Annotated in this window: 53 protein-coding genes and 1 tRNA gene (2 of these 54 only partly in view); 31 read left to right on the forward strand and 23 right to left on the reverse strand. The window is 63.8% G+C overall.

What is annotated here, in order from left to right; translation table 11 throughout:
• From ilvD to ACFDR6_RS11430, 6 genes are all read left to right on the forward strand, one after another.
• Positions 1-148: the final stretch of a dihydroxy-acid dehydratase gene (gene ilvD, locus ACFDR6_RS11405; RefSeq protein WP_375858300.1), read on the forward strand. It extends 1703 nt beyond the left edge of the window; the window shows 148 of its 1851 coding nt (coding positions 1704-1851); its start codon lies beyond the left edge, outside the window; its stop codon occupies positions 146-148.
• A gap of 218 nt (positions 149-366) precedes the next feature.
• Positions 367-690 carry a hypothetical protein gene (locus ACFDR6_RS11410; protein ID WP_375858564.1) on the forward strand — a complete coding sequence of 108 codons (324 nt, stop codon included), beginning with the start codon at positions 367-369 and terminating at the stop codon, positions 688-690.
• 111 nt (positions 691-801) lie between these two features.
• A complete protein-coding gene (locus ACFDR6_RS11415; protein ID WP_375858301.1) occupies positions 802-1146 on the forward strand; it encodes a hypothetical protein in 345 nt (114 codons plus the stop codon).
• Between the two features lie 137 nt (positions 1147-1283).
• Positions 1284-1373 (forward strand) — tRNA-Ser (locus ACFDR6_RS11420).
• Positions 1374-1611: 238 nt separating this feature from the next.
• Entirely contained in the window at positions 1612-2121 is a 510-nt protein-coding gene (locus ACFDR6_RS11425) for a hypothetical protein (RefSeq protein WP_375858302.1), read from the forward strand.
• Positions 2122-3174: 1053 nt separating this feature from the next.
• The gene (locus ACFDR6_RS11430; RefSeq protein ID WP_375858303.1) at positions 3175-3447 is read left to right on the forward strand and encodes a hypothetical protein; all 273 of its coding nucleotides are present in this window, start codon (positions 3175-3177) and stop codon (positions 3445-3447) included.
• Positions 3448-3734: 287 nt separating this feature from the next.
• On the opposite strand, the gene ACFDR6_RS11435 is transcribed toward ACFDR6_RS11430, so the two are convergent.
• The gene (locus tag ACFDR6_RS11435) at positions 3735-3923 is read right to left on the reverse strand and encodes a hypothetical protein (RefSeq protein WP_375858304.1); all 189 of its coding nucleotides are present in this window, start codon (positions 3921-3923) and stop codon (positions 3735-3737) included.
• 727 nt (positions 3924-4650) lie between these two features.
• Between ACFDR6_RS11435 and ACFDR6_RS11440 the strand changes: the two genes are divergently transcribed.
• Positions 4651-5388 (forward strand): DUF7168 domain-containing protein, encoded by a 738-nt coding sequence (locus tag ACFDR6_RS11440; RefSeq protein ID WP_212085408.1) that lies wholly within the window; start codon positions 4651-4653, stop codon positions 5386-5388.
• Positions 5389-5487: 99 nt separating this feature from the next.
• Here ACFDR6_RS11440 and ACFDR6_RS11445 read toward each other — a convergent pair whose 3' ends face one another.
• On the reverse strand, positions 5488-6696 hold the full coding sequence (locus ACFDR6_RS11445; RefSeq protein ID WP_375858306.1) for a sll1863 family stress response protein: 1209 nt from the start codon (positions 6694-6696) through the stop codon (positions 5488-5490).
• Positions 6697-6731: 35 nt separating this feature from the next.
• Here ACFDR6_RS11445 and ACFDR6_RS11450 point away from each other — a divergent pair, with 35 nt between their 5' ends.
• Together ACFDR6_RS11450 and ACFDR6_RS11455 are read left to right on the forward strand one after the other, a co-directional pair.
• Positions 6732-8891, forward strand: a complete 2160-nt coding sequence (locus ACFDR6_RS11450; RefSeq protein WP_375858307.1) for a VTT domain-containing protein — start codon at positions 6732-6734, stop codon at positions 8889-8891.
• On the forward strand, positions 8891-9565 hold the full coding sequence (locus ACFDR6_RS11455) for an endonuclease/exonuclease/phosphatase family protein (RefSeq protein WP_375858308.1): 675 nt from the start codon (positions 8891-8893) through the stop codon (positions 9563-9565). The genes ACFDR6_RS11450 and ACFDR6_RS11455 overlap by 1 nt, the downstream gene beginning before the upstream one ends.
• 279 nt (positions 9566-9844) lie before the next feature.
• Here ACFDR6_RS11455 and ACFDR6_RS11460 read toward each other — a convergent pair whose 3' ends face one another.
• Positions 9845-11008, reverse strand: a complete 1164-nt coding sequence (locus ACFDR6_RS11460; protein ID WP_317239559.1) for an ATP-binding protein — start codon at positions 11006-11008, stop codon at positions 9845-9847.
• A gap of 592 nt (positions 11009-11600) precedes the next feature.
• Between ACFDR6_RS11460 and ACFDR6_RS11465 the strand changes: the two genes are divergently transcribed.
• Positions 11601-11792, forward strand: a complete 192-nt coding sequence (locus tag ACFDR6_RS11465; RefSeq protein ID WP_375858309.1) for a hypothetical protein — start codon at positions 11601-11603, stop codon at positions 11790-11792.
• Positions 11793-11838: 46 nt separating this feature from the next.
• Here ACFDR6_RS11465 and ACFDR6_RS11470 read toward each other — a convergent pair whose 3' ends face one another.
• Entirely contained in the window at positions 11839-12063 is a 225-nt protein-coding gene (locus ACFDR6_RS11470) for a hypothetical protein (RefSeq protein ID WP_212085393.1), read from the reverse strand.
• A 194-nt stretch (positions 12064-12257) separates the two neighbouring features.
• Here ACFDR6_RS11470 and ACFDR6_RS11475 point away from each other — a divergent pair, with 194 nt between their 5' ends.
• A complete protein-coding gene (locus ACFDR6_RS11475; RefSeq protein ID WP_212085385.1) occupies positions 12258-12548 on the forward strand; it encodes a hypothetical protein in 291 nt (96 codons plus the stop codon).
• Positions 12549-12573: 25 nt separating this feature from the next.
• Here ACFDR6_RS11475 and ACFDR6_RS11480 read toward each other — a convergent pair whose 3' ends face one another.
• A complete protein-coding gene (locus tag ACFDR6_RS11480; RefSeq protein ID WP_375858311.1) occupies positions 12574-12702 on the reverse strand; it encodes a hypothetical protein in 129 nt (42 codons plus the stop codon).
• An 804-nt stretch (positions 12703-13506) separates the two neighbouring features.
• Between ACFDR6_RS11480 and ACFDR6_RS11485 the strand changes: the two genes are divergently transcribed.
• Complete coding sequence (locus tag ACFDR6_RS11485; protein ID WP_317239556.1) at positions 13507-14433, forward strand: septal ring lytic transglycosylase RlpA family protein; 927 nt, start codon at positions 13507-13509, stop codon at positions 14431-14433.
• Here the strand turns inward: ACFDR6_RS11485 and ACFDR6_RS11490 are convergent.
• Positions 14430-15383, reverse strand: coding sequence for an alpha/beta fold hydrolase (locus ACFDR6_RS11490; protein ID WP_375858312.1), 954 nt, complete (start codon positions 15381-15383; stop codon positions 14430-14432). The two genes, ACFDR6_RS11485 and ACFDR6_RS11490, sit on opposite strands and share 4 nt — an antisense overlap.
• A 152-nt stretch (positions 15384-15535) precedes the next feature.
• On the opposite strand from ACFDR6_RS11490, the gene ACFDR6_RS11495 reads away from it, so the two are divergent.
• The 9 genes from ACFDR6_RS11495 (at position 15536) to ACFDR6_RS11535 (ending at position 25241) form a co-directional block, all read left to right on the forward strand.
• Positions 15536-16798, forward strand: a complete 1263-nt coding sequence (locus tag ACFDR6_RS11495; protein ID WP_375858313.1) for a D-alanyl-D-alanine carboxypeptidase family protein — start codon at positions 15536-15538, stop codon at positions 16796-16798.
• A 2-nt stretch (positions 16799-16800) separates the two neighbouring features.
• The gene (gene tmk, locus ACFDR6_RS11500) at positions 16801-17487 is read left to right on the forward strand and encodes a dTMP kinase (protein WP_375858314.1); all 687 of its coding nucleotides are present in this window, start codon (positions 16801-16803) and stop codon (positions 17485-17487) included.
• Entirely contained in the window at positions 17484-18530 is a 1047-nt protein-coding gene (locus tag ACFDR6_RS11505) for a DNA polymerase III subunit delta' (protein ID WP_375858315.1), read from the forward strand. The genes tmk and ACFDR6_RS11505 overlap by 4 nt, the downstream gene beginning before the upstream one ends.
• A 47-nt stretch (positions 18531-18577) precedes the next feature.
• Complete coding sequence (gene metG / locus ACFDR6_RS11510) at positions 18578-20551, forward strand: methionine--tRNA ligase (protein WP_375858316.1); 1974 nt, start codon at positions 18578-18580, stop codon at positions 20549-20551.
• A 13-nt stretch (positions 20552-20564) separates the two neighbouring features.
• Complete coding sequence (locus tag ACFDR6_RS11515) at positions 20565-21341, forward strand: TatD family hydrolase (protein WP_375858317.1); 777 nt, start codon at positions 20565-20567, stop codon at positions 21339-21341.
• Positions 21342-21354: 13 nt separating this feature from the next.
• Positions 21355-22152: an MBL fold metallo-hydrolase gene (locus ACFDR6_RS11520; protein ID WP_375858318.1), complete on the forward strand. Its 798-nt coding sequence runs from the start codon at positions 21355-21357 to the stop codon at positions 22150-22152.
• A gap of 208 nt (positions 22153-22360) precedes the next feature.
• Positions 22361-22909 (forward strand): TRAP transporter small permease, encoded by a 549-nt coding sequence (locus ACFDR6_RS11525; protein ID WP_212085360.1) that lies wholly within the window; start codon positions 22361-22363, stop codon positions 22907-22909.
• Positions 22910-22911: 2 nt separating this feature from the next.
• A complete protein-coding gene (locus tag ACFDR6_RS11530; RefSeq protein WP_375858319.1) occupies positions 22912-24225 on the forward strand; it encodes a TRAP transporter large permease in 1314 nt (437 codons plus the stop codon).
• Positions 24226-24263: 38 nt separating this feature from the next.
• Entirely contained in the window at positions 24264-25241 is a 978-nt protein-coding gene (locus tag ACFDR6_RS11535) for a TRAP transporter substrate-binding protein (protein ID WP_212085355.1), read from the forward strand.
• A gap of 60 nt (positions 25242-25301) precedes the next feature.
• Here ACFDR6_RS11535 and ACFDR6_RS11540 read toward each other — a convergent pair whose 3' ends face one another.
• The 4 genes from ACFDR6_RS11540 to ACFDR6_RS11555 all read right to left on the reverse strand — a co-directional run bounded on the left by ACFDR6_RS11540 (position 25302) and on the right by ACFDR6_RS11555 (position 31526).
• Entirely contained in the window at positions 25302-26951 is a 1650-nt protein-coding gene (locus tag ACFDR6_RS11540) for an acyl-CoA synthetase (RefSeq protein ID WP_375858320.1), read from the reverse strand.
• Positions 26952-26974: 23 nt separating this feature from the next.
• On the reverse strand, positions 26975-28864 hold the full coding sequence (locus tag ACFDR6_RS11545; RefSeq protein ID WP_317239546.1) for a TRAP transporter large permease: 1890 nt from the start codon (positions 28862-28864) through the stop codon (positions 26975-26977).
• A gap of 15 nt (positions 28865-28879) precedes the next feature.
• Positions 28880-29911, reverse strand: a complete 1032-nt coding sequence (locus ACFDR6_RS11550; RefSeq protein ID WP_375858321.1) for a TRAP transporter substrate-binding protein — start codon at positions 29909-29911, stop codon at positions 28880-28882.
• A 493-nt stretch (positions 29912-30404) separates the two neighbouring features.
• Positions 30405-31526: a helix-turn-helix domain-containing protein gene (locus ACFDR6_RS11555; RefSeq protein ID WP_375858323.1), complete on the reverse strand. Its 1122-nt coding sequence runs from the start codon at positions 31524-31526 to the stop codon at positions 30405-30407.
• Between ACFDR6_RS11555 and ACFDR6_RS11560 the strand changes: the two genes are divergently transcribed.
• The 5 genes from ACFDR6_RS11560 to ACFDR6_RS11580 all read left to right on the forward strand — a co-directional run bounded on the left by ACFDR6_RS11560 (position 31525) and on the right by ACFDR6_RS11580 (position 37549).
• Positions 31525-32739 (forward strand): amino acid ABC transporter substrate-binding protein, encoded by a 1215-nt coding sequence (locus tag ACFDR6_RS11560; protein WP_375858324.1) that lies wholly within the window; start codon positions 31525-31527, stop codon positions 32737-32739. The genes ACFDR6_RS11555 and ACFDR6_RS11560 overlap by 2 nt on opposite strands.
• 64 nt (positions 32740-32803) lie before the next feature.
• Positions 32804-33679 (forward strand): branched-chain amino acid ABC transporter permease, encoded by an 876-nt coding sequence (locus ACFDR6_RS11565; RefSeq protein WP_375858325.1) that lies wholly within the window; start codon positions 32804-32806, stop codon positions 33677-33679.
• Positions 33676-35346: a branched-chain amino acid ABC transporter ATP-binding protein/permease gene (locus ACFDR6_RS11570; RefSeq protein WP_375858326.1), complete on the forward strand. Its 1671-nt coding sequence runs from the start codon at positions 33676-33678 to the stop codon at positions 35344-35346. Before ACFDR6_RS11565 ends, ACFDR6_RS11570 begins: the two co-directional genes overlap by 4 nt.
• Complete coding sequence (locus tag ACFDR6_RS11575) at positions 35339-36070, forward strand: ABC transporter ATP-binding protein (RefSeq protein WP_317239541.1); 732 nt, start codon at positions 35339-35341, stop codon at positions 36068-36070. The genes ACFDR6_RS11570 and ACFDR6_RS11575 overlap by 8 nt, the downstream gene beginning before the upstream one ends.
• Before the next feature lie 27 nt (positions 36071-36097).
• Positions 36098-37549: an aldehyde dehydrogenase gene (locus ACFDR6_RS11580; protein ID WP_375858327.1), complete on the forward strand. Its 1452-nt coding sequence runs from the start codon at positions 36098-36100 to the stop codon at positions 37547-37549.
• Positions 37550-37561: 12 nt separating this feature from the next.
• On the opposite strand, the gene ACFDR6_RS11585 is transcribed toward ACFDR6_RS11580, so the two are convergent.
• The 6 genes from ACFDR6_RS11585 to ACFDR6_RS11610 all read right to left on the reverse strand — a co-directional run bounded on the left by ACFDR6_RS11585 (position 37562) and on the right by ACFDR6_RS11610 (position 42710).
• Entirely contained in the window at positions 37562-38377 is an 816-nt protein-coding gene (locus tag ACFDR6_RS11585) for a hypothetical protein (RefSeq protein ID WP_375858328.1), read from the reverse strand.
• 99 nt (positions 38378-38476) lie between these two features.
• Complete coding sequence (locus tag ACFDR6_RS11590) at positions 38477-39136, reverse strand: hypothetical protein (protein ID WP_375858329.1); 660 nt, start codon at positions 39134-39136, stop codon at positions 38477-38479.
• Between the two features lie 13 nt (positions 39137-39149).
• Positions 39150-39644 carry a type II 3-dehydroquinate dehydratase gene (aroQ, locus tag ACFDR6_RS11595; protein ID WP_212085335.1) on the reverse strand — a complete coding sequence of 165 codons (495 nt, stop codon included), beginning with the start codon at positions 39642-39644 and terminating at the stop codon, positions 39150-39152.
• A 119-nt stretch (positions 39645-39763) separates the two neighbouring features.
• The gene (locus tag ACFDR6_RS11600) at positions 39764-41044 is read right to left on the reverse strand and encodes a TRAP transporter large permease (RefSeq protein ID WP_375858330.1); all 1281 of its coding nucleotides are present in this window, start codon (positions 41042-41044) and stop codon (positions 39764-39766) included.
• 61 nt (positions 41045-41105) lie between these two features.
• Complete coding sequence (locus ACFDR6_RS11605) at positions 41106-41615, reverse strand: TRAP transporter small permease (RefSeq protein WP_212085331.1); 510 nt, start codon at positions 41613-41615, stop codon at positions 41106-41108.
• Positions 41616-41690: 75 nt separating this feature from the next.
• Positions 41691-42710 carry a TRAP transporter substrate-binding protein gene (locus tag ACFDR6_RS11610; RefSeq protein WP_212085328.1) on the reverse strand — a complete coding sequence of 340 codons (1020 nt, stop codon included), beginning with the start codon at positions 42708-42710 and terminating at the stop codon, positions 41691-41693.
• 230 nt (positions 42711-42940) lie between these two features.
• On the opposite strand from ACFDR6_RS11610, the gene ACFDR6_RS11615 reads away from it, so the two are divergent.
• Both ACFDR6_RS11615 and ACFDR6_RS11620 read left to right on the forward strand, forming a co-directional pair.
• On the forward strand, positions 42941-43600 hold the full coding sequence (locus ACFDR6_RS11615; protein WP_375858331.1) for a GntR family transcriptional regulator: 660 nt from the start codon (positions 42941-42943) through the stop codon (positions 43598-43600).
• A gap of 55 nt (positions 43601-43655) precedes the next feature.
• The gene (locus ACFDR6_RS11620; RefSeq protein ID WP_375858332.1) at positions 43656-44546 is read left to right on the forward strand and encodes an SMP-30/gluconolactonase/LRE family protein; all 891 of its coding nucleotides are present in this window, start codon (positions 43656-43658) and stop codon (positions 44544-44546) included.
• A 2-nt stretch (positions 44547-44548) separates the two neighbouring features.
• On the opposite strand, the gene fsrB is transcribed toward ACFDR6_RS11620, so the two are convergent.
• The 4 genes from fsrB to ACFDR6_RS11640 form a co-directional block, all read right to left on the reverse strand.
• Positions 44549-45841, reverse strand: a complete 1293-nt coding sequence (gene fsrB, locus ACFDR6_RS11625; RefSeq protein ID WP_375858333.1) for a siderophore utilization protein FsrB — start codon at positions 45839-45841, stop codon at positions 44549-44551.
• Positions 45842-45899: 58 nt separating this feature from the next.
• Positions 45900-48197 carry a TonB-dependent siderophore receptor gene (locus ACFDR6_RS11630; RefSeq protein WP_375858334.1) on the reverse strand — a complete coding sequence of 766 codons (2298 nt, stop codon included), beginning with the start codon at positions 48195-48197 and terminating at the stop codon, positions 45900-45902.
• A 196-nt stretch (positions 48198-48393) separates the two neighbouring features.
• Positions 48394-50394 (reverse strand): primary-amine oxidase, encoded by a 2001-nt coding sequence (locus tag ACFDR6_RS11635; protein ID WP_375858335.1) that lies wholly within the window; start codon positions 50392-50394, stop codon positions 48394-48396.
• Positions 50395-50409: 15 nt separating this feature from the next.
• Positions 50410-51606 (reverse strand): serine hydrolase domain-containing protein, encoded by a 1197-nt coding sequence (locus tag ACFDR6_RS11640; RefSeq protein WP_375858336.1) that lies wholly within the window; start codon positions 51604-51606, stop codon positions 50410-50412.
• Between the two features lie 180 nt (positions 51607-51786).
• Between ACFDR6_RS11640 and ACFDR6_RS11645 the strand changes: the two genes are divergently transcribed.
• Positions 51787-52776, forward strand: a complete 990-nt coding sequence (locus tag ACFDR6_RS11645) for a helix-turn-helix domain-containing protein (protein ID WP_375858337.1) — start codon at positions 51787-51789, stop codon at positions 52774-52776.
• 6 nt (positions 52777-52782) lie between these two features.
• On the opposite strand, the gene ACFDR6_RS11650 is transcribed toward ACFDR6_RS11645, so the two are convergent.
• The 3 genes from ACFDR6_RS11650 to ACFDR6_RS11660 form a co-directional block, all read right to left on the reverse strand.
• Entirely contained in the window at positions 52783-53448 is a 666-nt protein-coding gene (locus ACFDR6_RS11650; RefSeq protein WP_317239529.1) for a methionine ABC transporter permease, read from the reverse strand.
• Positions 53438-54589: a methionine ABC transporter ATP-binding protein gene (locus tag ACFDR6_RS11655; RefSeq protein WP_212085309.1), complete on the reverse strand. Its 1152-nt coding sequence runs from the start codon at positions 54587-54589 to the stop codon at positions 53438-53440. The genes ACFDR6_RS11650 and ACFDR6_RS11655 overlap by 11 nt, the downstream gene beginning before the upstream one ends.
• A 212-nt stretch (positions 54590-54801) precedes the next feature.
• Positions 54802-55608, reverse strand: coding sequence for an enoyl-CoA hydratase/isomerase family protein (locus ACFDR6_RS11660; RefSeq protein WP_375858339.1), 807 nt, complete (start codon positions 55606-55608; stop codon positions 54802-54804).
• A gap of 124 nt (positions 55609-55732) precedes the next feature.
• Here ACFDR6_RS11660 and nthA point away from each other — a divergent pair, with 124 nt between their 5' ends.
• Positions 55733-56356, forward strand: coding sequence for a nitrile hydratase subunit alpha (gene nthA / locus ACFDR6_RS11665; protein ID WP_212085305.1), 624 nt, complete (start codon positions 55733-55735; stop codon positions 56354-56356).
• Positions 56353-56628, forward strand: partial view of a nitrile hydratase subunit beta gene (gene nthB / locus ACFDR6_RS11670; protein ID WP_375858340.1) — the 5' end (the start) only. It continues 384 nt past the right edge of the window; the window shows 276 of its 660 coding nt (coding positions 1-276); it begins with the start codon at positions 56353-56355; the stop codon falls past the right edge of the window. Before nthA ends, nthB begins: the two co-directional genes overlap by 4 nt.

Raw genomic sequence — 56628 nt, forward strand, 5'->3', positions numbered from 1 at the left:
CCGCGCGGCCGAAGAGGCCAAGGGCGATGCCGCCTGGCAGGCGCAAGGCCGCAAGCGCAACGTCTCGACCGCGCTGCAGGCTTACGCTGCGCTCACCACCAGCGCCGCGCGCGGCGCGGTGCGTGAGGTGAAGCGGCGTTCGAACTGAGTACGCGCCGTTCGCCTCGCGCGCATGGTCAACAAGATCTGAACGGCCGGCGAAAGCCGGCCGTTCGCATTAAGGATGCCTCCACGAACTTCGGCAAAGCGGCGTTTTGCGGCGTATACTGCGGCGACCTTCGCAAATCCATTTCGGGCAACTGGGGCACCACCACAATGTCTCGCACTCTCGCCGTTGTTTTCTCGACCGCCGTCGCCGCGATTTCCATGACGGGCGCAGCCTCCGCCGGCTGCTACAACTGCTACACGCCGCCGCCGTGCACGACCTGCTATCAGCAGCAATACGTGCAGCCGCAATACCGCACCGTCGACGAGACCGTGATGGTCTCGCCGGGCTCCGTCGTCGCGCATCGCACGCCGGCGCAGTACCGCACCGTGATGGTGCCACAGACCGTGATGGTCGCACCGGCCAGCGTGCAGTACCAGCAGATCCCGCCGCAATACGCCACGCGCCAGCGCGTCGAGATGGTCTCGCCGGGTTATTCCTATTACGCCCCGGTGCAGATGAACTGCGCGTCCTGCGGTTACTGAGTCCGACGCACTTCGAAGACCATTCACGCGGCGCTCCCTTGCGGGGCGCCGTTTTCTCTTGCGCGATGAGGAGGTGTTTGAACCGGTAAGCGTGGATCGACACAAAACGAAATGAGTTTGCCTTCGGAAGCCATTCCGCAACCGCAACTCGGTCTGGTCGCCGGTCTCGTTGCCTCGATCGCCTGCGTGTTTGCAATTGCCTGGTCGGTCGGTTCGACCGACCGCGTCACCTATCTCGGCCCGGACCACGGCCAGGAACAGACGATCGCGCAGGTTCGCCTCAAGACGCTCCCGGAAGGAAGCTATGTGATCGAGCGGGGCGCGATCTACCAGGCCATGCGGGCAGGGTGCCGCTATGACCTCAATTTCAGCCCTCAATTCGGCCGCCATGTCAGCGACCGCCAGAGAACCAAATACATCCGAAGCGCCGTGCTGGTTGATTGCCCGACTGGCTAGGGCAGGCTGAAATGCGAGTTGGACGCACCTCGTCAGCTGCCGTTGCTGCGCCCCCGCCCGCACAGGTTTGGACCCGAGGCGAACTTGGCGTTGCCTTGCGCGGTCGACTGCGTTAAGCGACAGCCATTACGGGTTTTGGAAGGGTGGCCGAGTGGTTTAAGGCACCGGTCTTGAAAACCGGCGTGCCCGCAAGGGTACCGTGGGTTCGAATCCCACCCCTTCCGCCAAAAATCCCTCCGAGATCATCGATAAAACCCGGAAATACCCTTTCAAAATAGGTGTTTCCTGCGGTCAATCAATCCTTGCCAATCCGGAATAGTCCGATATGCCGGGAGAGCGGCGGCTATACAAGACCCGAAAGGGGAAGGCCGTCGCGCATGGTCTCTGGCCATGTTCTCAGACTCCCGGCGCCAGTGCTGTCCACTGGCAACCGGCCCTGAGAAGCCGTCAATCCAGAGAACCACCATGACCATCGTCATACGACACCCAAACGCCATAGCCGAGCTGTGGCCGTCCACCGGAGAGCTTTGCAAGCGCCTGGCTGCACAAGAGCGGGCGAGAGAAAAGGCCCTCAGGCGGCTTGCCAGACTCAGGAGGAGGGCGGCCGCGGAGATCGATCGGCTGATAGCCGTCCTCGACGCATCAGATCCCTTCGTCATGAACGAGCTCGAGGAGGAGTGCGATGACGAAGGCGCCCAATGCGAGGGCGGGGGCGGCGAGGAGGGCTGCGAGGACGAGGGGGCGGATCGAAGCGACTACGAGCCCTCCCTCGGCAGCCTGGAGCGGCATCCCAGCCTCTACGGGCCTGATGGACGCAACTGGACCGGCGATCAGACCGCGTGGGACGCCAGCGGGACGAAGGATCTGGAGGACGAGCACGACGGCGCCGAACCGGACGAGAGCGGCATAGGCGACATGGAAGGCCTGCTTGAGCAGGTGGGCTCGCAAAGCTGGCAACTGGATGGGTATGTCTGATGCGAGTACTGACAGCGTTCGGAAGCGAACAGAACGGCGCTTCAAGCTGTGAGTAAGCTCGTAGTCGCTTGAACTTCCCCAGGTCCAAGCATCCCAACGGCCCCGGCCGCCCACCCCTAGAAGCCCATGGCCGGGGCCGTCCATTATCTACACTGCGCTGCTCAAGAATTCGCCTTGCAACTGAGCCCGTGTACTGTCGTAATGCTGAGATTGTAGAGATTTTTTTCAGTCCTATTGTATTGAGGTCGTGATGAGTATTTACGATCGAACCTTGGAAATCGCTGTTGCTCTGCACCAACGTACAGTATTTCTCGAATCTCAAATTGCTGAATTGAGCGTCTTGCGAAGCCGATTAGCGCAAGCTCAGTTGCGCCGCTCGCGGCCAAGGTCGCGGCGTTCAGCCTCCAACAAACTAGGTCGGCGCCGTAGGTAGTAACTTTCCGCGCAACCAATCCCGATGTTGCCATCTGCCCCTCGTGACCTCAAGCTATGGGCAATTCGTGAGTCGGGGGGATCCATGGTATGGAAGCCGTTTGAGAGCATGTCTCTCGAAGAGCTTTGGCAGCTCCACGCCGTCGTCAATGACATTCTCGCCGAGAGGCTCCTGGCAAAGAAAGAAGAGCTAGAAAGGCGACTGGAGCTGCTCAACCGAGAAGACAAGGCTCGCCATTAAGCCGCATCAATGGTCCGCCGGTTCGCGCTGGCGGGCCTTTTGTCGGGCAAGAGGAAGCCCGTAGTTCTCCGACCCAGAACAGATTTTGAAATAGCGCACCCGCTTTGTTCTTTCTGTGTGTATTTATACGGGGAACACATGAGCTAAGGCCGCCTCGTGGCGACAGGAACGACTCTCCAGCCGAGAGAATTGAGATTTCGGTCTGTGGCGCGACACTCCAGGTGTTGCGACATCCACCCGGGACGGCCCATCGTCCGAACGCGCGTTTGGCGGTGGGTCGGTTCTCGTGTCCGTTAGTTTCTCCGAGACGTGGTCTGTATTGATCAGGACGTTACGGTAGGGCGTGGAACACTGTTCCCCCATCAACAGGGGAAAGTCTCATGACCAACCTGCAAGAGCAAATTGAGCTGCTGGAACAGCAAGGCAATGACGCAGAACTGCTGCTCGCGTCAGATCCAGACACGCGAGCGCGCAACCGACTAGTTGCTGACAAGTTTCGCTCGCTTGCAGTCAAGCTGCGGCGCAGGGTGATAGCCGTCGCGGACTTGAGACAGGTTCAGTTGCCGTCCTCTTTCACACCTATGATCGCAAGTCGCGGATTGCCGCGCTCGAAATCGGGTCGCACGTCTGCGCCGCGGCTACTGCATCCCTGACAGACAAACTTTGGCTCGACATCTGATAGCCGCACCTCATCTGGCCAGCGATCGGCATCTAGAGCGATGTGGTGACCACAATGGCAATAAACCAGCACACCGCGCACGCCCATCCCGCGCATCGTGCCGAAGGTGATCTTGAGCGGACGGCCATCAGGGTGCGTAGGCGTGTGGCGTTTTCGGCGAGGCATAGCGCCATCGAAACGCGCCGCTCGCGAGAGTCAAATTATCGATTCCTAGCGGTCCGGGACGAGTGCGAGCTACTGCGGGTCGTGGATGTGGAAGACTCAGCTTCGCGAGCTCTGCCCGTAGTTCTCCGCCAGCTCGAGCAGCGCGGCGCGCTCGACGGGATCGGTTGTCGCAGCAGCCAAATCCCGGCAAATTTTCTCCATCTGCTCTTCCTGAAAGATTCCGCGCGTCCAGGGGCTCTTGAGGGCCGGGGCGATCTGCGCGACAAAGCGCACAAGCTTTTTCACTCATGGTCTCGCTCCGGATTCATGTTGTGGTCAGGATTGTAGGTAGGAAGACCTCAGATCTAAAAACTTAGATAATTCAAGTAATTAGATTTGATGCGCGAGGACACCCCTTCCGCCAGCACTATAGCCGCCTCCACTCTGTGAGCCTTAGAGGAAGAACCTGACCGTCCATGGCTCCAGTCGACCTTCAAGGACTGGCGCATCGAGCAGATCAGTTACCCGAACGAGATGTCGGAGATGGCGCCGGCGCATACCGGGTCCGACAAGGTCGAGGCGGCCCACTACCGGCGCGCCGGTGGGGCAGGGCGGCAACGTGGTGCCGATAAGAGCCTAGTTTGTCAGTGGTGTTCCAAGGTTTGAATATAAAGTGCGCTGGGCATGGCAACATTCGCAACGTCTGAGACGCCAAGCATCCAAAATATCTATTGTGGCTCGGCGGGCTTATCGCGCTCATGGCTTTCGGCTTCCGCGGCTGCGCACGCGTCCATGCCGTGGCACTTGCTTAGATAGTACCGAGCGCCCGCCACGATCGCGCAAACAGCGAGCACGGTAACCAGCACGATGATCATCCACCGCCTATTCGACATTCCATGACCTTCTGTGATGACAGCCTTCTACCAACCGCTGTCCGATATCCCGATCGTGAAGGCAAGAAGAAGATGTGGTGCCCTTCCGCCACTCAATCCAACCGAGATCCGTCGGCCAGGCTTTCCCAGACAGGTGACCAGTGAATCAGACGTCCACTCCGGCCGCGCTCGACAAGCTCAAGCTTCGCATCCAGGCGTTGCGCGCCAAGACGATCGCCAATGGCTGCACCGAGGACGAGGCGCTGTCGGCCGCCGCCAAGGTCGCCGAGCTGCTGGATCGGCACGATCTGTCGCTCTCCGACGTCGAGCTGCGCGCCTCGCCGTGCGAACGGAGGGTCTTCGAGACCCGCCGCAAGAAGCGAATTCCCCTGGACGACTGCATCGGCGCGATCGCTCATTTCTGCGATTGCCGGGTCTGGCGCGAGAAGAATGTGGCCGGCGAGAACAGCTATGTGTTCTTTGGTCTCGGCGCGGATGTCGAGGTCGCGCATTATCTGGCCGAATTGATCGACGGCGCCGTGCGCGCCGAACTTGGGCGCTTCAAGACCTCGGTCGATTACAGCAGGTTCCGGCACCAGGAGCGGCATCTGGCCAATGCCTCCTTCACGCTCGGGATGGTGGCGTCCATCGCGGACAGGCTAGTGGCGATCAAGGCCGGTCGCGATCAGGTCAACGAAAGCACTGGCCGCGGGCTGGTCGTCCTCAAGACCTCGGTGGTCGACACAGAATTCGACAAGCTCGACCTCAAGCTCCGGAGCCAGCGCAGCACGGGCCGGATGGTGTCGATGACGGCCTATGAAGCCGGCGGCGCTGCTGGAGCGTCGCTGGCCATCAATCCCGGGGTTGGCGGGACGGGGTCAGGTTGGCGTCAGCCCTGATCGTGCCGCCGCCCGCGTGTGACGGCAGGAAAGGGCGTATGAGCCACAGCCGCGCCAAGCGCACTCCTGCATCCATCCGGGCAGGCTCACCACACAACCTCAACTCTTCACATTCCCGCCTTTCAATGCGTCCCACGCGGCCTGGTTCGCTTGGTCGAACGCCCTGCGGGATTCGGCGAGCGCGGCGCTCAGGACCGACCAGGATTCGCTGCCGGCCTGCTTCAGCTTCTGCAGACGCGCTTCTGCTTCTGACGCATCGGATTTCATCTGCTTGAGCGCCGCGTCGACATCGACGGTGCGGGCTGCGGCGACTTTGCCTGCGGCCTCGCGGAATTTGTCCGCGGCTTCGCGCCAGGCCTTGGCTTGTGCGGCGGCAACGTCCTTGAACGTGGCCTGCTGCTGCTCGAGCTGCTTGCCTGCGCCCTCGAAGTAGGTCTTCACCTGGGCTTCAAATCCAGCCCATTGCTTTTCCAGATCGGCCTTGGCGTCCGTCCAGGCGGCTTCGCCTGCTGCCGCCTGGGTCTTGAGCGCCGCCTGAAACTCGTCGCGGCGCTTCGTCAGATCGGACAGGAGCTGATCGGTCTTGACCTTGGATTCGGCTTTGGCCTGACCGGCCTTGACCTCGAACGAAGCCAAGGCTGCATCCATTTCGTCGATCCGCTCCTTGGCCCAATTGAGGTAGAAATGCATGCTGCTCTGCTGTGACATGGCCGTCTCCATCTGCTGCCGGCGCAAGGTTCCCAGAGCTTCGGCCGGCTCGTATTGACCTGTCTCAATGATGTTGGTGGTCTCACGAAATTGCGATTGCCGCCGCACGGCGCGTTCGGAACTGACAACGGGCTGAGCTTCCGTTCTGACTTCCAGCGCCGAGGACGGTTCGAGCCTATGCACCCGCGGGCTGGAGGTCGCCAGGCCTATAGGAACCTGGCCCTTGGTTGGCCCGTTGTTCGCAATCTCGTCCACCCACGGAGCGCGCCCTTGGAAAGCACGATCATCGGAGAATTCGACACGCGCCGCGTCGCCGAGCTTGCGGTTGAGCATGTTGTGCAGGAATGCGGCGTGCCGCGGAGCGATGTCTTCGTTCAGCCCGCCGGCGGCGCCAACACGGCGGGGACGCGTCCGGCAGGTAGCGACGCCAAATCCGCGCCGGCGCCAGAGGGCCGGCAGAAGCTGGAGGGTCTGATCGAGGTCTCCGTGGACTTTCACGGCGATGCCCCTGAGAAGATCGCGGACGTCCTGAGGGACGCCGGTGCACAGAATATCCGAACAAAATAGCGGCACTCGGCGACTGCGCCGAGCGAGCGCCATGCGTCCGCCGAACAGCCGCCTCCGTTCCTGAAGCCGTGGAACCCCTTGAGCATCCACCGCGTTTAGACGCGAATGCAAATTGCGAGGTCCATCTGCTTCAGAGTTCATCGACCCTGATCCCCGGCGACACCGTCTGGCGGCGGTGCAAGGCGCAGCGTGTCGCGGTTCTGAACGATGCCGCCGCTTATTTCGGGGCCCTCCGGGAGGCGCTGCTGGAGGCGCAGGATCTCGTCTACATCATCGGATGGGATATCCATAGCGAGACCAGGCTGGTCGGAGCTGCCGGACATGCGGACGACGGCTTGCCGGAACAGCTTGGCCCGTTCCTGCGCGCGCTGGTTCAAAGGCATCCCGCCTTGCAGATCAACATCCTCGCCTGGGACTTCGTCTCGTTTTATGCCTCCGAAAGGGAATGGAATTCCGCGGCAAAATTCACGGCCGACACGGATGGCCGCGTCCGTTTTCATCTGGATTCCACACTTCCGTTTGGCTCCGCCCAACACCAGAAGATCGTCTGTGTCGACGGTTCACTGGCGTTCGTCGGCGGGCTTGATCTGACCATCAGGCGCTGGGACACGAGTGACCATCGCGCAGATCACGCATTGCGCTGCGACCCACAGGGCAAGCCGTACCCGCCGTTTCATGATGTTCAATGCATGGTCGACGGGGACGCCGCAGAGCAGCTGTTCGAGCTCGCGGAGCAACGCTGGCGTGCGGCCGGCCAACAGGTCGATGATCGGCGCGCGCTGAAGAGCAGTCGCTGGCCGGCGAATGTGCCGGTCGAGGCCGAGCACATGCCGGTGGGGATCGCCAGAACCGAGGTGGTCTGTCCCGCCGGCTCGACCATCAGGGAGGTCGAACGCTCGTTCATCGCAGCGATCCGGTCGGCGACGAGCTTCGTCTACGTCGAAAATCAGTTCACCAGCGCCACTACGATGGCGCGCGTATTGGCGGAGCAGATGCGTCGCGTGCCGTCGCTTCGGGTCCTGATCGTCGCGCCGAAACTGCATTCCTCGTGGCTGGAATCCCAAGCCATGCAAAACGGCCGGGGCGCCTTCATCGACTGCTTCAGCGATGTCGGCGTGGCCGATCGCATCCGCTTTGTCTACCCGGTCTCGCGCAGTGGCAACAAGGAAGCCGCCGTGATGGTGCACAGCAAGCTTCTGGTCGTCGACGACCGGATATTGAGGATCGGTTCGGCCAATCTGAACAATCGGTCGATGGGAGCCGACAGCGAATGCGATCTCATCTTTGAAGCCGCCACCGATGAGCATCGGGATTTCATCATTTCGGTGCGACGTCGCCTGATCGCCCACTTCTGCGGCCTCGACGAGGAGACCATCGCGCATAACGAGCCGCGGCTGTTCGCTCTGCTCGACGACGTATCCAAGGCCGATGGGGCAGCAAAGACGTTGCGGAAAGTAGAGTCTTCCGTCCTGACCAGCACACTGGCCAACATGGTTCAGCCGGTGGCGGACCCCGAACTGCCGCTTCATCTGGAACGCGCTGCGTCGCGCATGTGGACTACGAAGACGATCATCGGGATCGTCGCGATCGCCGTGGGTCTTTTGGGATTGGGGATGGCCTGGTCCTACACGTCCTTGAGCAACTACGCCGACACGGGCCATGTTTCGGCGCTCCTGTCTGCCTATTCGCAGTCCGTCTGGGGGCCGCCGCTCGCGATCGCCGCCTTTGTTCTCGGAGGGCTGGTCATCTTTCCGGTTCTCGTCCTCATTGCGGCAACGGCTGCCGCACTCGGGCCATGGCTGGGCTTCGTCAGCGCCATGGTGGGCGTATTCCTCAGCGCTCTCGTCCTTTTTGCGATCGGACGGGTGCTCGGCCGAGAGCGCCTTCAGCGCTTGCTGGGGCGACGTGCCGCGCGCATCCAGGAACGTGTGGTCGGCAAGGGTATTCTGGCCGTCGTCGTCATCCGGATGATTCCGATAGCGCCGTTCTCGGTGGTGAACGTCGTGGCCGGCGCGAGCACGCTGCCCCTGCGTGACTTCATGGTTGGCACGTTGCTGGGCATGACGCCCGGGATCCTCGCCATGGCCGTTCTGGGCGCCCAGATCGCGGATCTCGCCAGGAACGCGTCCTGGACCAACATGTTGCTGCTCGTCTTGGCGTTCCTGGGCTGGCTCGGGATCTGCGCGGGCGCACAGTTCGTCGCGACCTGGCTTGCCGGGAGACGCTGATGGCGTCGGTGCGCTTCATGACGTGGAACGTGCATGGCACGTTCAATCTCAATCCGAAGTTCGATCTGGAAGGTGTCTGCTCCATCCTGCGCAAATGGACCCCCGATGTCGTCGCGCTCCAGGAGGTGGATTCGCGATCGCGGACAGACGATCCGTTCGCGAAGTTGGCGAGCGTCGTCGGCGATCACCGGGTGCATGCCAAGTCGATCGTCACCGAGGACGGCGATTACGGTCAGATGCTGCTGAGCCGCTTTCCATTCTCCGGCGTGCCCGAGATCGTCGACGTGTCGTATCGCGAGCGGGAGCCGCGCAGAGCGATTGCCACGGATTTGCTGACGCCTGCCGGCGACGTGCGCGTGGTGGCCACGCATCTCGGCCTGAGCATCCACGAACGCTATGCGCAAGCCCGGGCTCTGGTGAGCCTGGTGAGGCCGGCAAGGACCGTCGTCCTCGGCGACTTCAACGACTGGTTCTGGGTCAGATCGGTGCGGCGGGTCCTGGCGCAGGTCTGTCCAAACCGTACGCGGCTTCGAACTTTCCCGTCGCGCTTGCCCCTGATGCGGCTCGACCGCATCTACGCAACGTCCGACAGCCGGATCGGGAAAGTCTGGACCGACGCAGAGGCGAGGGCCTATTCAGACCATCTGCCTGTCATTGCAGACATCGAGATCTAGGTTGCGTACATCATCCATGTCGACCGCCGAGAGTAAGCGCAGCTCTGCGGCCCTTTTGAACTATCACCGGGTCGTCATCCGTGGGGTCTACTTGGACGCCGATGGAGGGCAGAGTTCGGCTCTTGTTTACAGGCCACTCGGGTGCATCTCGCGCCGGCGCCTTCAAGACATTGGAATAGAGTTCGTCCCGATCGTCTCTCTCGGAGAGATCACGATGGGAGAATGCGACATGAATTAACCAGGCAGCGATCTGCGCAGCGTAATTTCGCTGGCTCAAAGCTACGCGCGCGGCAGCTGAACAGTGAAGGTTGTGCCCTTCTTCTCATCCGAGGTGACAGAGATCTTGCCACCATGAGCTTCGATAATCAGCCTCGCGATATAAAGGCCCAGCCCGAGATGGGTATGCCCGCCGGGGTCATTGACCTGCCCACGTACCCCCGACTCGAAAATAGCCCTCTGGTTTTCAACAGGAATGGTCGGGCCAAAATTGTGAACATTCAAGGTGACCGCGTCGGGATCGTTGCCCGCGATCGCCACTGTGACAGGACTGCATGAATCGCTGTACTGGATCGCGTTGCCCATCAGGTTGGATAGCACCTGTCCCATCCGAGCCGCGTCCCAAAAACCAACTGGATCGCCTTCGAGTTCGACCTTTACGACCTGGGCTTCATTGATGCTCCGCAGCTCATCTGCAATCGTCTGGCAGAGCTTCGCGATATCGCTCTTTGCTTTCGTAATCGGGATATCAGTTCCGAAAGACGATCGGGTGAGATCAAGCAGATCATTCAGAATGCGCGTCGCACGCTCGGTGGTCCGGACCAGCTCAGACACCACTTTCGCCTGCTTGGGATCGCTCGTTCCCCATCGTTCCATCCGTTGAGCGGCCATGGAAGCAGCCCCTATCGGATTGCGCAAATCGTGACCTAAGATGCCTAGGAACAGGTTTCGCGAATTATCGATCGTTTTCGTATAGTGAGCGACCGATTCCGTTACCGCCTGATCTATAGACTCGTTGAAGCGGGTGAGATCATCGATATCGGTGGTGGCAAGAGTTTTGTGGCCAGCCACCCATTGCTTGACGACACTTGCTCGTAATGCTCGGTATTCCGAAACCATTTGATCGATGTCAAAGCCGTCCGCGAGACGCAGAGCGGCGTGCACCTCCGCTGCGGTATGACGAAAAGGCCCGGCACCGTCGCTCAGGCCGTGAGATTTATCGACCTGTTCGTGTGGCGTTTGCGCGGACGCCAAGTCCGCAGCGACGAAGTTGAGAATATCAACAATGTGGTCTTTCAAAGCGAGCTTCGACATGCCGTCGCTGGCAGGCGAGCGCGTACCCGCAAACTGGATCCACTCGTCGATGATCGCGGCCTGGTTCTGCCGAATGAAATCTGCCAGACGGGCGTGATCGCGCTCTTTGGCGATGTCGTTGGGTTTACTCAAGCCGGCCCTCTGACTTCATTGCGCTCTTCTGTGCTACGCCAACGTTCGGAGCATCCTTTATCGCGCTAAGCCTTTGCCAGCTTAGTGAGCGCATGAAGCCGTGTACAGCTGAAGCTTCAGTTTCTGCTTAAGCAACGGCAGAGCGCCTGCGATGACTTTGTTGCTATGCTGACCGTTGGCTGGAACTCCGAGTTTGGTCTTGGAGATCCGACGACCGTCAGGTCGTCTCAGGGCGGGAAGGAAGGCGCCGATGCGAACTCGGGTATTCACTTGCTGGCTCTGGTTCACCGCAGACGAGCTCGAGCGCCGGTCCGCGGGATCAACGGCTCCTCGATGAAGACCTTTCCTGCTGTTCGCTTCTGCGACTGACCAGCAACGTCGCGCGCTGACGACGCCGACCGAATGTCCGAATTGAGTGGAACGCCGCCGCTTTGCCCTGACGGGCCAGCGAGCGCGGAGGCGATGGAAAAACCCTTGTTGCAGAAGGGCTTGGCTACTGTGCATGGGGTTGTTTTGGCAAAATTTGAGGGCGGGGCGCCATGCCGCTTAGCGGGCACGCGGAACTTTTTCCTCGCCACCGCGTTCTCCTGGCATGACTGAAGACCTTTCCTTCCGACGCAAACCGTTGACCCCCGAGCAGCGCCAGGCGCGCGATGCCGCACGCCGGATCGAGGCCGAAAAGGCCATGCGCGACCATGAAGTTGCGCAGAAGGCGTTTTACGACAACAAAGAGCGGCTGCGAGCCGAGCGCCTCGCACGCGAAGCCGCGGCGGCAAAAGGGTGACTTCCCAGGCCTTGCGCCAGCCAGTCTCCTGAGGCGATCTGACCGGCTAGTGCCGGTTCGACATCCGCGTTGCGCTCAGGGCCAGGACGAGCGCCTGGACCGCCCCCACGAAGGGTCCGCGGGGCGATCGCGCCTCGATCGCTTCGGCTGCGATGCGGCAGTCCTCGGCGACCTTGAGCAGCCCGCTTCGGGTCAGGTCCATGGTGGAGAGGGCGGCCTGCTCCAGGCAGACCCGTTCAAGCCGTCGAAACTCCCGCAGCTCTTTGTTCATGCGTCAGCTCTCGGTGTGTCCGCAGTCATGCGGCGCTGAGTCTGCTTAACGAGTGGTTAACGGTCTCCACCTAGCCGGCTTGGCTGGCGCCGAGCTTGTGCGGCTGCACGCGCGCGGGCCTTCGGCAGCTCGCGGCCTTTCGTGCTAGCGTGCTTCGCGGCCATCATGCGACGGCCGGGAACGGGAGGCGGGGAGTGAGCAGGGGCGGCTTCGGTCGATGGGCCAGAGGGATCGCGCTCGGCGGCGCCATCATGGTTGGCTCCGGCACCGTCGAGGCTTCGGCGACACCGCTGACGCCGTTCCGTTACGAGGAGCAGGCGCAGCGTCATTGTCCGCACGACAAGGTGGTCTGGCTCGATTTCAGGAAAGCGCTTTACTACCGCAAGGGTCAGAAGCGGTACGGCCAGGGGTTCGACGGCAGCTTCGTCTGCCAGAACGAGGCCCGCGACAACTTCTATCGCCGCTCCCTGCTGGGCGTGCGCTGAGCGGCACGTGCGCCCGGCGGTGCGGCTATTTCTGACCGGCCAGCTTCGCCGGTATGTGCGGCGAAGTGCTGATGACCCGGGGACTTCCGTCGGGGTAGGTGCGGTCGCCGCGGATCAGGGATTCCAGAACCAGGAAAAATTTCTCAGCAAGCATTTGCTTCACCTTCGGTGGTGATGGCCTCTTGAAATGAGTCGAGGCGTCGAAAGCGGAAATTCAATCAACTGAACGGGAGCAGGGCGATCCCGAGGTGATCGCGATGCTGCATCGCGGTGTAGTTGCCGTTGGAAAACGGGAAAGCGTGGCTGTGTTCAGGCGAAGGCCAGTGCCACGAGGCTCGAGCAGAGCAGGACCAAGCCGCTGGCGGTCAATGCCAGGAAGCTATCGGATACCAGGTCATGGTTGCGCATGGGACACCTGTCGCTCTTGTCTTCGATGCTCGACCGGATCGATCAAAAAATTCGCCGAACGCGCCGTCTTGAAAGAGGTGATGCTTGCCGTTCGCGTGAGTGCCTCAGGCCCTCGTGCGATAGCCTTCAAACGCATGGGCCAGGAAGATCCCCGCGCTTACCAGACCCATCAGTGCCGAAACCGTCTCGATCATCGTTAAATTCCAAATCCCGCCCTTGCATGCGAGAAAACGCGTGCGGCCTTGCACAGTCAAAAGAATTTCGGCGAGCGGCGCGACAATGGGGATGGAGTGAGGATTTGGCGCAACAGAATGTCCAGCCGTGGTACAGCGCAGGCGCCATTGCCCCGTAGAACAACGGAAAAATGCGAACGTCCCGTTTACCATGCCGGCGGGATCGCTGCGGGCTCCCCATTTCCGCCGTGTTCGGGTTGCGTTATCGTTACTGCTTCCGATGCGGTGGTGGGCCGCTTCGGATTGAAGGACCGGACTGCACTCCCCGTAGCCATCACGGGTTGGGTAGACCTCCGGCAAAGTGGTATTTGGGGCGCATGGGGATCCGACGGTCAGATTCGGTTTTGCGGGCGGCGCGCGGCGTTGCGGCGGCCGCGACCTGCCTTGCGCTTGCCAATTGCGCTTCCTCGAACAAATTCGCCAGCCGCGTCGATCCGAAATACGGCGTGTCCTCGAGCCCCCGGGTTGTGGCTTTCGGGGACCCGGTCCCGAAGGGCGGCGGCGCCTACCGCGTCGGCAAGCCCTATGTCGTGGCGGGCAAGACCTATGTGCCGGAGGAGGACGTCAACTATCGCGCCGAGGGCATGGCCTCCTGGTATGGCGACGACTTCCACGGCCGCCTGACCGCAAATGGCGAAGTGTTCGACATGACGTCGCTGACGGCGGCGCATCCGACCCTGCCGATGCCGTCCTATGCGCGGGTGACCAATGTCTCGAACGGCAAGTCGCTGATCGTCCGCGTCAATGACCGCGGGCCCTATCACGGCAACCGCCTCATCGACGTCTCGAACAAGGCCGCCGAACTGCTTGAATTCAAAGGCCATGGCGTCGCCAAGGTCCGCGTCGAATATGTCGGCCGGGCACCGCTTGAAGGCTCCGACGACCGCCAGCTTCTGGCAACCCTGCGTACCGGCGTTCCGGCGCCATCGCCCTCGATGGTCCGCGTTGCCTCGGCAAAGCCCTTCGTGCCGGAATTGCCGGGATCGAGCCGTGGTGCCATTCGCGGCGACGTGCCGATGCCGGAGGGGCGGCCCTATAATCTCGGCAACACCTCCGCCGATATGGCCTCGCTCAACGCGACCTCGGAAATGTCCGCCTCGAGCCGCGGCCGCGGCCGGGCGGTCCAGAACACCCGTGCGGTGTCCTACGACGGGGAGGGCCGCTACGCCGCCGAGAACGTGTCCTCATCGGCCGACGGCGCCGCCGAGGCCCGCAACATCCTGAGCGGTCGCGGCCTCTACTAGGCCGCGCTCTCCCTCAAGAACCTCACGAGCGCCGCGTTCACTTCGTCGGGCCGTTCCTGCTGCACCCAATGGCCGGCGCCCTCGATGATCAGCTTTTGCTTCAGATTGGGCAGCACGCGCTCGAGCTCATTGACGCGCTTGGCGCCGATCAGGCCGGTGATGACGGCGTCCTTCGAGCCAGCGATGAACAGTGACGGCTGTCGGATCTGCGCATCCTGCCAGGGCGCCGTCAGCTCCCAATTGCGGTCGATGTTGCGGTACCAGTTCAGCCCGCCGCGAAAGCCGGATTTGCGGAAGCTCTCGGTGAAGTAGGCGAGGTCGGCCTCGCTGAGCCAGCCGGGCAGCGGCTCCTCGGCGGTGGCATGGCTGAGAAAGCCCTTGCCCTCCTGCACGAACATGGCGGCGGAGGGGTCGGCCAGGCCGCGGCCGCCGAGCACGATGCGCATGGTGCGGGCGACGTCGCGTTCCAGCTCGGCCTCGGCGACGCCGGGCGTCTGGAAGTACTGCCAGTAGAAATTGGTCACGCCGCCCTGGCGCAACAAATCGAGCGGCTTGCCGCGGCCGCGGAACGGCGGCGGCACGCTCAGGCCGGCGACCGCAGTGAAGATGTCGGGCCGGAACAACGCCGCGTGCCAGGCGACCGGTGCGCCCCAATCGTGACCGACCACCATCGCCTTGGTCTCGCCGAGCGCCTGCACGAGGCCGACGACATCGCCGACCGTGTCGAAGATCGAATAGGCGGCAACGTCAGGCGGCGCGGCGCTTTGGCCATAGCCGCGCATGTCGGGGGCGACGACGTGAAAGCCTGCTTCCACCAGCGCAGGGATCTGGTGGCGCCAGGAGTAAGACAGCTCAGGCCATCCATGGCACAGTACCACCAGCGGACCCTGGCCGGCCTCGCGGACAAAGAGATCGATGCCGTTGGTCTTGATCACGCGGGTGGAAGACATCGCTTTTCCGCCTTGTTTCAGGGGTTTGGTCGAGAAACATGAGGCGCCACGATAGGGGCGCGGCGAGAATCGTGCAATCTCGCGGCAAGCGTCCAACCTCGTGTTGTTCGCACCGGTTCCAACTGTTAGAACGCCGCTCTCAGGGCTTGGCCATGGCATTACGTCCCTCTTCGCTTCGTTGCACCCGCTTCACCGCCGGAGCGCTGGTGCGCGGGCTGATCGCGACGGTTCTGGCCGTAGGCATAAGCTGGGGTGGGGCGGTTCTGGCCGCCAATCAGAGCGTCCAGGGCGCCAAGAAGACGGACGATGCCGGCTTCGACGGCGATGCTCCGACCGCCATCCTGATCGAAGCCTCCAGCGGAAGCGTGCTGTTCGAGAAGAACGCCGACGAGCTGCGCGCGCCCTCCAGCATGATGAAGCTGATGACCGCGGAGGTGGTCTTCAATGCCATCAAGAAGGGCGACATCAAGCTGACCGACGAGTACCGGATCAGCGAGAACGCCTGGCGCCGGGGCGGCGCGCCCTCGGGCGGCTCGACCATGTTCGCTGCGATCAATAGCAAGGTCTCGGTCGACGATCTGCTGCGCGGGGCGATCATCCAGAGCGGCAACGACGCCTGCATCGCGCTTGCGGAGGCCATGGCTGGTAACGAGAAGATCTTCGCGGCCGACTTCATGACCAAGCGCGCCCGCGAGCTCGGCATGACCAAGTCGACCTTCGGCAACTCCAGCGGGCTGCCCGATCCCGCCAACAAAATGACGGTGCGCGAGCTCGGCATCCTGGCCCGGCATATCATTCTCGACTTCCCGGAATTCTACAAACTGTTCGGCGAGAAGGAGTTCACCTGGAACAAGATCCGCCAGCCCAACCGCAACCCACTGCTCAATTCGATGGAGGGCGCCGACGGCCTCAAGACCGGCTACACCAAGGAAGGCGGCTACGGCATGGTCGGCTCGGCGGTGCAGAACGGCACGCGGCTGATCGTCGTCGTCAACGGGCTCGACGATCCCGATGATCGTGCCACCGAAGCCAGGAAGATGCTGGAATGGGGTTTTCGCAATTTCGAGACCCGTACGCTGATCGCGGCCGAGCAGCCCGTCGGCTACGCCAAGGTGTTTGGCGGCGAGAGCCGCTCGGTCAAGCTCGTCGCCAAGACTCCGGTGAAGGTGATGGTGCACAAGAACGGCAACGACAAGCTGATTGCGCGCATCGTCTATAGCGGCCCGGTGCGGGCGCCGGTCGAGGCGGGCCAGCGGGTCGGCGTGGTCAGGGTCTGGCGCAGTGGCAACATCGCGGTGGAGACGCCGGTCTATGCCGCTGAAGCGATCGGGACCGGCTCGACCGTGCGGCGCGCGATCGACGGCGCCAGCGAGCTCGTGATCGGCATGTTCCGCGCAGGCGCCGAGAAGCTCTGATCATGAGTGAGAGCGCGGCACAGCGGCCGTCCGGACGCGGACGCTTCATCACCTTTGAAGGCGGCGAGGGCACCGGCAAGTCGACCCAGATCAAGAAGCTCGCCGACCGCCTCAAGCAGGCGAAGTTGCGCATCCGGGTCACGCGTGAGCCGGGCGGCTCGCCGGGGGCCGAGATCATGCGTCATCTGGTGCTGTCCGGCATGGGCAAGCTGCTCGGGCCCGAAGCCGAAACGCTGTTGTTTGCCGCGGCACGCGATGACCATGTCCGCACCGTGATCCTGCCTGCGCTCAACCAGGGCACCTGGGTGCTGTGCGACCGCTTCGCCGATTCCACGCGGGCCTATCAGGGCAGCCTCGGCCGTGTGCCCGCCGGCCTCATCAACGCGATGCAGCGGGTTACCATCGGCGACCTCAAGCCGGATCTTACCATCATCCTCGACCTTCCGGTCGAGATCGGTCTCCAGCGCGCCGCCACGCGCCGCGGCGGCGGCACGGCCGACCGGTTCGAGAGCGAGCAGCTCAGCTTCCACCAGGGCCTGCGCGAGGCCTATCGCAGAATCGCCGCGGACGAGCCCGCGCGCTGCGTGCTGATCGACGCCAATTCAGACCCGGATACTGTTGCGGCCCGAGTCTGGACGGCGCTGCGCGATCGTCTGCTGCCCACACCGGCCTCGGTGGTTTCCGCATGAGCCCGCGTCAGACCGAGCGTGAAAGCGCCATTCCGCATCCGCGCGAGACCAGCCGTCTGTTCGGACATCGCGAGGCCGAGACGGCGCTGCTGACGGCCTATCGCAGCGGGCGGATTCCGCATGCCTGGTTGATTGGCGGTCCGCAAGGGATCGGCAAGGCAACCCTGGCTTATCGCATGGCGCGCTTCGTGCTCGCCCATGGCCAGCCGCTGCTAGCGTCCGTGCAGCGCGCCGAGAGCCTTGCAATCGGTCCCGATGACGCCTTCGCGCGGCAGGTGGCGGTCGGCTCGCATGGCGGGCTGCTGACGCTGGAGCGTACTGCCAACGACCGCGGCGTGATGCGCACCGTGATCACCGTCGACGAGACGCGTGAGACCATCGGCTTCTTCGGCTCGACGGCCGCCGCCGAAGGCTGGCGTGTCTGCATCGTCGACACCGTCGACGAACTCAATCCGAACGCGGCCAACGCGCTTCTGAAGATTCTCGAGGAACCGCCGCAGCGGTCGCTGTTCCTTCTGGTGAGCCACGCGCCGGCGCGCGTGCTGGCCACGATCCAGTCGCGCTGCCGCAAGCTTCGCCTGCGCCCGCTTGCCACGGATGATGTGATCGCGGCCGCAGCTTCGGCGGCCGAGCACGATCCGAACGATCCTGCGCTGCGCGAGGCGGCGGGGGCCTCCGAGGGCAGCGTTGCACGGGCCCTGACGTTGCTGGGCGGCGACGCGCTGAAGCTTCAGCAGCGCACGGCCGCGCTGCTCGCGCGCCTGCCTCAGGTCGATCCGCGCGAATTGCACACGCTCGGCGATTCGCTTGGCACCAGCGACCGCGTCGCGCTCGCCGCCTTCATCGACGGCATCGATCGCTGGATCGCGGAACGCCTGCATGCGGACGAGGCCAATGCCAACCAGAACCTGCCGCGCCTTGCGCGCCTAGCCGAGGTATGGGAAAAGATCGTCCGCGCCGCGCGTGACACCGAAACCTACAATCTGGAGCGAAAGCCCTTGGTTTTCTCGGTGTTCGGCTGGCTTGCGGATGCAACGCGCTAGGCGCAGATTCGATTCAAAAAATTCGAGAAGCCGTAAAGGAATTCGTCGTGGCAACGCGAGCTAAGAAAACCGCCAAGGGCAAGAAGGCTGCGAAGAAGGCAGCCAAGAAGACTGCCAAGAAAGCCACGAAGAAGGCTGTGAAGACGCTGACGCGCAAAGCTGGCAAGAAGGTCAAGGCGTCCAAGAAGGCCACCGCCACGAGGAGTGGGAAAAAGGGCGCAGCGAAACCGGCAAAGAAGGCCGCGAAGAAGCAAGTCATCGCCAAGAAGGCTGCGAAGCAAGCGGCCGCTAAAAAGCCCGCCAAGGCCCCTGCGAAGAAAGCAGCCAAGAAGCCTGCAGCGCCGGCCGTCGTCGCTGCGCCGGCTCCCGTCGTCACGCCGCCGAAGGCTGTGAAGCCCAGGGTGTCGAAACCCAAGGCGCCACCTGCGCCGAAGCCCGTCGCAGCCCCGCGAGCCGCAGCACCCGTCGCCGCCCCCGCGCGCGACAACGTCTTCTACATCACGACCGCGATCGCCTATCCCAACGGCAGCCCGCATATCGGTCACGCCTATGAGGCGATCGCGACCGATGTGCTCGCGCGTTTTGCGCGGCTCGACGGCAAGGACGTGTTCTTCCTGACCGGCACCGACGAGCACGGCCAGAAAATGGTGCAGACGGCGGCCGGCGAGAACATGTCCGTCTCCGCGCTCGCCGCCCGCAATGCCGGTCGCTTCAAGGAGATGGACGAGCGTCTGAACGTGTCGTTCGACCGCTTCATCCGCACGACCGAGGAGCAGCATCATCGCTCCAGCCAGGAAATCTGGCGACGCATGGAGGCGAACGGGGACATCTATGCCGACACCTATGCCGGCTGGTACTCGGTGCGCGATGAAGCCTATTACGCCGAGGACGAGACGCGCGTGAACGATGATGGCGTCCGGCTCGGACCGCAGGGCACGCCGGTCGAATGGGTCGAGGAGAAGAGCTATTTCTTCCGCCTGTCGGCGTACCAGGACAAGCTGCTCGAGCTGTACGCGGATCACCCCGATTTCATCGGCCCGGACTCGCGCCGCAACGAGGTGGTGAGCTTCGTCAAGGGCGGCCTGCGCGACCTCTCGATCTCGCGCACGACGTTCGACTGGGGCGTGAAGGTGCCCGGCGACGAAGAGCACGTGATGTATGTCTGGGTCGATGCGCTGACCAACTACATCACCGGCGTCGGCTTCCCCGACGAGACCGACAAGAACTGGCGCTATTGGCCGGCCGACGTGCACATCATCGGCAAGGACATCATCCGTTTCCACGCGGTATATTGGCCGGCATTCCTGCTGTCGGCCGGGATTCCGTTGCCGAAGCGGGTCTATGCCCACGGCTTCCTGTTCAGCAGGGGCGAGAAGATGTCGAAGTCGGTCGGCAACGTCGTCGATCCCTTCAATCTGGCCGACCAGTACGGCGTCGACCAGGTGCGCTATTTCTTCCTGCGCGAAGTGCCGTTCGGACAGGACGGCAATTACAACCACGAGGCCATCGTGGCGCGCATCAACGCCGACCTCGCCAACGATCTCGGCAATCTGGCGCAGCGCTCACTGTCGATGATCGCCAAGCAGCTCGGCGGCATATTGCCCGAGCCCGGCGAGTTCAGCGACAGCGACAAGGCGATCCTGGCGATGGCCGACGGCATGATCGCGACGTCACGGGAGGCCATGGCGACGCAGCAGATCCATCACTGGCTGAACGCCGTGTGGGCCGTGGTCGCCGAAGCCAACCGCTATTTCGCGGGCGAGGCGCCGTGGGCGCTCGCCAAGACCGATCCGGCCAGGCAGAAGACGGTGCTCTACGTCACCGCCGAAGTCGTGCGCCAGATCGCGATCCTGGCTCAGCCGGCGATGCCGACCGCATCTAGCCTGCTGCTCGACAGCCTCGGCATTCCCGCGGACGAGCGCAGCTTCGCCGCGCTGGGCGGCACATCGCGGATCGCGCCCGGTTCGGCGCTGCCGGCACCGACGCCGGCGTTCCCGCGCTATATCGAGCCGGCGGCCTGAGGGCGCTCGCGCGATGCTGGTCGACAGCCACTGCCATCTGGACTTTCCGGACTTTGCGGAAGATCTCGACGGGATCGTGTCGCGGGCGCGAGCGGCCGGCATCGGGCGCATGGTCACGATCTCGACGCGGGTGCGGCGACTGAAGGGCTTGCTCGCGATCGCCGAACGGTACGACGACGTCTATTGCTCGGTCGGCACCCATCCCCACAACGCGGATGAGGAAGACGGCATCGCTCCGGACGAGCTGGTTGCGTTGACGGAGCATCTCAAGGTCGTCGCGCTCGGCGAGGCCGGGCTCGACTATTTCTACGACAACGGCTCACCCGAGGCCCAGGCGAGGGGCTTTCGCGCTCACATCGCCGCCGCCCGCGCGACCGGCCTGCCGCTGGTGATCCACACCCGCGAAGCCGACGAAGATTGCGCGCGCATCCTGGAAGACGAGGCGGCAAAGGGACCGTTTCGCGCCGTGCTGCATTGTTACACGGGCGGACGCGAGCTGGCGCTGAAGGCGGTGTCGCTCGGGCTCTATATCGGTTTCACGGGAATCCTGACCTTCAAGAAATCGGAGACCTTGCGTGCGCTCGCGGCCGAACTGCCGTCCGATCGTATCCTGGTCGAAACCGACTCGCCCTATCTTGCGCCGGGCAAGTTCCGGGGCAAACGGAACGAACCGGCTTATGTCGTCGAGGTCGCCAAAGTGCTGGCCGAGACGCGCGGCGTTTCGCTTGACGAGATCTCGCGCCAGACCAGCGAAAACTTCTTCCGCCTGTTCTCGAAGGTGAAAGCTTGAAATCGGACGCCGCATGACGCTGACGCTGACGATCCTGGGCTGCGGCTCCTCCGCCGGTGTGCCGCGCCCGGCGCTCGGCTGGGGCGCCTGCGATCCCAACAACCCCAAGAACCGCCGTCGCCGTTGCTCGCTGCTGGTGGAACGTACCTCTGAGCACGGCACCACGCGCATCGTGATCGACACCTCGCCTGACCTGCGCGAGCAATTGCTCTCGACCAATGTCGATCACATCGACGCCGTGTTCCTGACGCACGAGCACGCCGACCAGACCCACGGCATGGACGATCTGCGCTCGGTCGTGATGCACATGCGCCGTCGTATTCCGACCTACTTCAACCAGTCGACCGCCAAGGACATCCTGTCTCGGTTCTCCTATTGCTTCATCTCGCCGGAGGGCAGCGACTATCCGCCGATCCTGACGCGGCATTCGATCGAAGCGGGCGGAAGCCAGACCATCCTGGGGAAGGGGGGCGCCGTAACGATGACCGCCTTTCTCGTCCAGCATGGCAACATTCCCGCGCTCGGCTATCGCATCGGGGATGCGGCCTACACGCCCGACCTCAACGACATCCCGCGCGAGAGCTGGGGTGCACTGGAAAATCTGGACCTCTGGATCGTCGACGGCTTGCGCTACACCAGCCATGTCAGCCATTTCAGCATCAACGACGCGCTGTCCTGGATCGAACGGTTTAAGCCGAAGCGGGCGGTCATTACCAATATGACCGCCGACGTGGATTACGAGGTGATCCGGCAATCGCTGCCCGCCGGCGTCGTGCCCGCTTTCGACGGGCTGCGGCTGGAGACGCGCTGAACTTGCGGTAGAAATTCCACCGCTCCCAGGCATAGTCCTTGCTTGCATCGGCTCCATCATGTTGATCTAACGTCTGAAAGGCAGGCGTTAGCCAGGGACGATGAGGCAGATCGGCGGCGGGCGATACTTGATTGCCGGGCCGGCCGGGATAGCCTCGTGCGATGATGGGGTTGGTGTGACAGGGGACGACGTAACGACCGGGGGATTCGTGCGACGCGCGCTTGATCTCCTTTATCTCGGCGCCGGCTACGCCGCGGGCGTCTTCCTGGTTGCAATCTTTGCAATCATGATGGCCATGTCGGTCGGGCGCCAATTTGCGATCAACATTCCCGCCGGCGACGATTTCGCGTCATGGTGCATGGCCGCAATGGCGTTCCTCGGCCTCGCTCACACCTTCAAGCGCGGAGAGATGATCCGCGTCGGCCTGCTGCTAGAGCATCTGCATGGGCGGACCAAGCAGATCGCCGAGATCGTTGCGCTCGGCATTGCCACCGCCTTCATCCTCTATTTTACGCGTCATGCGGTGCAGATGACGTACGATTCCTGGCGGTTCAACGACGTTGCGCAGGGAGTCGTCGCACTTCCGCTCTGGATTCCGCAGCTCGGCTTCGCCGGCGGGCTTGCGATCCTTTCGATTGCGATGATCGATGAAATGGTGAGGGTCGTCGGCGGCGACCGGCCGAGCTACGAGAAGGGCTCGCCGGACGAGACGCCTGACGAATTCATCGAGCGCATCTCGCAGGGCGGCGGAGGTTGACCATGGCCAATCTCGGCATGATCGAGCTGTCGTTCATCCTGCTCGGCGTCATGATCCTGCTGCTCGGAAGCGGCGTCTGGATTGCGGTCTCGCTCGGGCTGGTCGGCTTCGTGGCGATGGCGCTGACGACGAGCCTGCCGCTCGGCTCGGTGCTCGCCACAACCACCTGGAGCGCCAGCTCGTCGTGGACGCTGGCCGCGCTGCCGCTGTTCATCTGGATGGGCGAGATTCTGTTCCGCACCAAATTATCGGAGGAGATGTTCCGCGGCCTGTCGCCCTGGGTGCAGTGGTTGCCGGGGCGGCTCACGCATGTGAACGTGATCGGCTGCGGCATCTTTGCAGCGGTGTCGGGCTCGTCGGCCGCGACCTGCGCGACGATCGGCAAGATCGCGCTGCCGGAACTCGACAAGCGAGGCTATGACAAGGGGCTGAGCCTCGGATCGCTCGCGGGCTCCGGCACGCTCGGCCTGTTGATTCCGCCCTCGATCCCGATGGTGGTGTATGCGGTCACGGCGAACGTCTCCGTGCTTCAAGTGTTTCTCGCCGGCTTCCTGCCGGGATTGCTCGTGATCGCGCTCTATTCGGGCTACATCATCATCTGGTCGCTGCTCAACCCGAAGAAGGTTCCGCCGCGCGATCCGCCGATGCCGTTCCGGCAGAAGCTGCGCGAGTCGTCGAAGCTTGCGCCCTGCCTGCTGCTGATCCTGGCGGTCTTCCTCTCGCTCGTGCTGGGCTTTGCGACCGCCACCGAATGCGCCGCATGGGGCGTCTCAGGCGCGCTGCTGCTGGCGTGGTGGAGCGGCACGCTGACGCGCAAGAACTTCCTCGAGAGCATCATGAGCGCGACGCGCCTGACCTGCATGATCATGCTGATCCTGGCGGGCGCGGCCTACACCACGGCCGCGATGGCCTATACGGGCATTCCGGCCGCGCTCGCCACCTGGGTCGAGGGGCAGCAGCTCACGCCGGGCATGCTCGCGCTGTATCTGAGCGTCATGTATATTATCCTCGGCTGCCTGATCGACGGCATCTCAATGATCGTTCTGACTGCGGTCATCGTACTGCCGATGGTCAGGCAGGCCGGTCTCGATCTGGTCTGGTTCGGCGTCTACCTCATCATTCACGTCGAGATGGCCCAGATCACGCCGCCGGTCGGATTCAATCTGTTTGTGCTACAGAACATGAGCGGGCGCGACACCTTCACCGTCGCGCGGGCAGCGTTTCCGTTCTTCGTCCTGCTGCTCGTCTCCGTGTTCATCATCACGGAGTACCCGCAAATCGTGATGTTCTTGCCGAAGCTCGCTTTCCCAGACTGATCGTACCCGGTTTTCAGAATACAGTGAGGAGAAGTCCGATGATGTCTCGTTTATATCGCGCAGCATTGATCGCTGGCGCCATGGCAGCTGCGACACCCGCTTTGGCCCAGACCAAGTGGAATCTGCCGGCAGCCTATCCAGCAGATAATCCGCACTCCGAAAACCTGGTTGCCTTCGCCAAGGACGTCGATGCCGCCACGTCCGGCAAGCTGCTGATCACGGTTCATCCCGGAGCCTCGCTGTTCAAGGCGCCGGACATCAAACGCGCGGTGGTGACCGGGCAGGCGCAGATGGGCGAGGTGCTGCTCTCGATCCACGAGAACGAGGATCCGCTGTTCGGCATCGATGTCGTGCCGTTCCTCGCGACCAGCTTCCCGGACGCGACGAAGCTGTATCAGGCCTCCAAGCCCGCGATCGCCAAGAAGCTCGATGCACAGGGTCTCAAGCTGCTGTTCGTCGTGCCGTGGGCGCCGCAAGGCGTCTACGTCAACAAGCCGCTCGCCTCGATCGAAGACATGAAGGGCCTGAAGTGGCGCGCCTACAATGTCGGAACCGCGCGTATCGGCGAGCTGGTCGGCGCCCAGTCTGTCACGATCCAGGCTGCGGAGCTACCGCAGGCGCTCGCGACCGGCGTGGTGAATTCCTTCATGTCGTCTGGCGGCACGGGCTACGACTCCAAGGCCTGGGAGTCGTTGAAGTACTTCTACGACGTGCAGGCGTGGATTCCGAAGAACTACACCTTCGTCAACAAGGCCGCGTTCGACGCGCTCGACAAGCCGACCCAGGAGGCCATCCTCAAGGCGGCGGCAACGGCGGAGACCCGCGGCTGGAAGGCATGGCAGGACAAGAGCACCTGGTACCTCGATCAACTCAAGGCCAAGGGCATGAATGTCGAGCCGCCGAGCGCCGCACTCAAGGCCGGCTTCCAGAAGATCGGCGAACAGCTCACGGCCGACTGGCTCAAGAAGGCAGGGGCCGACGGTCAGGCCATAGTCGACGCCTACAAGAAGATGTGAGGACGATGCCGTCCGCCCGCCGCCTTCTGATGTGCGGGCGGACCATCCTTTGCAGCGCGCTCAGGTCGAGATCGCGTTCACTGATCCCACCTCGTTGCGCAGCAGGAATTTCTGGATCTTGCCCGTGGACGTCTTCGGGATGGGCCCGAACACGATCGCCTTCGGCGTTTTGAAGCCCGACATGTGGCTGCGGCAGAACGCGATGATATCGGCTTCGCTCGCGCTGGCGCCGTCCTTCAGCTCGACGAAGGCGCAGGGCACTTCGCCCCATTTCGGATCGGGCTTTGCGACCACGGCGGCGAACAGCACCGCCGGGTGCTTGTAGAGGATGTCCTCGACCTCGACCGAGGAGATGTTCTCGCCGCCGGAAATGATGATGTCCTTGGATCGGTCCTTGATGATGACGTAGCCGTGCTCGTCGAGCACGCCGAGATCGCCGGTGTGAAACCGGCCGCCTTCGAAGGCTTCCTTGGTCGCCTTCTCGTTCTTGAGGTAGCCCTTCATCACGATGTTGCCGCGGAACATGACCTCGCCGATGGTCTCGCCGTCGCGCGGCACCTCTTGCATGGTCTGCGGATTGATGACGGTGACGGCTTCCTGGAGCGGGTAGGGCACGCCCTGCCGGCGCTTCATGCGCGCGCGCTCGGGCGCGGGAAGCTCGTCCCAGCCGGGCTGCTCGGCGCAGACGGAGGCGGGGCCGTAGACCTCGGTCAAGCCGTAGACGTGGGTGAGCTTGATGCCGATGCCCTCGGCGCCTTCGAGCACCGCGACCGGCGGCGCTGCGCCCGCGATCAGGCCGACAACGCGGCGCGCCGTACTGCCTTTGGGCGCATCCGGAGCGTTGATCAGCGTATTGTAGACGATCGGCGCGCCGCACATGTGGGTGACGCCGTGCTGCCTGATCAGCTCGAAGATCCTGGTCGGCTCGACCTTGCGCAGGCAGACGTTGATGCCGGCTGAGGCTGCGATGGTCCAGGGGAAGCACCAGCCGTTGCAGTGAAACATGGGCAGCGTCCAGAGATAGACCGGATGCTGGCCGAGATTGCCGGCAAGGATGTTGCTCACGGCATTGAGATAGGCGCCGCGATGATGGGTCACGACGCCCTTGGGATTGCCTGTCGTGCCCGAGGTGTAGCTCAGCGCGATCGCGTCCCATTCGTCGCCCGGCGTGATCGCCGCGAAGCCTGGATCGCCCTGGGCGACGGCTGCCTCGTACTCGATCTCGCCGATGCGCTTGCCGCCCTTGAACGATGCGTCGTCGACGTCGACGACGAGCGGCTTGGGCCCCTTCATCTGCGCCAGCGCGTCGGTGATGACGCCCGAGAATTCCGGATCGACCAGGATGATCCTGGCGCCGCCATGCTCGAGCTGAAACGCGATCGAAGGTGCATCGAGACGGATGTTGAGGGCGTTGAGCACGGCGCCCGTCATGGGCACGGCGAAATGCGCCTCGTTCATCGCCGGGATGTTCGGCAGCATCGCCGCCACGGTGTCGCCGACGCCGATGCCTTTGCTGGCGAGCCAGGACGCAAAGCGCTTGCAGCGCTCATGGGTCTGCGCCCATGTGAAGCTGCGGCCTTCATAGACCGTGCTGACGTGATCGGGATAGACCGCGGCGCTGCGCGCCAGGAAGCTCAGCGGGCTCAACGGCACGTAGTTGGCGGGGGTCTTGTCGAGGCCGATATTGTACTGGTTCTGCCGCTCACTCATCGACACCCTCCTTAAACCGCGCCTCAAAGGAATCCGATCGAGATCCAGGGGAAGATCGCAACGATGATCAATCCCACCAGCAGCGCCAACAGATAGCCCCAAATCGGCCTGATGCCTTCGGCCGGATCGACGCGTCCGATGGCGCAGGCGGCATAATAGCCGACACCGAACGGCGGGGCGAATAATCCGATGCCCATGGCGAGAATGATCACCATGGCATAGTGCACCTCGTGCACGCCGACGGCACGGGCGATCGGGAACAGCAGCGGCCCGAACAGCACGATCGCCGGGATGCCCTCCAGCACGCTGCCGAGGATGACGAAGGCCAGGATCGAGACGGCGATGAAGGTCGCCGCTCCCCCGGGCAATCCGGTCATGGCCGCGGCCAGCGAGCGCGAGAAGCCGGATTGCGTCAGGCCCCAGGCCATGCCGGTCGCCGTGCCGATGATGAGGAGGATCGCACCCGACAGCGCCGCAGTTTCGACCAGCATCGGAAACAGCCGCGACCAGTCGAACCGGCGGTAGACGAGGAGGCCGACGAGGGCGCCATAGACGATGCCGATGGTGGAGACCTCGGTCGCGGTCGCGATGCCCTCGACCACGGCGTAGCGGATGACGAAGGGCAGTGCGAGCGCGGGCAGGGCGACGATGAAGGTCTTGCCGATCTCACCCCCCGTGGCGCGGCGCACGTGGCTCATGTCCTCATGGCGATAGCGCCACCACACCAGCATGCAGAGCGTGATCGCGAGCACGACGCCAGGGAGCAGGCCGCCGGTGAACAGCGCCGCGATCGAAACGCCTGTCACCGAGCCGATCGTGATCAGCACCAGGCTCGGCGGAATGGTCTCGGTCTGGGCTCCCGTCGCTGCCAGAAGCGCGACGAGATCGCCGGGCTTGGCGCCGCGCTGTTTCATCTCCGGGAACAGCACGGGCGCGACAGCCGCCATGTCGGCAGCCTTTGCGCCGGAGATGCCGGAGACCAGGTACATGGCGCCGACCAGCACATAATGCAGCCCGCCGCGGACATGTCCGAGCAGGCTCGCCAGGAACGCCACCATGGCGCGTGCCATGCCGGTCATCTCGATCAGGAGCCCCAGGAACACGAACAGCGGCACGGAGAGCAGGATGAGATGGCTCATGCCCTCGTCCATCCGCCCGACCAGCACCATCACAGGTGTGTGCGTGGTCAGCGCCAGATAGCCGAAGATGGCAAGACCAAAGCCGAACGCAATGGGAACGCCGGCGAAGACGCAGAAGCCGGCGACGCCGACGAAGAAGATGACGAGGTTGAGATTGCCGAGCGGCCGCAGCAACGGCTCCGCCAGCCAGAACAGGCCGATGAGGACGGTGACCGACAGCACGGCAGCCGCGACCATCCGGTAATCGGCCGCGCGCAGCAGCCGCAGCAAGGCAAAGGCCGCCATCAGGCCGATGCCGGCCGGCAGCGCGGCAGCGCGCCACATATTGGAGATCTGCAGCGCGGGCGTGGTGATGTAGCTTTCCTCATAGGCATAATCGCCGGACGGCCAGACGATCAGCGCCAGGAACGCCAGCGCCGCTGCGGTCGCGACCAGATCGAGATAGGCCCGCATCGCCGGTCTTGCGCTGGCCACGATGGCCGTCATGCGCATGTGCTCGGAGCGGCGGAACGCAACCGCGGCGCCCAGCATGGCAAGCCACAGGAACAGGATCGAGGCCAGCTCGTCCGACCAGATCAGCGGCCGGTGCAGACCGTAGCGCGCGACCACGCCGGCAAACAGGATCACGATCTCGGCGACGACGAGGGCGGCCGTCGGAATTTCGACGATCAGACCGAGAACGCGCTCGAGCGATGCCAGCAACGAAGGTCGGCGAGGGGACTGAACAGTCGCCTCGCCCGCCACTTCGATCACCTCGGCCTCGAGATGAGCCATAACGGCCCCGACGCGTTACGACAGCTTGCCCACGGCCTTTTCCAGCAGGTCCCAGGCCTGGTCGCCATATTTGCCCTTCCACTCGGCATAGAAGCCGGCGGTGCGCAGCTTGTCGCGGAACGGCGCCACGGCCGGCTGATTGAAGGTCAGGCCCTTGGACGCGAGCTCCTGCTGCAGGTTGGCGTTGAGTTTGGCGGTATCCTCGCGCTCCTTGATGGCGGCGCCGTTGATGTTCTTGGCGACGATGGTGCGCACGTCCTGCGGCAGCTTTTCCCAGGCTCTGCGGTTGGCGAGGAACCAGAAGCCATCCCACATGTGGTTGGTCAGCGAGCAGTACTTCTGCACCTCGTAGAGCTTGGCGGTCGAGATAATCGCCAGCGGGTTTTCCTGGCCTTCGACGATCTTGGTCTGGAGCGCCGAATAGACCTCGCTGAAATTGATCGAGGCGGGCGCGGCGTCGAATGCCTTGAACATCGAGGTCCACAGCGGCGACACCGGCACGCGGATCTTGAAGCCCTTGAGGTCGTCAGGACCGGTGATCGGCTTGCTCGACGAGGTGGTCTGGCGGAAGCCGTTGTCCCAGATCTTGTCCATGACCTCGAGACCGGCCTTCTTGACCTCGCCGCGGACATGGGCGCCGAGGTCGCCGTCCATGGCCTTCCAGACCGTGTCGTAGTCCGGGAACGCGAAGCCGATGCCGTTGATGGATGCGGCCGGCACCAGGGTCGACAGGATCAGGCCGGACAGCGTGAAGAACTCGACGCCGCCGGAGCGGATCTGGCTCAGCATGTCGGTGTCGGACCCGAGCTGGTTGTTCGGGAAGATCTGGAGGTCGAACTTGCCGTTCGTCTCGCTCTTGATCGCCGCCGCCATCTCCTTGGCGCGGACGTTCAGCGGATGGGTATCCGGCAGGTTGTTGGCGTATTTGTAGGTGAACTCGGCGCTCTGGGCGCGGGCCACATGGGGCGCGCCGATGCCGCCCAGGACCGCGGTCGCGGCGGAGGCCTTGAGAAGCGTGCGTCGGGAAAAGCGCGTTGAAAAGACCATGGGTCTGCTTCCTCGGAAGGTTTGTTGTTGTTCTGAGATGCAAACCTATACGGACGGGAGGTCAGAAGGTCATCAGCGATCTCGCGAGGCCCGCTTATTGCAGCCGGACAAGGTCACCGCAATATCGGCTTTCGGAGAGATTGATCCGATTCAAAATCTGAAAAACAACCCCATGCACAGGAGCCTGCAAACGGTCGAGGCGCAGACCAAAAATTGGATCGAGCGGAGGTGTCATGACAGGAATTCGGTCTAAGTATTTGATCGGATTCTAGATAAAGATATTCCATAATATACCTTATGCGAATCACGGGTGTGGGCATGGTTGTTCCGGCAAGACGAACACAGGCTGCTCAGGACGGCGTCCGACCTCCTCCGAAGGCGGCGCCCGGCGGGCCAACGGCGTGGATTTAGCCAGTGCTTTGCAGGCGGCGAGGATTCGAAATCCCCGCACTGATGTTGGGCTCCGAGGCGATCGCTCCGTCACGGGCGGTGCTCACGGCCAGTCGGCAAAATTCAGCGTCGGCCTCGATCGTCCGGCTCTCTCGCGCGCCGCGATGCGCCGGCGCCAGACGCCTGGTGCCTCGCCGGTGTGCTTGCGGAAGAACCGGCTGAAGTACGCGGTGTCCTTGAAGCCGAGCGCGAACGCGATCTGCTTGACGGCCGTGGTTCCGGCCTCGAGCCGCGTGGCGGCTTCCTTGAGGACGCGTTGCTGGATCAGCTCGCTCGGCGAACGCTTCAGCTCGCGGCTGCACAGCGCGTGCAGGCGATCCGGCGTCACGCCGAGAAGATTGGCGTAATCGCTGACGCGCAGATGCTGCTGGTACCGCTCCTCGAGCAGCCGGCGGAAGCGGCTCAATATCTCCGTGCTGGTGCCCTCCTCCTCCTGCTCGCTGTCGCCCGCGAACAGCCGCCAGAAGCGCAGCACGCATAGCGTCAGCTCGGCCGACATGATCGATGCCGCAGCGCTACGCGCCGGCGCGGCTATCTCGGCCGCGATCGAGGCGATGGACCGGGCCATCGTAGTCGCGAGCTCAGGCTCGACCGGAAGCGCCATGATGCCTCGGGCTGCTTCGAGCGCGAGATAAGCAGGTTCGGCCGAGGGCGGCAGATAGCGATGCCAAACGCCCGCCCGTAATTGCAGTAGTTCGGCGGCCGCCCCAGCCGGCACTTCCAGCCATTCGGCTGATCCTGCCGGGAGCCAGACGATGGCGGGCCCGCTCAGGGACGTCGGCCTGCCGGGTCGCGCGACCTCGACAATGGCGGCGCCGTGCAGGCAGAGCAGGTGGATGAACGGCCGGGCGGTTTTCGAAGCCAACATCCAGCGGCGCGCAACATAGTGCGAGCGGATCAGCTCCGCCCCGATGGGCGCGGCGCCGTTCGCGGCCGTCGTTGGGGTCCCCGCGACGCCTCGACGCAGCTGCCCGCTCTGACCAGAAACGTCCAATCTTTCACCGGGATTGTCCATTGTGCGAACAAACCGCGCGGTGCTTGCTAGGTCAAGTCCTGGTCGCGGCCGGCTCAACGAAGCTGCGCCGAAGAAATCAGGCCAAGAGGAACGACCATTCACATCGCTAGCGAACAATCGCTTGAGTGAAACACGAGGGAGGATCGACATGTTTTCCGCGAACCGTCGAACATTGCTGCGCGCCACTGGCTTGGTGGCGGTCGTGACAGCGCTGGGAGTCTTGACGGCCGAGGCGCAGGAGAAGATCCGGATCGGCTATGCCATTTCCAAGACAGGTCCTTATTCCGGCGGAGCCGGTATCACCACCCTGCCCAATTACGAGCTGTGGGTGAAGGACGTGAATGCCGCCGGCGGCATCAAGCTCGGCGACAAGAAGCTGCCGATCGAAGTGGTCGAATACGACGACCGCAGCAGCTCTGAGGAAGCCGTCAAGGCGATCGAGCGCCTCGCCAACCAGGACAAGGTCGATTTCATTCTTTCGCCCTGGGGCACGGGCCTCAACCTTGCGGTCGGACCGACGCTGAACCGTCTCGGCTACCCTCACCTCGCGGTCACGTCGGTCACCGACAAGGCGCCGGAGCTTGCCAAGCGCTGGTCGAACGCGACATTCTGGCTGGGGACGTCGGCGCAGATTTCCGCGGCGCTTGCCGACCTGCTCGGCAAGCTGAAGAGCGAAGGCAAGATCGGGCCCAACATCGCGATGGTCAGCATCGCCGATCAGTTCGGCATCGAGCTCTCCGCTGCGGGGCGCGAAGCTTTCAAGAAGCAAGGCTTCACGCTCGCCTATGACAAGACTTATCCGATGGGAACGCAGGATCTCCAGCCGCTGCTGAAGGACGCCATCGCGGCCAACCCGGACGCTTTCGTCGCCTTCAGCTATCCGCCGGATACGATCGCGCTGACGGAGCAGGCGCAGCTCCTGAAGTTCAACCCCAAAGTCTTTTACGTCGGGGTCGGTACCGCCTTCCCGCTGTACAAGGGCAAGTTCGCAGCCAACAGCGACGGCGTGATGGGGATCGGCGGCTGGAACGCAGACTCGCCCCAGCTGAAGGACTATCTCGCGCGGCACAAGGCTGCGACCGGCAAGGAGCCCGATCGCTGGGCGAGCTCGATCACCTATGCGAGCCTGCAAGTGCTCCAGCAGGCGATCGAGAAGGTCGGCAAGCTTGATCGCGCTGCGGTCGCAGCGGAGATACGTTCGGGCACGTTCGACACCATCATCGGCAAGGTCAAGCTGAAGGACGGGCTGCTCCAGGAGATCTGGAGCGTCGGCCAGTGGCAGAACGGCGAATTCTACGCCCTCGCGCCTGCCTCGCTGCCGGGCGCCCGTGCGCCGGTCGTGCCGAAGGCGCAGTGGCAATAGGACAAGCTTGGCGGCCAGGCCTTGCGCTGCGAGGCCTGCCGCCGTCCACCAGGGACACCGTTTCATGCTGCTTGTCGACATCGTCCTGCCGGGCCTCGTGCTTGGCGGCATGTACGCGCTGATCGCGCTTGGGCTGACGCTGCAATATGGCGTGGCCAGGATCATGAACCTCTCCTATGGGGAGTCGCTCGTCGCCGCCGCGTTCGGCGCGTTCTCGCTCTACAGCGGCCTTGGCATCAGCCCGCTGGCGGCGCTGCTATTGGCCGTCCCAGTCGCGATGCTGCTGAACTGGCTGCTCTATCGCTTCCTGCTGGAGCGCCTGGCGCGGCGGGGCAAGGACAGAGGCGCGCAGGAGATCGACAGCATCCTCGTCACCTTCGGCGTCTTGTTCGTGGTCCAGGGCGCCATGCTGGTCGCCTTCGGCGGCCAGTATTACAGCTACAGCTACCTCTCCATTCCGCTGACGATCATGGGCTCGACGCTTGCGGTCAACCGCCTGGTCGCGCTGCTGTTCGCGGCCCTGGTCGGCGGCGCTGTGTATCTCGCCCTCACCCGCACCCGGATCGGGACTGCCGTCCGCGCCATCGCGGTGGATCCGAATGCCGCGCGGCTCGTCGGGATCGACGTGGCGGCGCTGTCGGGGCTGGCCTTTGCGTTCGGTGGCGGCCTTGTGGCCGTCGGCGGCGTGTTGGTCAGCATGTTCCTCACCTTCAACGCCGCCATGGGCGTGGTCTTCACCATGAAGGCGCTGGTCGTCGTCATAATGGGCGGCGTCGGCAACGTGATGGGCGCGTTGGTTGCGGGACTGCTGCTCGGCGTGGTCGAAACCGCGGTGGCGCGGCTGGTCGATCCGGGCCTGACGCTGGCGGCGACCTATGCGCTGTTTCTCGCCGTGCTGCTGATCAGACCCACCGGCCTGTTCGGGAGAGTTGCGTCATGACCGGGCTCATGCGCGCATTGCTATGGAGCGCTGGCCTCGCCGTGGCTGCGGCTGTCGTCACCTACCCTGTCTATGCCAACGGCTATTATCTCGCGCTCGGCATCAGCGTCCTTTACTTCACGATTCTGGCAACCGCTTGGGCGATGTTCTCAGGCCCCACCCGCTACATCTCGCTCGCGACCGTCGCCTTCTTCGGCCTCGGCGCCTACACCGCCGCGGTACTGGGCGAAGCAATGCCCTGGCCGGTCGTGCTGTTTGCCGCGGCCGGCGTCGGCGCACTCACCGCCGCAATCACCGGACTCTCGACGCTGCGACTATCAGGCATCTATTTCGTGATCTTCTCCTTCGGGCTTGCGGAGCTGATCCGGCAGCTGGTGATCTGGTACGAGGTCAACATCCACAAATCGGTCGGCCGCTATCTCTTCAGCGCCGTGACGCAGGACATCCTCTATTGGCAGCTCCTGGGCTTGACCGCGATCGTCTTCCTGGTGGGCTGGCTGCTCGGGCGGTCGCGATACGGGCTGGCCCTGCGCGCCATCGGTGCCGACGAGACTGCGGCCAGCCATTCCGGCATCGATGCGACTCGGGTCAAGCTCGGCGTCTTCATCTTGAGCGCGACCTTCATGGCCGTGACCGGCGCGGTGATGGCGCCGCGCTGGACCTATATCGATCCGGCCATCGCGTTCAATCCGACCATCTCGTTCCAAGTCGTGATCATGGCCTTGCTGGGCGGCGCCGGCTCGCTGTTCGGGCCTGTGCTGGGCGTCATTCCGCTGGTCCTGCTGTTCGAGGTTCTGACCGCGACGCTGCCCAATCATTTCAGCATCGTGCTCGGCCTCATCTTCGTGCTCATTGTCGTGGTGCTGCCGAACGGGGTGATCGGACTGTTCGGGGTCGGGCGCTGGCGCGTCCCGGCAGGAGGCCCCGCGGTCGCTTCCACCCGCACAACGGCTACACCGCTTCTCGCGGTCGACGGCGTCAGCAAGTCGTTCAGCGGGCTGCGCGCGGTCGACGACGTCAGCTTCAAGGTCGCCGCCGGCGAGATCGTCGGCATCATCGGCCCGAACGGCTCCGGCAAGACCACGCTTCTCAATACGCTGTCCGGCGCCTTGAATCCCTCATCGGGCACGATCCGCTTCTGTGGCACCGTGCTCAATGGTCTGCGCGCGCACCGGATCGCGCGCCTGGGCCTTGCCCGTACCTTCCAGCTGGTACGCGTGATGCCAGACCTGACCGTCGCCGAGAACGTCGCCGCGGCGCGGCTGTTCTCCACGTCGAACGGCTCGGACGCAACCGCAGGCGAGCTGCTGGATCTGGTCGGGCTCGGCACCATGCACGAAGCGCCCGCAGGTGATCTGACCTATATCGACCAGAAGCGGCTGGAGCTTGCCCGCGCACTGGCGCTGCAGCCTCGCCTCGTGCTGCTCGACGAATGGCTGGCGGGGCTCAACCCGAGCGAGCTCGAAACCGGCATCGCACTGATCGCGAAGCTGCGCGAGCGCGGTCTCACCATCATCATGGTCGAGCATGTCATGGATGCGATCCGCGCCTTGTGCGGCCATTGCATCGTCATGAGTGCCGGCAGCGTGATCGCGCGCGGGACTCCGGACGAGGTTTTGGCCGATCCAAAAGTCGTCGCCGCCTATCTCGGAGTCGACGATGCTTGAGGTCACCGCCCTCTCCCACTTCTACGGCAAGCACCGGGCTTTGGCCGACATCGCCCTGCGCATCGAACAGGGCGAGATCGTCGCGATCCTCGGCGCCAACGGCGCTGGCAAGTCCACCTTGCTCAAGAGCATCGCCGGGCTGGTCAGGCCCGCACCGGGCGCGAGGATCACATTCGAAGGACAGAGCATCGTCGAACTGCCCGCCCATTTGATCGTGGAGCGCGGCATCGCTTTGGTGCCGGAAGGCCGCGGCGTCTTCGGCGATCTGACGGTCGCCGAGAATTTGCAGCTCGGCGCCTACCCAGCCCGCGCCCGGGCCGGCGAGGCCGCCCGGCTTGCAAACATCCTGCAGCTATTCCCTCGCCTGGCCGAGCGCATGGCCCAGGCCGTCCGCACCATGAGCGGCGGCGAGCAGCAGATGGTGGCGATCGGCCGCGCGCTGATGTCGAACCCGCGGCTCCTCCTGCTCGATGAACCCTCGCTCGGCCTGTCGCCTCTGCTCAGCCGCGAGATGTTTCGCGCACTAACGCAGATCCGCGCCAGCGGCGTCGGTGTTCTGCTGGTCGAGCAGAACGCACGCGCGAGCCTCGACATCGCCGACCGGGTCTACCTGATCGAGTCCGGTCGCAACGCCGGCAGTGGACCTGCGAGCGCCATGAAGAACGATCCCGAGATCCAGCGCGCCTATCTCGGCAAGGCGCGCCTCGCCCCGACACCAACGTAATCCTCCCAGCACCCCATGGAGAATCCCATGAACGCAATCGACCTTCTCATCGGCGGAAAGGACCAGTCGGCCAGCCACCAGCGCACCTTCCAGCGCCATAACCCGATTTCCGGCGAGGTCGCGACCATTGTGGCGGCGGCTTCGATCGAGGATGCGATGCGCGCCGCCGATGCGGCGGCCGCCGCCTTTCCGGCCTGGTCGCAGCTTGGACCCACCGAGCGCCGCAAACGGCTGAGCGCGGCCGCCGACATCCTGGCGCGCCGGGCACCGGAATTCACCGCGCTGATGGTGGCCGAGACCGGCGCCACCCCGGGCTGGGCCGGCTTCAACGTGCATCTCGCCGAAGGCATGCTGCGCGAAGCTGCGGCCATGACGACGCAGATATCTGGCGAGGTCATTCCGACGGACAAGCCCGACAATCTTGCCATGGCCTTCCGCCAGCCGGTCGGCGTCGTGCTTGGCATTGCACCGTGGAACGCGCCGGTGATCCTCGGCGTGCGCTCCGTCGCGATGCCGCTTGCCTGCGGCAACACGGTGGTGCTGAAGGCCTCCGAGATGAGCCCCGGCGTCCACCGCTTGATCGGAAGCTGCCTCGCCGAGGCCGGGCTCGGTGACGGCGTCGTCAACGTCGTGACCAATGCGCCGGAGGATGCGCAGGCGGTCGTCGAGGCGCTGATCGCCCATCCCGCGATCCGCCGCGTCAATTTCACCGGCTCGACCCGCGTCGGTCGTCTGATCGCACTCGCTTGCGCCAAGCATCTCAAGCGCGCACTGCTGGAGCTCGGCGGCAAGGCCCCGCTCGTCATCCTCGACGATGCCGACCTCGATGCCGCCGTGAACGCCGCGGCGTTCGGCGCCTTCATGAATCAGGGGCAGATCTGCATGTCGACGGAACGGATCGTCGTCGACGACAAGGTGGCGGATGCCTTCATCGCCAAGTTTTCCGCCAAGGCGAGCAGCCTGCCCCACGGCGATCCCCGCAAGGGCAATGTCGTGCTCGGCTCGCTCATCGGCAACGCGGCTTGCGATCGGGTCAGGGGTCTGATCGACGACGCCGTCGCCAAGGGCGCGGTGGTTGTGGCAGGTGGACACGGCAGCGGCACGATCATGCCTGCCACCATCGTCGATCATGTCACGCCGGCGATGCGCATCTATGGCGAGGAAAGCTTCGGTCCGGTCGTGACCGTTGTGAGGGTCAGCGGCGTGGACGAGGCGGTACGCGTCGCCAACGACACGGAATACGGCCTCTCCTCCGCCGTGTTCGGCCGCGACATCGCGCGTGCCCTCGGCGTCGCCAAGCGGATCGAGGCAGGCATCTGCCACGTCAACGCGCCGACCGTGCACGACGAGCCCCAGATGCCGTTTGGCGGCACCAAGGCGTCAGGCTATGGGCGCTTCGGCGGCAAGGCGGCCATCGACGAGTTCACCGAGCTGCGCTGGATCACCGTGCAGACCGGACCGCGGCACTATCCGTTCTGAGCCGCAAGCTGCCTAGCGCAGCGGCAGTAACTCGAGCTGGCCCTGCGCCTTCTTCACCGCCGCGCCGAACCAGCTCTGGCTCGGCGCCTCCTTTGCGAAGCATTTGGTATAGGCGTCCATGGCCTGGTCTTCGCGGGCCATGTCGTCCCGGGGAACCTTCCTGGCCATCATTTGCTTCCAGACCTTTTCGCACGCCGGGATCTCTGCCGTTTTCACGGCGTCTGAAGTGGCGACGAAGTAAACCTTGTCGCCCTGGATCGCGACCACGCCGATTTCATCCGGCAGCCCCTTCAGGCCGCCATTGCCGCGCACGCCAAGCACGGCGACCGCGGCGCTTGCCCCCGCGGGCTTGGTGATCGGCAGCTTCGCATAGATGGCAAAGGCGGCGTCCTGGATCGCATAGTAGTAGAAGCGGTCCGACTCGAGGGCAGCGCCGATGTCCTGCGGCATGCGGTCGTCGCGATGCTCACGCAGCCAGTGCTTGAGCAGCGTCGTCGTGGTCACCACGGCTTGCGTCTTGTGGTCTTCCGAAGCGAAACTGAGCCCGTCGAGGTGACCAAAGCCGATGTCACCCTTGAAGAGCGTGTCGGCGTTCGACTTGCCGTTTGTTGGCAATCCTTTGATCGTGACCGGACCCACCAGGCCCCGCAGCACACCTGCGAGTTCCTTCAGCGCCGCCTCGTGCTGCTTGTAGATCGCCTCGCTCTCCTTGGCCTTGGAAAACTTTGCGATGTAGCGATCGCGCAGGTCGAGATAGCCCTGCTCGGGCGTGGCCGCAGATGCGGCCGTGGCGACGACGAGCAGGCAGAGCAAGGCTAGCGATCTCATTCGATGTCCGCAGGCTGGGAGCCATTTCCAGTCTTTGGTGCCTGTGCGGAGTGGGAAGGTTCATCAGCGCACACAGGTTTGCACCGCGTGGCCGAGCTCTCATGAGCCGAAATCCGCGATGCGGGCGTCGAGCGCGAACATAGTCTGATAAATCTCCGGCTCACTGGCGTGGTTCATGACATCAGGCGCAATCTCACTCGCCTTGTGAAGAGCGTCCTGCAAAGACGTCACGTCCAGCGCTTCGATCAGCAAGAGCCCTGCGAAGAAACCTTCGTTCTTCCGCATGCCCTTCTCCGCCGTTGGCACTGAGGTCCGCGCCTGGTCGGTCGCGCCGATCTGCACGGCGGCGACCCCGTCGCAAGCAACGATCGCCCTGGCCATTGCTTGCGGATCTCCAGGCAGCTTTTCGATCCGCAAGGCCATGATCGTTGCCCCCTCGCCCCTCCCCGCACGGGTGACCATCACGCCCCCGCCCCTCATGAAGTTGCCGAGTTTTGGCATGATGCGCTGCGACCACGGCGTCGGCGCGTTCAGGCGCGCCAGATAGGCCTCGCCGTCGAGAACCTCGGGTGCGTCGAGCTCGTACAGGATGAAGAAGCGGTTGATGTCGGCCCTTACAGCGCGAAAGACGCGCGCGGCCATGAAGCCCCTGGTCGTAACGCGCTCGGTGGTGTGCTCGCGCGTCAGCCAGTGCCGGTAATCAGTCAGATCGTGCGCCTCGATGTCGCTCCAGATGGCGAGAAACCCTGCTCCGCGCATTCCGCCCTCCTGCCTAGGCCTTGCCGGCCGCCGCGAGCCCGTGAAGAGCAGCCGGGATCGTCTCGGGCAATTGTCCGATCCGCTGGACAGCCGCGAGCAGTGCGGCGAGATAGCCGTATGGGCCCAGCCCGCAAATGACCGCCGTGCAGGCACTCGAGGTGATCGAGTGGCGGTGAAGCTCGTCGCGTGCATGGATGTTCGAGATGTGCACCTCGATCTTCGGCCCTTCGAAGATCTTCAGCGCATCGATCAGCGCGATCGACGTGAAGGAATAGGCCGCGGGGTTCATGATGATCGCATCCGCCTCGCCATGGGCGGACTGGATGAGGTTGACGAGCTCGCCTTCCATGTTGGACTGGTGGAACGAGATCGAGACCCCAAGCTGATCGGCCAAGGCCTGACAGCTGGCTTCGATCTCCTTCAGCGTCGTCGAGCCGTAGATGTGAGGCTCCCGGATGCCGAGGAAGTTGAGATTGGGTCCATTGAGGATCATGATCCGTGCGGTCATTTTTCCCGTTTCTCCTTGCCAGCGCCACGCGCCTGAAGCGCGATGAGATCATCGCTCTTCAAGTCATTGTTTGCGCATGATCTTTGCGGAAAGCCGCTGCACACTTTCCGGATCATGCCCTAGCCTCCAAACCACTTGGCCGGGATCGTCACCAGTCCAGGGAATAGCACCATCGCGAACAGCACGACCAGCTGCGCGATCATGAAGGGCCATACGCCCCTGACAATCTCTTCCATGCTGATCCTGGAGACACCACAGACGACATTCAGCACGACGCCGACCGGCGGGGTGATGAGGCCAATGGCGTTGTTGATGATGAAGAGGACGCCAAAATAGACGGGGTCGATGCCGGCCGCCTTGATGATAGGCATCAAGATTGGCGTGAGGATGAGGATCGTTGGCGTCATGTCGAGGGCCGTTCCCACGATCACCACCACGACCATGATCGCCAGCATCAGAAGCGTGGTGTTGCCCATGAATGGCTTCAGGAGATGAACGATCTGTGTCGAGATCTCCGATACCGTGATGAGCCAGGACGACACGAGCGCCGCTGCGATCAGAAACATCACGATGCTCGTCGTCACCGCGGAGGAGACGAACACCTGGTAGAGCTGGGACAGCTTCAGCTCGCGATAGATGCAGGTTGCCACGAAGAGCGAATAGACGGCGACCACCACCGCAGCTTCCGTAGGCGTGAAGATCCCGAAACGCAGGCCAGCGATGATGATGACGGGCAGCATCAGCGCCCAGAAGCCATCGACGACGGCCTTCACGATTTCGGACAACGAGGCCCGGGACGGCGGCGTCAGGTTCTCCTGCCGCACCACCCACGCCCAAGCGAGGCAAAGTCCCGCTCCGAGTAGCAGGCCGGGCACGATCCCGGCCAGAAACAGCTTGGAAATCGACACGCCGGCGGTGACGCCGAAGATAACGAAGCCGATGCTGGGCGGGATCACGGGGGCGATGATGCCGCCGGCCGCCACCAGACCCGCTGCATAGGATTTGTTGTGCCCCGCTGCCACCATCATCGGTACCAGCAGTGCCGCCAGCGCGGCGGCATCGGCCACGGCCGAGCCCGACACCGAGGCAAGCATGCACGACGCGAGGATGGTGACATAGCCGAGGCCACCGCGAAAATGCCCGACGGCGACCAGCGCGACATTGACGATGCGCTTGGCCAGACCGCCCTTGTTCATGATCTCGCCCGCGAGCATGAAGAACGGAATCGCCATCAGTGGAAAGCTGTCCGCGCCGTTGATGATGTTCTGCGCCACGATCTGGGCGTCGAACATGTCGATCGTGCTCATCAAGGCTACACCGCAGACGATCAACGCGAAGGCGATTGGCATGCCGAGCGCCATGGCGCCGAGCAGCGAAAGGGCGAAGACGGCGATCGTCATGGCGTGGTCCCGCCGGTTTGCAGGATGCGAGCGCTGGCCGGCAAAGCTCCGTTCGACAACATCAGCGCTCTTCCGATTCCTTGACGGCCACCATGTCGGCTTCACTGGCCTGCCCGCTGAGCACGCGGAAGAGGTCGTAGAGAAGGATCACGCCGGCGGACACGCCGAAGACGACGCCAACGGCGTAGAAGATCCCGAGCGACAGGCCGGTCGCCGGCGCCCGATCGTCGATGTTGATGATGGTCTGGCGCCAGCTGCCCGAGAGCAGAAGCCAGTCCGCAAACAGCATCAGGCAATAATTGATGACGAAGCAGATGCGCTTGGCGTAAGCCGGCAGCATCCGGACCAGACTATCGACGCCGAGATGGGCGTGTTCACGCAGCGCAACGATGGCGCCGAGGAAGGTCAACCAGACCAGCAGCCACCGCGACAGTTCCTCGGAAATAGCAATGCCGGAGTTGAAGCCGTAGCGCAGCACGACGTTGCCGAACACCAGCACCACCATGACCGCAAGACAGGCGGCGATGACGGCCTTCAGGAACGTGCAATAGAGGTCGAGAGCTCGCGCCATGCGTACCGTCCGGGCAAATCAAGGGCTGGAGCCGGCCAATCGCCGGCTCCAGTGCCTGCGTGACGAAGAAGGCCGCTACTTCACGTCCTTGCGGATGCGCTCGACCTCTTCGTTGAAGAGCTTCACCGTCTCGGTACGAAGGTTGGCCGAGATCTTTTCGACGACGGGGTGAACCGCCTTGCGCATGCGGTCGCTCTCTTCGGGTGCGATCGCATTGTACTGCATGCCCTTGGCCTGCAGCTCCGCCAACGCCTTCTCGGTCTGAAGGCGCGTCTGCTCCTTCTGGTAACCGCGGCTTTCGTCATAGGCCTCGCGCATCAGGCGCTGTTCGGTCGGCGACAGCTTGTCCCAGAATGCCTTGCTCACCAGAATGATGTTCAGGGTGAAGGTGTGATTTGTGGCGGAGACGTATTTCTGCACTTCGTAGAATTTGTTCGAGAGAATGACTGTATAGGGATTCTCCTGGCCGTCGACCGTGCGCGTCTCCAGGGCCGAATACAGCTCACCGAAGGCCATCGGGACCGGGTTGGCCTTAAAGGCGCTGAAGCTTTCGAGGTAAACCGGATTCGGAATGACGCGAAGCTTGAGCCCGGCGAAATCCTCGAGCTTGGTGATCGGGCGGGTGCTGTTGGTGACATTGCGGAAGCCCAGGCCCCAATAACCCAGCCCGGTCAGCCCCTTCGCCGGCAGCGTGTCGAGCATCGCCTTGCCGAACTTGCCAGTGCCGAGCGCATCGGCCTGCTCGGTCGAGTTGAACAGGAACGGGAAATCGATGAGGCCGAACTCGGGAATGACGGTCGCGAGCGACGTCGTCGAGGCCGACAACATCTCCTGAGTGCCGCCACGCAGCGCGGATTGCTGCTGAAGCTCATTGCCGAGCTGCGAGGCCGCGAACTCTCGGACCTTCATCTTGCCTCCGCTCTTGGCGAGCAGGATCTCGGCAAATTTCTGCACGCCCTGGCTGACGGGGTGATCGGTATTGTTCAGGTGGCCCCACCTGATCGTGCGCTCCTGAATATCGTCGGCAGCAGATGCGCCGACCGTCAGCGCCACGCAGATCGCCGTCGCAGACAGCGCCCGTACCAACAAGCTCATCGCTTTCTCCCCTATTGCAAGCGAGCACGAACCGCGGCTTAAGCCATTATCTTTCGTGCCCTCCGTCTATTTAGAGATCATACATGAATTTTCATGTCAAATGATGATCGCGGTTTCCTATGATATTTTGCTATACGTCATGGATCGTCGATCTGCTATATTGTTGTCAACATTGATGTTCGGCCTCCTCTCGGAGGGGCGGCAATCGGGACAAGCGGGATCGGGAAAGCATGACGGCAGTTGATGAGCGGCCCCTATCCGCAGGCGACAGCGGCTATCAGCGCATTCGGTCCGACATCATTTTCGGCGTGCTTACGCCATCCGGGCGTCTCAGGCTCGATGCCATGAAGGAAGATTACGGCGTCAGCATCAGTACGCTGCGTGAGATCCTCAATCGTCTGACCTCCGAAGGTTTTGTGGTTGCCGAAGGTCAACGTGGATTCGAGGTGGCGCCTGTCTCGATCCAGAATCTGCGGGAGCTCGCCGATCTGCGCATCCTGCTGGAGCATCATGCGATGGCCGAGTCGTTCCGCGCCGGCGACGTTGAGTGGGAGGGCCGTGTGGTTTCAGCGCACCACAAGCTGGCCGCCACCGAGCGCACCGTCCGCACCGAGGGCGACGATCCCGAGCTCCGCAAGCGCTACGACGGCGAATTTCACCAGGCGCTGATCTCTGCTTGCGGCTCTCGCGAGTTGATGCACACCCATTCGGTCGTGTTCGACAAATACTTCCGCTATGCGCTGCGCTATCGGGGCGCAGAGACGATCAACCAACACAAGGCCCTGTTGGACTGCGCCCTGAAGCGGGACATCAAGACGGCCAAGGCCGTCCTCACCGACCATATCAATGGCTGCGTCGCGCACGCGCTGTCCTCCTGGAAGAGCGGCTGACCCGCCTCTCCCGCCTGGAAATCAAGTTTATCGACGGCCGGAGCGGGAATTCTGGATGACCACGGCTACGATCCCCGCGCATCGGGTTGAGACCGCGGTCGCCAGCGCGGATATACTCGGCGAAACGCCATTGTGGTGCGACCGGTCCCGCAAGCTGTGGTGGATCGACATCGACGGCAGGCTTCATCAATCTTTCGATCCGGCGACGGGTGCCCATCACGTTTCCTCCTGCGATTGCCAATTCCTGGGCAGCCAGGCCCTCACGAGCGACGGCTCGCATCTCCTTGCGAGGGATCTGCGCCTCTCTCGTCGCGTTTCCGACGAAGCTCCTCCCGCCGACTTCTGCGAGGTCGAGTGCGGCCTGGACAACCGCTTCAATGACGGCCGCGTGGACGCCCGCGGCCGCCTGTGGATCGGCACCATGGACAATCAGCTGCATCGTCCGAATGGCGCGCTGTATCGCGTGACCGGGGACGGTGAGGTGGCGCGCATCTTCGAGGACGTCATCGTCACAAACGGAATTGCGTTCGCGCCCGACAATCGAACGTTCTATTTCACGGACACGCGGCGATACCGCACCTGGATGTTCGACTTTGACGTCGATGACGGCGTGATCCGAAACAGGCGCTTGTTCGCAGACTATAGCGCTTCTCAGGAAAGACCTGACGGTGCATGCGTCGATGCTGCCGGCGGGCTATGGACGGCGTTCTTCTCGGGCGGCCGGGTCGTGCGGTACCGGCCGGACGGGCAGATCGATACCATTATCCCGATGCCTGTGACCAATCCGACCTGCCTGTGCTTCGGAGGGCGCGATCTAGAAACGCTGTACGTCACGACGGCGAGAAAGTTCCTGGATCCGCGCCAGTTGAGCATCGAGCCGCAGGCCGGTCATGTTCTTGCCATTCACGGCGTCGCGCAGGGCCTGCCGGAACATCGTTTCGTCTAGCCCTACTCCGCCGGCGTCAGTTGCCGCTCACTCAAGCGCATTGTCGCGGTCTCGCGAACGCGGACCCGGGCGCGTCGCTTGCGCCACCAGATGACGACACCCGTGACCGAGAGTGCGGCCACCACGAGCCCCATGATCGAGATCAGGATGCGCCCGAACAGGCCGACGATGCGTCCCGAGTGCAGCGGAAACTGCGCCTGCACGAAGATATCGGCGGCGGTGCCGACCCAGGGCAGCCGTTCGCCGATGGGGCGGCCATCCTCGCTGTCGTAATAAAGCTGCGCCGGGCCGACGCCGCCGGCCCCGTGATCGTCGCCGGGGTGGAAGAAGGCGGCGGCATAGACGCCATGGGCCGGTCCGTAGCTGATCGCCCCGACCGGGATGGTCCAGCCACGTGCTTTGCCATCGGCGGCCGCGCGGGCAGCGATTTCGGCGAAGGTCATCTGGGGTTCGATGGGGTCGTCGAGATCGCGGTAGGGCCGCTGCTCATAGGGCGTCGGCGTATAATTCGACACCATCTTCATCAGCGGCGAGAACACCTCGAAATAGAGATTCAGCGAGAACGCGGTGAAGGCGATCACGAACAGCAGGCTCCAGGTCCACAGGCTGAACGCGCGGTGGATGTCGAAATTGATCCGGTAGGCGCTGCCCGAGGTCTTGATGGTCCAGGCCGGCGCCCAGCGCGCCCAGAAGCCGCGCTCGAGCTGGCGCGTGACGGCAGGTGCCCGCGCCGCCCTGGCGCGCCGGCGCGAGGGCAGCGTCAGATAGAAGCCGACGAAGCAATCGATGGTCCAGATGATGGCGATGATGCCGAGCACGCGCATGCCCCAGCGGTCGCTGCCCCAGAACTCCGGGATGTGCATCGTGTAGTGCAGCTTGTAGAGGAACGAGACGAGGTTCTCTCTTGTGACAGGCCACACGGCGCCCCAATAGCGCCGGCCCAGCTCCACGCCGGTATTGGGATCGAGAAAGATCTGATTGTAGTCGAGCGCATAGCGCTTGCCGGTAGCCGGATCGATCCGCGGCATGACGAAAAACCACAGCGAGTGGCCCTCCTCCGGCGTCATGAAGAGGTAGACGACGCGGGCACGGGGATCGCGCTGCTCGATCATCTTGGCAAGCTCGATCGAGGGGATCGCCGGGCCCTTGCTGGTGACGTCGAACAGATGGCTGTTCAGGACGTCGTCGATCTCGTGATCCCAGGAGATGATCGCGCCGGTAATGCCGGAGAAGAACAGGAATCCGGCCGTGAGCAGTCCCGCCCAGCGATGCAGCTTGCCGAATATCGCCCTCATCGTCTTCCACTCTCATTCCGTCAGGTCCGGCTCCCCAGCGCCGAACCCCAGTTCCAATTCACCAGCGGTAGCTCAGCTTGCCGATCGCCTTGCGCCCCTCCGCGTAGAAGCACCCGGACAGGCTGTAACACGCAGCGACATAGCGTGTATCGGCAAGGTTGGTCACGTTCAAAGACAGGCGCCAATTGTCACGGGTGTAGGCGAGCAGCGCGTCCAGCACGGTCGCGGATCCCACCTTGAACGTGTTGGCATCGTCACCCCATGTCGCGCCGACATAGCGGATACCGCCGCCGAACTGGAGGCCGGCGAGCGGCCCGGTCTGAAGCGTGTAATCGTTCCACAGTGAAGCACGGTTGAGCGGCACGGTGACCGGCGCCTTGCCGACATTGACCGGATCCTGCGTGACCACGGCATCGACATAGGCATAAGCCGCGCGCAGATTCCAGCCGTCGGCGAGCGACATGGTGCCCTCGAGCTCGAGGCCGCGCGACTTCACCTGACCGGTCTGCTCGGCGAGATAGCTCGGCGGCGCATAGGTCACGACGTTGTCGCGCGTCAGGTCGAAGGCGGCGAACGTGAACAGCGCATTCCAGCCGATCGGCTGGTACTTGACACCGACCTCGTACTGGACGCCGGTCTCGGGATTGAGCATCTGGCCGCCCTGTCCCCTTGCGAGCACCGGCAGGAACGATTCCGAGTAGCTAAAATACGGCGCTATGCCGTTGTCGAAATTGTACATCACGGCTGCGCGACCGGTGAAGGCCGACGCGTCCTTCGATACTGACGTACTCGCGGCGGGCAGATCGCTGTCGAGCTGCGTCGTCACGAAGTCCTGGCGGCCGCCGAGCTGGAACGACAGCCGGCCGAGCTTGATTTGATCCTGCGCATAGAGGCCGACCTGCGACTGCTTGACGCCGGTGTTATCGCTCATCCCGCCAATGGTCCAGTCGTAGCTGTAGACCGGATTGAACACGTTGATCTCGGGTGCCGAGGTGGTGACGCCAAAGGCGGTGTCGCGGAATTGCGTGTTGCGGTAGTCGACGCCAACCAGCGTGGTATGGCTGAAGATGCCGGTGACGAACTTGCCTTGCAGCTGGTTGTCCACCGCGAAGGAGTTGATATAGGAGTTGCTATAGCTGCCGAACCGTGCGAGCTGCCCCGCGGGCTCGTCGGTGTAGCCGGCGCCGTAAAACACCTTCTCTTCGTTGTGCTGATAGGCGTAGCGCAGGTTCTGCCGGAACGTGATGTTGTCGGTGAAATTGTGCGAGAGCTGGTAGCCCGCGGTCGCGATCTCGGTGTTGAACGCGTTGAAGCCCGGCACGCCTGCGAAGAACGAGACCGGGATGGTGCGGCCGTTGTTCGGCCACACCGTGCCCGATGCCGGCAGGAACTGCAGGCCCCACCCTGCGCGATCCCGCTGGTAGTTGGCCAGGATCGTGATGGTGGTGTCCTCGTTCGGCTTGAAGGTGACGGCGGGCGCGATGAAGACGCGGTTGTCCTTGGTGAAGTCGACCTGGGTTTCGCCGTCGCGGACGACGCCGGTCAGGCGCCACAGCACGGTGCCTTCCTTGTTGGCGGCACCGCCCATGTCGAACTGGCCCTGATAGCGGTTGAAGCTGCCGCCGGAGATCGAGACTTCGCCGAACTGCTGCGCGGTCGGCAGCTTGGTCACGTAGTTGAGGATGCCGCCGGTGCCGCTACCGCCATACATCGCCGAGGACGGTCCCTTGAGGACCTCGATGCGCTCGGCGCCGTAGGGATCGAGGCCGTTGAAATGCACGTAGTTGCTGGAGGGAATCCGCAGGCCGTCGACGTAGAGGCCCGACATGGTGGTGTCGAAGCCGCGGATCTGGAGCGCGCCGAATCGGGTGTCCGAACCGCCATTGACGTCGCCGCTGACGCCGGCGGTGTAGCGCAGTGCCTCGCCGATCGAGACTGCGCCCTGATTCCTGACCTGATCGGTGGTGACGACGGACACCGACTGCGGGGTCTCGATCAGCGGAGTATCCGTCTTGGTGGCGGTGCCGCTCCTTGTGGCGACGAATCCGCGTACCGGACCACTGGCGCGTTCGCCCGCACCGACGTTCGATGCGGCCGACTGGGTCGGCGCGGCCTGCTGCGCGGCAGAGCGGCGATTGGCTCGCGAGGTCCGCGTCGCCGCCCGTCGCGACGGAGCGATCGACGCAGGGCGGACGCGGTCAGCCGGCGCGTCGACGGTGACAGCGGGAATCTGCGTCTGAGCCTCCGCGGAATCGAAGGGAATGACGAGGGGGAATGCGCTGACCGCCCCGAGGAAGAATATCTGAATCTGTCGGCGACGCGTTTCTCCACGCGAAGAAAGTTGGAAGTCGGTCACGTCTTTCGAGGCCCCACGCACTGCCGGCTTTGCCGGTATCGTTTTGATGCCTCGCCCTAACTCAGACGGTTTGGGAGCGCGATAGGAACAGGCTTAGAATCCCTCCAGACATGTGCGCAGCGCGTGCGACGAATGCGCTCGTGCCTCGACGCCGTATCAGCGTTGCGGCTGAAGTTAACGGCACAACCGTTGGACGTTACCCGCGGTCCGCGTGACAACAGGTTGCCGCGGCGCTCTTTTCGCCCGCCAGCACGCTGCGGCTGTTGCGGTCCGGCGGAATATCGCCGGCCGCATTGGCCGCAAAGAAGCCGGTTGGCTTCAGCATGAAGCCAGCATACTCGACCGGCATGATCGGAAAGTCCTCGGGCTTGCAGACGTGGGTATGGCCGAACGAGTGCCACACCACGATGTCGGCATTCTCGATGTTTCGATTCTGCGCGGCATAGCGCGGCAGGCCGTCGCCGCCCGCATGGACGTTGGGATAGTTGCCGCTGGCGTATTTTTCGCCCGGATCGAACGCGGTCACCCAGACGTGCTTGGTGGCAAAGCCGCCGCGGCTGCGCACGGTGCTGCCCTCTTGCGCCAGCATCAGCGGGCTCGGATTGACTACGAGCTTGTAGGCGGGAGCATTGCCGACCGAATTGGTCTCGTTGGGATTGCTGATCTTCCAGAACCGGCCGGTTTCGCCGTTGGCGATCGCCGCTGCATCGCGCTCGCGCGACAGCACGCGCGTGGTGGTGTCGAACACGTTGCCGTGCGGATTGTCGTTACCCCAGGGCCGCGGCACGAAGTCGTGCTCAGTGACGGTATTGCCGCCGCCGTCGAGGTCCATGTGCAGGCGAGCGTTGAAGAAGTGCTGATGCGTCGGTCCGCCCAGATTGTCGTCGACCATGCCGCCCCATTTGTACGTCTCGCCCGGCCGCACGGCGGTAGTCTGAATGATGCCGGTGAGCTTGGTCTCCAGCTGGATCGTCCCATCCTGGTAGAGATACCAGTAGAAACCGTAGTCGTAATTGCCGACGGTCGCGAAAAACGAGATCACGAGCCGCCGGGATCGGCGAACCTCGAACAGGCCGTTGCGGAATTCATAGTGCTTCCAAGCAATTCCGTAGTCCTCTTCATGCATGCAGACGGCGTTCCGCATGACGAAGGGCTCGCCCCTGCTGTCGGCGGCCGGCACATCGAAATAGTGGATGTTGCCGAGGCAGTCGCAGCCGAGTTCGAGCGCGTTGGCGAGCATGCCGAGGCCGTATTCACCGGCATCGAACGCCGACTTCCAGAAATGATTGGCGGTCGGGTCGGCGTAAGGCACCACCATTTCGGTGACGCTGGCGCGATAAATCAGCGCGCGCTTGCGTGCGCCGTCCTGGTAGGCGAGCTGATGCAGCACGAGGCCCTCGCGAGGCGTGAAGCCGACGCGAAAACTCCACTTCTGCCAATCGACCTTCCAGCCATCGACGCGAAAGCTCGCGCCCTCGGGCTGCTCGATGTGCAGAGGCTTGATGTCGGTGCGCGGGTCAGTGACCTCATGCGCCCCGTAATTTCGCTTCTTGCGCGGGATCGGCACGATCGGATCCTCGTCCGTGAGGTCGATGACCTTGCCGCCGATCAGATCGACAACCGCGACAACGCCCTCGATCGGATGGGCGTAGCCGTTGTCCTGGAGATGCTCGCGGAAATAGCTGACGGCGCGCACGATGCGCGCGCCGCGCTCGAACTCATTGTCGAAGAAGCCCGAGGAGAACGGGTCGACCTGAACCAGCTCGATGTCCTTGTCGCTGAGCCCGCGCCGCTGCATCGCCGCGCGCCAGCCGGGATCGACCTTCACCACGGCCTCGCATTTGAAGAACTCTTCCAGCATCACCGGCGGCTGCCCATAGGGCGCCTCGCGGTTGGGGACGAGCTTGCGATCGACGATCTCGCCGCGGCCGAGATCGACGATGTGCTCGATCGCTTCCCCGGTGACGACATCCAGCGTCAGCACGAAGGCCCGGCGCGGAAGCCCTGCTCCGCCCGCGGCCAGCTCCTGCTTGGTAGGCTCCTCCAGCCGCACCGTCGGGAAGCGGCAGTTCTCGGGTGAAGCCACAGCGGCGCGCACCATCGTGCAGGCGGTCGTGATTTCTGCGGCGGTCAACGGGTCAAGCGGATGCTGTGCGGCAGCTTGCGCGGACGAGTTGGATGCGACGGTTTCGAGCATGATGGAGTCCGGATGTCAGCGCGGCGCGAGATGCGCGGTGATGGTGCGGAAGGCGGCGAACCAGCGCAGGTCGATCGGTACGTCCATCGCCTTCGGCTGCGTTGCGAGCTTGACGATGACGGTGTCCGAGTCCCAATCAACGTAAAGGTGCTGACCATGGATGCCGATCGCCGTGAGCGCGTTGCGCGACGGATCGATCGTGAACCATTTGCTACGGTAGCGCGCGCCCGGGAAGAATTCGGCGAGGTCGCCGTCGGCCCAAGCCTTGGGATCGCCGTTTTCACGGATGTCGTCGATCCACCAGCCGGGCACCACCTGCCGTCCCTGGACCACGCCACGGCAACGGATCATCTCGCCGAAGCGGATCAGATCGCGCGCGGTGACGGAGAGGCCGCCGGCAATGCGGCCCATGCCGTGGCTGTCGAGTGTCAGGGAGCCGTCTTCCTCTGCGCCCATCGGCCGCCAGAGATGTTCGGACAGAATATATTGGTATGGCATGCCGCAGGCGCGCTCATAGACCCAGCCGAGCACTTCGGTGTTGGGTGAGACGTAGTGAAACACTTTGCCATGCGGTTTCCCTGTCCCGCGCAGCGTGGTGAGATAAGCGCGCTGGTGACCGGCCTCGACGCCTGGCGGCGGCACGTCCCATCCCGAGGAAAAGCGATAGCGCGCGACATCGCCTGCGGGATCCTCGTAATCCTCCTCGAACTTGATGGCGACGGCCATGTCGAGGAGATTGCGGACGGTGCAGCCACCGTAGACCGAGGTCTCGAGCTCCGGCACGTAGCGCACCACGCTTGCCTCGGGATCGACCAGTCTACGTGCCGCCAGCACGCCGCCCAGGGTGCCGGCGATCGCCTTGCTGATGGAGCAGATCAGATGGGGCGTGGCGGCACTCATGCCGTCGTCATACCATTCGTGGATCAGCGTGCCCCGGTGCATCACGAGCAACGTGTCTGCGAAGGTTTCGCGCAAGGTAGCCTCGATTGTGGTGGGCGTACCGTCGGACGCCGTGAAGCTGAGCTTTGCCAGCTCACGCGGCGCGCTGGTGATGGCGCTGGGGTGGGCCGACCGTCGAACCTCGGCAGTTGGCAGCACTTCGCGGGTGTGTGTGAAGCCCCAGCGGATCGCGGGATAGCTGCGCCAGTTGGCGCGGGTCACCAGGGCCTCGGGCGCCGGTGGGCTGCCACGCATGATTTCGGTCGGCCGCATCTTGATCCTCCGCGAAGCGCCACCAGCGGCGATACCGCAACGGTGAGCGAGCAAGACTGCACCCGGGCGCCACCGGGAGTTATCGAGATCCGGCAATATTTTGCTGGACACGGGCGACGACCATGCCAGTCTTGGCACGGCCCCCGCTAGATCTCGCCGGGCAAATTGCAACGTGCTGTCATGGTCTTAAGCGCAACCCCTCCGATCCAGGACTCGGCTGCCAGCCTGTTCCAGGCCAGCAGCACGGACGTTGACGAGCACTGCGCCGCGCTCGGCCGCTGGCGCCTGAGCTACGACCAGATCAGCGCCGGCGCGTTCAAGGGCAGCTTCACCCAGCTCTCCCTGCCCCGGCTCGACGTGTTTCGCGAGATCACCAGCCAGCAGGTCCGCCAATACGGCCAATTGGGCGCCGGCAGCTTTGGCATTGGCCTGCCTTGGCACGGTGACGGCGAGGTCAATTGCAACGGAGCGAATGCCACGGGCGCGCAGGTGATTGCCTGCATCGATGCCGAGGTCGACATGTGCACGCCGAAGGCCTTCGAGCTGCGCGGCGTCGTCGCCAGTGCGGCGCTGATCGAGCAAATGGCCGCCACCCTCGACATCGCGCTGCCGCGCCGCGCCTGGCATCGGTTGCAGGTGATCGAGATGGCGGAGGCGCCGGTCGCACGGCTGCGCGCGCATCTCATCGCAATTCACGAGACCATCACGACCGCACCGGGGCAGTTTGACGATGCGGCGGCACGGCAGGCGCTGGAGGATGCCCTTCTCGTCGAGATCATGGACATGCTGCCGACGGCACGGCCGAGCGATCCCGGCCGCAGCGCCGCGGCGCGCAGGCGCACCGTCGATCGCGCCCGCGACCTGATGCACGGCAGCGGCGATCGCTCGCTGTCGTTGTTGGAGGTCTGCACGGCGGTTGGCGCCAGCCCGCGCAAGCTCGGCTATTGCTTCCAGGAGGTCTTGGGCACGAGTCCGATGCACTATTGGCGCGCGATGCGGCTGAACCGGGTCCGGCGCGCCCTGAAACGCGTCGGCGGCGCCGGGACATCCATCTATGACGTCGCCGTGCAGCACGGCTTCTGGCACTTCAGCCAGTTCTCGCTCGACTATAAGCGCCACTTCTCCGAGCTGCCCTCGGAGACGCTGCGGCGGGCGAGGCGTGCGGCGTGATCCGGCTCAGTGATGCCGCAGTCGGCGGTTGACGCGGCGCGCCAGATAGTCGCCGGCGCTCTGGACGAGCTGCACCAGCGCAATCAGCACGACGACGACGGCCAGCATCATCTCCGGCATGAAGCGCTGATAGCCGTAGCGGATGCCGAGATCGCCGAGGCCCCCGCCGCCGACGGCGCCGACCATCGCGGAGTAGCCGAGCAGACTGACCACTGCGAGCGTCAGCGCCAGTAACAGGCCCGGCAGCGCCTCGGGGATCAGCACCTTGAACACGATCTGGAGCGGCGAGGCGCCGAACGAGGACGCGGTCTCGATCAGGCCGCCATCGACCTCGCGGATGGCGGCTTCGACCAGACGCGCGATGAACGGTGCCGACGCAATCGTCAACGGCACGATCGCCGCACTCGATCCGATCGAGGTGCCGGCAATGAGGCGCGTGAACGGGATGATGGCGACGACCAGGATGATGAACGGCGTGGACCGCGTCGCATTGACGACGATGCCGAGCGCGCGATTGATGAAGGGGGCCGCGAACAGCTCGCCTTTCCGGCTGGTTGCCAGGAAGACGCCGAGCGGCAGGCCGAAGGCGGTGCCGAGCAGCGCCGCGATGCCGACCATGTAGAGGCTTTCGAAAGTCGCCCGGATGATCAGGTTGATGAGTTCAGGCGACATAGCCGAGACGCTCCGCCGGGAATTGATGTTGAGCCAGAAAGGCCAGCGTCCGCGTCACCGCGTCTTCGCCGCCGGAAATACCCAGGGGAATGCCGAGAACGAGCGAGCCCACATGCTGGCCGCCGATCTCGTCGATGCGGGCCGACAGCAGCGACACGTCCAGGCCGAGCTCGCGGGCGAGCCGCGCCACCAGGGTGTCGCCGGCCCCTGCCCCGCGCACCTGAAGGCGGATCACGGCTTGCCCGCCGGCCGGCGGCTCCGCCACGATCCGGCTCGCCAGCGAGACCGGCAAGCTATCGCCGATGACCTCGGCCAGGAAGGATTGCGTGATGGGATGCGTGGGCTGTGTGAAGATGTCGGCGACATCGCCGCTTTCGACCACATGGCCGGCATCGAGCACCACGACTTCCTTGGCAAGCTGCCGCACCACCGACATCTCGTGGGTGATCAGCACGATGGTCACGCCGAGCTCGCGGTTGATGCTCGCCAGCAGATCGAGGATCGCGCGCGTGGTCTGCGGATCGAGCGCGGAGGTCGCCTCGTCCGACAGCAGCACGCTCGGCCGCGTCGCCAGCGCGCGGGCGATCCCCACGCGCTGCTTCTGGCCGCCGGAGAGTTCGGACGGATAGCGGTCGTGCTTGTCGGCAATGCCGACCAGCGCGAGCAGCTCGGAGACCCGGGTCTTGATATCAGCCTTGGCCCAGCCGGCAATCTCGAGCGGCAGCGCGATGTTATCGGCTGCCGTGCGCGAGGACAGCAGGTTGAAATGCTGGAAGATCATGCCGATCGAGCGCTGCGCCAGCCGCAGCTCGCGGCCGGCGAGCGCCGAAATATCGCGGCCATCGACGATGACGCGGCCGGTGGTCGGCTTCTCCAACCCGTTGATCAGTCGAACCAGGCTCGACTTGCCGGCGCCGGAGCGACCGATCACCCCGGTGATCGAGCCGCGCGGTATTGCGAAATCGATTCCTTGCAGTGCGTTGACACCGGGCTTGCCGCGGTAAGCCGGATAGGTCTTCGATATCCCCGCGAAACGGACCATCACATCCGGTCCGGCTGCGGCAGGTGAAATCGCATCGAACTTCTCGATCGGCTGTCCGATCGCGAGCGATTGGTGGGCATTCATGGAGGCGGCCTTCATGCACAATGGTTCGCTTGCCCGCCCAGTGCGCGGGAAGCCTGGTCGCATCATGCGACGGGGTTGGAACCGCGATGAGGGCTCGGAAGCGCGCTGCACCGCAGCACGCACCATCGCCCGTTCAGGTCATTCTTGCAATGTCAGAATTTTGCCGGAGGTTGGGCGAAGTTTTCCCAATCGTCCCTTGGCGAAGAAAATCCATCTGCCGCCGCAGACTACCGCCCCTTAAAGTGCGGCTTGCGCCGGCCCAGGAACGCCTCGACGCCCTCCTTGTGATCCTCGCTGAAGCCTGCGAGCGCGAACTGGTCCACGTCCATGTGGCTGGCGAGATCGTCCAGCGCGTGCGCGAGACGGTTGACGGTGAGTTTCGTCATCGCCACCGAGAGCGGCGGCTGTACGGCGACCTTCCGGGCGAGATCCATGGCGGCATCGAACGCATGGCCGGGATCGACGACGTGCTCGACCAGACCCCATTCATAGGCTTCCTCCGCAGAGATGCGCTGATCGGCCAGAATGACCGCCTGCTTGGTGCGGGCGGGTCCGATCAGGTGCAGCATGCGCGGGATACTCTGCCAGCTCATGTTCATGCCGAGCCCGATCTCGGGCACACGCAGATGGGCATCGCTGCCCATGACACGGAAGTCGAGCGCGACGGCCAGCGCCACGCCACCGCCGACGCAAAAGCCCTCGATCGCGGCGATCGTGATCTGCTCCATCTCCTGCCAGGCCTGGGTCAGACGGGGGCCGAGCTTGAGGTGCCGCCGCAGCGTGCCGAGATCCATGTTCTTGCGCGCACGTCCCTCGGCATCCTTCAGGTCGAATCCCGCGCTGAATGCGCTCGCGCTGCCTGTCAGCACCACGACGGAGGTCGCAGCATCATCCTCGAAGCAACGCGCCGCCGCAGTGAGCTGGCGCAGCGCCTCGGGGGATAGCGCATTGATGCCGTCGCCGCGGTCGAAACGCACCACCGCGATCCGTCCCTCGGGGCCGAGGCCCTTTTCGATCTTCAAATAGTCCGTCACTGACGTCTCCCCAATCTGTCTCTTGCGGCAATGCTAGCCCACATCCGGCCTCACGAATATGGGACCCGGTTGCGCCGCAGCGCATACTCGACAGGCGGGGCTCATTGCCCTTATTCTTCGTCTCATGAGCCACGATCATCATCACGATCACGACCATTCCGAACTGTCGGAGACTGAGCTGCGCGTGCGCGCGCTCGAAACGATCCTGACTGAAAAAGGCTATGTCGAGCCCGCCGCGCTCGACGCCATCATCCAGGCCTATGAGACCAAGATCGGCCCCCACAATGGAGCGCGCGTCGTCGCCAAGGCCTGGACCGATCCGGCCTTCAAAAAGGCGCTGCTGGAGGATGGCTCCAAGGCGGTCGGCACGCTCGGCCATGTCAGCCGCGTGGGCGACCATCTCGTCGTGGTCGAGAACACGCCTGAGCGCCACAACATGGTCGTGTGCACGCTGTGCTCCTGTTACCCCTGGGAGATGCTCGGTCTGCCGCCGGTCTGGTACAAGGCCGCGCCTTATCGCTCGCGGGCCGTGAAGGACCCGCGCGGCGTCCTCGCCGATTTCGACGTCACCTTGCCGAAGGACATCGAAATCCGGGTGTGGGATTCGACCGCCGAAACGCGCTTCCTGGTGCTGCCGATGCGCCCCGCAGGCACGGAAGGCTGGAGCGAGGAGCAGCTCGCCGAGCTCGTGACCCGCGACTCCATGATCGGCACCGGCTTTCCCAGGACACCGGGAGCGCCCTCGTGAACGGCGTGCACGACATGGGCGGCATGGACGGGTTCGGCAAGGTCGAGCCCGAGCCGAACGAGCCGATGTTTCACGAAGAATGGGAATCGCGCGTGCTGGCGATGGTGCGCGCGATGGGCGCTGCCGGAGCCTTCAACATCGACACGTCTCGCTTCTATCGCGAGACCCTGCCGCCGCATGTGTATCTGTCGAGCTCCTATTACAAGAAATGGTTCCTCGGCCTCGAGGAAATGCTGATCGAGAAGGGCTATCTCACGCGAGAGGAAGTCGCC

The organism is Bradyrhizobium tunisiense (assembly GCF_042263385.1).
Classification (GTDB): Bacteria; Pseudomonadota; Alphaproteobacteria; order Rhizobiales; family Xanthobacteraceae; genus Bradyrhizobium; species Bradyrhizobium tunisiense.

Coding starts and splice junctions, on each gene's coding strand:
- ACFDR6_RS11410 (WP_375858564.1), top strand. CDS start 367: ATGACGGGCGCAGCCTCCGCCGGCTGCTACAACTGCTACACGCCGCCG.
- ACFDR6_RS11415 (WP_375858301.1), top strand. CDS start 802: ATGAGTTTGCCTTCGGAAGCCATTCCGCAACCGCAACTCGGTCTGGTC.
- ACFDR6_RS11425 (WP_375858302.1), top strand. CDS start 1,612: ATGACCATCGTCATACGACACCCAAACGCCATAGCCGAGCTGTGGCCG.
- ACFDR6_RS11430 (WP_375858303.1), top strand. CDS start 3,175: ATGACCAACCTGCAAGAGCAAATTGAGCTGCTGGAACAGCAAGGCAAT.
- ACFDR6_RS11445 (WP_375858306.1), bottom strand. CDS start 6,696: ATGGCGCTCGCTCGGCGCAGTCGCCGAGTGCCGCTATTTTGTTCGGAT.
- ACFDR6_RS11455 (WP_375858308.1), top strand. CDS start 8,891: ATGGCGTCGGTGCGCTTCATGACGTGGAACGTGCATGGCACGTTCAAT.
- ACFDR6_RS11465 (WP_375858309.1), top strand. CDS start 11,601: ATGACTGAAGACCTTTCCTTCCGACGCAAACCGTTGACCCCCGAGCAG.
- ACFDR6_RS11470 (WP_212085393.1), bottom strand. CDS start 12,063: ATGAACAAAGAGCTGCGGGAGTTTCGACGGCTTGAACGGGTCTGCCTG.
- ACFDR6_RS11480 (WP_375858311.1), bottom strand. CDS start 12,702: ATGCTTGCTGAGAAATTTTTCCTGGTTCTGGAATCCCTGATCCGCGGC.
- ACFDR6_RS11485 (WP_317239556.1), top strand. CDS start 13,507: ATGGGGATCCGACGGTCAGATTCGGTTTTGCGGGCGGCGCGCGGCGTT.
- ACFDR6_RS11490 (WP_375858312.1), bottom strand. CDS start 15,383: ATGTCTTCCACCCGCGTGATCAAGACCAACGGCATCGATCTCTTTGTC.
- ACFDR6_RS11495 (WP_375858313.1), top strand. CDS start 15,536: ATGGCATTACGTCCCTCTTCGCTTCGTTGCACCCGCTTCACCGCCGGA.
- tmk (WP_375858314.1), top strand. CDS start 16,801: ATGAGTGAGAGCGCGGCACAGCGGCCGTCCGGACGCGGACGCTTCATC.
- ACFDR6_RS11505 (WP_375858315.1), top strand. CDS start 17,484: ATGAGCCCGCGTCAGACCGAGCGTGAAAGCGCCATTCCGCATCCGCGC.
- ACFDR6_RS11515 (WP_375858317.1), top strand. CDS start 20,565: ATGCTGGTCGACAGCCACTGCCATCTGGACTTTCCGGACTTTGCGGAA.
- ACFDR6_RS11520 (WP_375858318.1), top strand. CDS start 21,355: ATGACGCTGACGCTGACGATCCTGGGCTGCGGCTCCTCCGCCGGTGTG.
- ACFDR6_RS11530 (WP_375858319.1), top strand. CDS start 22,912: ATGGCCAATCTCGGCATGATCGAGCTGTCGTTCATCCTGCTCGGCGTC.
- ACFDR6_RS11535 (WP_212085355.1), top strand. CDS start 24,264: ATGATGTCTCGTTTATATCGCGCAGCATTGATCGCTGGCGCCATGGCA.
- ACFDR6_RS11540 (WP_375858320.1), bottom strand. CDS start 26,951: ATGAGTGAGCGGCAGAACCAGTACAATATCGGCCTCGACAAGACCCCC.
- ACFDR6_RS11545 (WP_317239546.1), bottom strand. CDS start 28,864: ATGGCTCATCTCGAGGCCGAGGTGATCGAAGTGGCGGGCGAGGCGACT.
- ACFDR6_RS11550 (WP_375858321.1), bottom strand. CDS start 29,911: ATGGTCTTTTCAACGCGCTTTTCCCGACGCACGCTTCTCAAGGCCTCC.
- ACFDR6_RS11560 (WP_375858324.1), top strand. CDS start 31,525: ATGTTTTCCGCGAACCGTCGAACATTGCTGCGCGCCACTGGCTTGGTG.
- ACFDR6_RS11555 (WP_375858323.1), bottom strand. CDS start 31,526: ATGTCGATCCTCCCTCGTGTTTCACTCAAGCGATTGTTCGCTAGCGAT.
- ACFDR6_RS11565 (WP_375858325.1), top strand. CDS start 32,804: ATGCTGCTTGTCGACATCGTCCTGCCGGGCCTCGTGCTTGGCGGCATG.
- ACFDR6_RS11570 (WP_375858326.1), top strand. CDS start 33,676: ATGACCGGGCTCATGCGCGCATTGCTATGGAGCGCTGGCCTCGCCGTG.
- ACFDR6_RS11575 (WP_317239541.1), top strand. CDS start 35,339: ATGCTTGAGGTCACCGCCCTCTCCCACTTCTACGGCAAGCACCGGGCT.
- ACFDR6_RS11580 (WP_375858327.1), top strand. CDS start 36,098: ATGAACGCAATCGACCTTCTCATCGGCGGAAAGGACCAGTCGGCCAGC.
- ACFDR6_RS11585 (WP_375858328.1), bottom strand. CDS start 38,377: ATGAGATCGCTAGCCTTGCTCTGCCTGCTCGTCGTCGCCACGGCCGCA.
- ACFDR6_RS11590 (WP_375858329.1), bottom strand. CDS start 39,136: ATGCGCGGAGCAGGGTTTCTCGCCATCTGGAGCGACATCGAGGCGCAC.
- aroQ (WP_212085335.1), bottom strand. CDS start 39,644: ATGACCGCACGGATCATGATCCTCAATGGACCCAATCTCAACTTCCTC.
- ACFDR6_RS11600 (WP_375858330.1), bottom strand. CDS start 41,044: ATGACGATCGCCGTCTTCGCCCTTTCGCTGCTCGGCGCCATGGCGCTC.
- ACFDR6_RS11605 (WP_212085331.1), bottom strand. CDS start 41,615: ATGGCGCGAGCTCTCGACCTCTATTGCACGTTCCTGAAGGCCGTCATC.
- ACFDR6_RS11610 (WP_212085328.1), bottom strand. CDS start 42,710: ATGAGCTTGTTGGTACGGGCGCTGTCTGCGACGGCGATCTGCGTGGCG.
- ACFDR6_RS11615 (WP_375858331.1), top strand. CDS start 42,941: ATGACGGCAGTTGATGAGCGGCCCCTATCCGCAGGCGACAGCGGCTAT.
- ACFDR6_RS11620 (WP_375858332.1), top strand. CDS start 43,656: ATGACCACGGCTACGATCCCCGCGCATCGGGTTGAGACCGCGGTCGCC.
- fsrB (WP_375858333.1), bottom strand. CDS start 45,841: ATGAGGGCGATATTCGGCAAGCTGCATCGCTGGGCGGGACTGCTCACG.
- ACFDR6_RS11635 (WP_375858335.1), bottom strand. CDS start 50,394: ATGCTCGAAACCGTCGCATCCAACTCGTCCGCGCAAGCTGCCGCACAG.
- ACFDR6_RS11640 (WP_375858336.1), bottom strand. CDS start 51,606: ATGCGGCCGACCGAAATCATGCGTGGCAGCCCACCGGCGCCCGAGGCC.
- ACFDR6_RS11645 (WP_375858337.1), top strand. CDS start 51,787: ATGGTCTTAAGCGCAACCCCTCCGATCCAGGACTCGGCTGCCAGCCTG.
- ACFDR6_RS11650 (WP_317239529.1), bottom strand. CDS start 53,448: ATGTCGCCTGAACTCATCAACCTGATCATCCGGGCGACTTTCGAAAGC.
- ACFDR6_RS11655 (WP_212085309.1), bottom strand. CDS start 54,589: ATGAAGGCCGCCTCCATGAATGCCCACCAATCGCTCGCGATCGGACAG.
- nthA (WP_212085305.1), top strand. CDS start 55,733: ATGAGCCACGATCATCATCACGATCACGACCATTCCGAACTGTCGGAG.